The following is a 57671-nucleotide window of genomic DNA, read 5'->3' as shown; positions in this document are numbered from 1 at the left end:
TCGCCGGCTATGTGGGCAAGCAATTCTACGAGTCCGCCAAGAATCTCCAGACCGAGCACGCCCGATTCAAGCTGTTCGGCATGGACGACGCCCAGAACAAGAGCGCGTTCGATTTCGCCCACAACCTGCACGCCTATGCAACGTCCGAGAACGAGGCGATGCATTACATGAACGAGGCGCAGGCGGTCTTCCGCGAGTCGGGCGAAACCGGCGAGAAGGCCCTGGCCGGCGCCAAGATGGCGGCGCCGTTCCTCGCGAAGATGATGGCGGCCAGCTCGATCCTGTCCGAGGAGTCGCAGGCGAAGTTGAAGCACGAGTCGCTCGCGATGTTGCGGGCGGTCGAGCTACAGGGCGGCGCGCGCGACTCGCAGCGCTTCGCGGAGCTGGCCGACTTCGGGTTCCGGATGACCCAGACCTCGGGCGGCCAGGTGAACTGGGAGCAACTTCGGCAGATGTACCGCACTGGCGGCGTGGCAGTACAGCGCATGGGCATGGACGCGATCGCCGAGCTGGAGCCGATTATCGGCGAGTTCAAGGGTGGCTCATTCGCAACGGCGATGCGGACTGCGTACAACCGCATGAACGGCATTATCAAGCTTCCCAATCAGGCAGTGCATGAACTGATTAAAGCCGGGATCTGGGACAAGTCGAAAGTCGAGTTGAACGGGAACGGAGGAATAAAACGATTCCTTGGAAATCCTCTTCAGCACTCGGACGAGTATGCCAACAACGCGGCTGAATATTATTTCAAATACGTTCGGCCTTACTACGACAAGCAGGGCTACAAAGATACCGATCGCGATCGTATGAACGCTATGTTCTTCGGGAGCACTGGCGGGAATCTGTTTTCGAAGATCGATCAGCAGGAACCCGTGATTCGATCTGCCCTGGAGGCGTTCCAGAAGACCAAAGGACTAGATCCGGCGCTAGATCTAGCGAAAGGCACGGCGACTGGCGCTGAGAAAGACTTCGAAGCCGCGTGGACGGACTTCAAGACGCAGTTTGGAAACTCCATGCTGCCCCAGGTGACCGAAATTCTCAGGACCGGTACGGAGGTGCTCCGCGCCATTGCCGCATTTGCAAATAGCGACGCGGGTAAGGCAATTCAGTCCATGGGTTCGATGATCACGGGGGCTGCTGCGTGGCCGTGGCACCTCATTGGCAGCATGTTCGGCGGAGACAAGCAAGCGACTCCGGACCCGACTGTCCCGAAGAAGGACGCCTCCACTGGCAACGTCCACACGACGATCAACCTGGACGGTCGCAAGATCGCTCAGGCCGTGACGCCGTACATGGCCGGCGCGCTCGGGTCCGGAATGTATGGCTTGGGCGTCGATCCGACGGTGGCGGTCCCGATGCCTGGTATCAAGGGCGGTTGATATGGCTACGACTCTCATCCTCGGCGACTTTGAGTTTCAAGATTTCGAGGTCCCGGAAGTTATCGGGTTCGGTGGAGACCAACGCCTCTCGATCAAGAAAATGCTGGGCGGCGTGCGCGATGTGCAGGCGCTCGGGACGGACCCGCGGCCGATCGAGTGGGCCGGGCAGTTCTTCCCGACCCAGGACGGCCAGACGGCGCTCGACAGGGCTCTGACGCTCAAGCAGATGATGGACGCGGCGCAGCCGCTCTACCTGTCGTGGGACGAGATCTACCTGCAGGTGTTCATCCGCAGCTTCGACCCGGATTATCGGTTCGCGCGCATCCCGTACCGGATCTCGTGCGAGGTGGTCGCCGATCTGACGGCGCCGGTCTACGAGGCCGGTGAGCCCGATGCGGACGACCTCATCGACGGCGATCTGGATTCCGCCAACTCGCTGACGGAAGGCATCGGCGACAGCACGCTGAGCGGCCTGATGGACACGGTATCGAGCGCAGTGGGCTCGGTTTCGACGTTCGTTGGTGCGGCGCAGAGCACGGTCGCGTCGGTGCTCCAGCCACTGAATGCTGCGGCCCAGCGCGTGTCGTCGCTGATCGCGTCGACCGACTCGGTTCTGGCCAGCGTGGGCGTGCCGGCCGGCGTGCTGCCGTCGGTACCGCTCCTGTCCAATATCTCGGTCTTCACGTCGCAGCTCGGGGCGTGCGGCCAGCAGACCCAACTGCTGCAGCTCAGCGGCCTGCTCGGGCGCATTAAGACGAATCTGGGCCTGGTGAACTCGAGCGTGCGCACGACGACCGTGCCGGGAGGAAACCTGTTCGATATCGCGTCGAAGGAGTACGGCGACCCTACGGCGTGGACGCTCATCGCGAATGCCAACAACCTGACCGACCCGACGCTGGCGGGCATCTCGACGCTGATCATCCCGCCTTACGTGGCCAGCGCGAGCGGCGGCGTCCTTTCTTCCTGATCCATGACTTCATTCCTCCAACCGACCGCACGCTCGCCGCGCGGGGCGGTGAAGTTGAACGGCGAACTGATCAAGGGGTGGATCGAGCTGGAGGTCGACAACAACGCGTACTACGCGGCGGACACGTTTCGCTGCACATTCGCCGGCGCGCAGCTGCCGCCGGGCCGCAATGTCGCTTGGTTCTCCGAACAGCAGGACATGTACGTGGAGCTGTTCATCGGGTTTCCTGCCGATCCGCTGAATTTCAGCCCGTCGGACCTCAAGAGCTTCATCTACGGCCAGGTCGACCACGTCGTGATCGATCCGGCCGCCTACACCGTCAGTGTCGATGGGCGTGATCTGTCGCGGGTGTTCATCGACAACAAGACGACGCAGAAGTGGCCGAACAAGACGTCGAGCGAGATCGCTACTGCTCTCGCGAAGTCGCACGGCCTGACGCCGGTGGTGACCGCGACCACGACGCAGGTCGGGAAGTACTACGAGATCGACCACGTCAACATGGCGGACGAGCGATCGGAGTGGGACATTCTCAACTACTTGGCCAACATCGAAGGATTCAAGGTGTGGGTGCGCGGGCAGTCGCTGTACTTCCAGGCGCCGCTCGATCCTGCGAAGACGACGCCTTACCCGATCGTCTACGTGCCGCCGGGCACGACAGCCGGCGCGAAGGCGAACTTCGAGGCCGCACGGTTCACGCGCGCGCTGACGATATCGCGCGGCATCCAGGTGAAGATCCGCAGTTGGAACAAGAGCTACGCGAAGGGGTTCACGGTCGCCTATCCGTCGAACGTGAAGACGATTCGCGTTGGATCGTCGGCAGTTGGCGCCGGCGCGCAGATCTATTCGCGGACCGTGCCGAACCTGACGCAGGACCAGGCGCTGCAGTATGCGCAGAAGTGGTACCAGCAGATCGTTGCGCACGAGATGAAGCTGGAAGGTGTCGCGCTGCCCGGTGACAACGACCTCGACATCCCGTCGATGCTGTCGCTCACCGGCACCGGGACGAAGTTCGACCAGGCGTATTACACCGACAACATCCGGCGCACGCTCAGTTTCGAGGGCGGCTACGACATGATCATCGGTGCGAAGAACCACTCCCCAGACTCCGAGGTGACCCTATGAGCTATCCGGCTCTGGCAAACGCGATTCGGCAACAGGCCCTTGGCACTCATGGTTTGGCCTCACTGCCTCAACTGGCGACGATCAGCAGCTATGACCCGAATCGGCACGCTGTGAAGGTGGTCATTCAGCCCGTCGATCCCACGGTAGGCGAGGCGGAGTCGAACTGGATGCCGCTCGGCGCGATCGGCATCGGCAGCGGCTGGGGCGTCGCCGTCGGGCCGAAGCTCGGCGACCAGGTGCTGGTGGTGTACGAGGGTGGCGATTTCTCGTCTGGCACGGTTGTGGCGCGCGTCTTCTCGATTGCACAGCCGGCACCCGCGGTACCGTCTGGCGAGATCTGGGCAGTGCACGAGAAAGGGCAGTTCCTGAAGCTGACCAACGACGGAAAGCTCACCGCGAACGATGCGGCAGGCTCGACGGTGGTGATGAATGGCGATGGCACTGGAACCGTGGCGTTCGCGGGCGGCCTGAAGGTCAACGCGGACACGATCATCAATGGCACGTTGACCGTGACCGAGACGATCACCGGCGAGGCCGGTATCACGATCACGGGTGAGAACCCGACCGGGGCGGCATCGACCATCACCGGCGATTTCAAGATCGTCGGCGACATCGATTCGACCGGCTCGATCACGAACAACGGGAAGCACGTGGACAGCACGCACGTGCATTCGAATGGCAACGGCGGCGCGAATACAGGGACTCCGGTGAGCTGATGGTCGATCTCTACCACTACTACGGCACGGACCTCTCCGCGTCGCCGTCCGGCGATCTCGTGGTCGCCGATGGCCCGACGACGGGCGTGCAGCGGGTCTATCGACGTCTGCTGACGAATCCAGCCCTCTCAGATGCGGCCGGAAATCCGATCGCCTCGGCCGACTACACGTGGCAGCCGCAGTACGGTGCCGGCGTGCCGAGGAAGATTGGCTCGCCTGGCAACGTCCCGGTGACGACGGCGCTGATCAAAGGGCAGATGCTGCTCGAGGCGGCTGTCGCTCGACAGCCTCAACCGCAGATCAGCCTGACGCAGACGCAGAACGTCGTCAGCACGTCGATCTCCTATACCGACGCGAACACGGCGCAGACGCAACTGGTGTCGTTCGATATCTCACAAGAGCCCTAAATGGCAAATCTGTCTACCCAGTCGTTCGCGACGATCGTTCAGAACTTCGCCACCGCGGTTCAGGGGGCGGCGTCGCAGCTCATCGACTTCACCGTTGGCTCGGTGCTGCTCGCCATTGCGGAGGCCACCGGCGGTGTTGCGCTCTGGCTGCAAGGGCTGGTGCTCCAGGTGTTGGCGCTGACGCGGGCCTCGACGTCGACAGGCGCTGACCTGGATAGCTGGTTCGCGCAATTCGGCTTCGCGCGGTTGCCGGCGGACGCTGCAACGACGCAGGAGACGTTTTCTCGCTTCACGCCGACGAGTCAGGCGCTCGTGGAGGTTGGAGGTATCGTCCAGACCGCCGACGGCACGGTCCAGTTCGCTGTCGTGGCCGATACGACCAATCCGGCATACAGCGCGGCTCAAGGCGGCTACGTGATTCCGGCCGGCCAGGCGAGCGTGTCGGTGACGGTGCAATGCACGGTTGCAGGCACGATCGGGAACGTCTCCGCCGGGGCACTGAACACGCTGGGCACCGCGATTCCCGGCGTCGATTTCGTCTCAAACTCGTTGGCCGTCCAGAACGGCGTCGACGCCGAATCCGACGCTGCAGCGCGCGCTCGGTTCGTCTTGTGGGTGGCTGCGATCGGGGGCGCCACGCTGGCCGCAGTGAAGGCGGCTGCCAACAGCGTCGCGCTGAACGTCAAGAGCACGATCCTCGAGAACCAGCAGTACAACGGCCAGCCGCAGAACGGCTACTTCACGGTCATCACGGACGACGGGACGGGAGATCCGCCGAGCAGCACGCTGGATGCTGTCGGTGCAGCGGTTGAAGTGGCGCGGCCGCTCTGTTCGACGTACAGCGTGCACGGTCCGCAGGATGTGACCGCCAACGTGACCATGGCTATCACCACAACCGGCGTGACGCACGCCACCGCGGTCGAGCAGGTGACTGCTGCGCTCTCGTCCTACATCGAAGGCCTGGGCGACGGCGTCTCGCTTCCGTACACCATCCTCGCCTCGATTGCTTACGGCGTCGCTGGCGTCACGAATGTGACCGGGGTGCTGCTGAACGGCGGCACGAGCGACATCACGGTCACCAACACCCAGCGCGTCATGCCTGGAACCATCACGGTGAACTGAATGGCAACGGGAGATTCGACAGATATCTTGTCGCGGCTGAAGTCTTACATGCCGCGCGGGTGGTTCGGCGACTGGGCGGAAGCACCGATCATCAGCGCGGTGCTGTCGGGAGTCGCCGCAGTGCTCTCGACCATCTACTTGCTCGTGCAATTCGCATGGGCGCAAACCAGGCTCCAGGCGTCGACTGGCGGTTGGATCGACCTGTGGGCGGCAGACTTCTTCGGCGACAGCCTGCTACGCAAGGCGGGAGAAACGGACGCCTCCTACATCGCACGGATCAAGCTGACGTTGTTCCAACGGCGAGCAACGCGGCCGGCTATGGATGCGGTGCTCACGCAATTAACAGGGCGGCACCCGGTCATTTTTGAGCCCGCGCGGCCGCTCGACACGGGTTGCTGCGGTGCGAACACCGGTCCGAACAGCTTCTGTGGCGTGGCCCGGATGGGGTCCATTGCGGCTCCGTTCACTGCCCTGATCACGGTCTACCGACCTCAGGTGACGGGCGGCTCATTGGGGGCCGCCTACGCGAATGCGCCCACGTGGTCCGCGCTCTCGGCACCGACGTCGCACGGCTACACTGGCTCCCTTACCCAGGAAGTCACCCAGGCGACGGATGCAGACATTTTCGCCGCCGTGAATGCGACTCGGCCGGCGGCCACGAAGATTGGCGTGTGCATCACGAACTTCGGTGTGCCCACGCCGGTGCTCGGCGCGAATTTCGTACTGGATCAATCAACACTCGACTGATGCGGCAAGGGCCGCATTCACCTCCACCAAGCCCGCCTCGTGCGGGCTTTTTCATTTTCAGGCCATCACATGCGTCGCATCGAAACGTATATCGGGCAGCAAGTCTACGAGTGGACATTCTCCGCTCAGGCGCAGCAAACCATGGTGGGGCTGGCGAAGCTCAGCTCGGCGGTGCTCGGCACCAACACCGTCGTGCAGGGGCTTGCGTGCACCCCGACATCGCCGGCCGGCATGACTGTCCAAATCGGGAAGGGCGAGATCTACCAACTCGAGAACCTGGAAGCGACCACGTGCGGCACGTTGCCGGCCGACACGACCGATCAGATCCTCAAACAGGGCATTCAGCTCGAAACGTACATCAGCTCGGCGTTTGCGCCGCCCGGTACGAGCGGGCAGTCGATCAGCTACCTGATCGAGGCGCAGTATCAGGACAGCGATATCAGCCTTGATCCGACCACCGGGAACGCTCCGGTGGTGCTGCAGTTCTACAACGCCGCGAACCCGGCGACCCCGTGGTCAGGGCCCGGTAATACGGGTGCGACGAGCAACACATTCCGCGATGGAGTGGTCGCATTTCAGGTGAAGGCCGGGATCCCTGCGACGAGCGGGACCCAGGCGACGCCGTCGCCGGACACCGGCTGGGTGGGCCTTTGGGTGATCACTGTCGCGTTCGGCCAAACCTCGATCACGTCGGCGAACATCGCCCAGTACTCGGGCGCGCCGATTCTGCCGAGCGGCCTTCTTCAATCGGTTCAGACCGGCAACCTCAACTTCGGCACCGACGTTGGCGCGGTCAACACGCTGCAGGCGAATTTCCCCGTTCCGTCTACGACTCTCACCGACAACCAGGCCTTCTGGGTGAAGGTGGCGAACACGAATACCGGGGCGGCGACCTTCACCCCCAACCCGGGCGTAATCGCGGCTGCGCCCATCGTCGGCGTTTCCCAGAGTGCTCTCACGGGCGGCGAGCTCGCCGCGGGCGGTCGTGCGCTGCTGCTCTGGCGTGCCGACATTTCCTCGTACGTGCTGATCACCTGTACTGGCAGTGTGCAGTTGGGAGCACCGCGCTTCCAGATTTTTACATCGAGCGGCAACTTCACCGTGCCGCCCGGGGTGACGACGATCTATCGAACTGGCTGTGCCGGTGGGGGAGGTGGCGCCGGATCGCCGAACATCCCCGCCAACAACATCGTCGCCGGTTCTGCTGGTGGTGGTGCCGGTCGATCGTGGATCCGAAACCCAATGTCGGTGACACCTGGCCAGGTCGTTCCGATCGTGATCGGAGCTGGCGGCGTAGCCGGCGCCGTCGGGGGCACCGGTGGCAACGGGAGCAACACCTCGGTGGGATCTGACGTGCTGCCCGCGGGTGCAGGTGGCCAAGTGGGGAGCAGCGGCGCGCCGACGCAGGCATGGCCCGGCCAACCCGGCGGCAACGGATTCCCGAACGGCGAATACGGCCAAGACACGTCCCAGTACGGACCTGGCGCGACGGGTGGCCGCGGTGGCGGCGGCCCGTTCGGCGCGAGCGGAGCGCCCGGCCGCGGCGCGATTGGCGGCGTCGCCAACCTGATCGCCCCGTCCGCTTCCTATGGCTACGGCGTCGGCGGCTCCGGCGCGGGTGGGTCGTATGGCCCGACCACTACGACGGGGACCACTAACGGCTCCGTCGGTACGCCCGGCATGCCCGGTTTCATGCTCATTGAATGGTGATCACGATGGCTCGATACGCATATTTCGACGCGCAGGTGAAGGCGGTGTTGGGCTGGATCGACACCGAGGCCTACGGCTACGCAGAGGATCCGCTCAAGGCTTTCCCGGAGTCCCAGATGCTGCCCATCACCGACGACGCTGACTGGCACCCGAACGACGGGCAGCGCTGGTATGTCGTGAACGGCAGCTTGACCAATGTGGCGCCGACGTCGTCGAACTGACCGGGGAAGAGGACCATGAATCGCATTTTCAAAACGCTGCTGCTCGCGGTCTCGCTGGTAGCCGTCTGTGCGCCCCATCTCGCGATGGGGCAGTTTGTTCCTGGCCAGGTGCTGACCGCGGAGCAGTTGAACACGGCATTCAGCCGCGTTGCCGCAAACGCATTGCCGGTGGCGGGTGGAACCCTCACGGGGCCGCTCAACGGCACCACGGCGTCGTTTGCGACGGGCAACTTCTCGACCGGCAATTTCGCGACGTTGACCAGTACGGGGAGCGTTTCGTTCTCGACGCCTCTTTCGTTTGCCTCGGGCGGCACCGGCGCGACCACGGCGCTGGGCGCGACCGGCAATCTGCAGTTCCAGGCATCGCTGTCCGGCGCCGGCGGCCGCTCGGTCGCAAGCAAGCTGAGCGACGTGGTGAGCATCCTCGACTTCCCGGGCTGCGACAAAACCGGTGTAGCCGATAGCACGGCCTGCATCCAGGCCGCGCTGAACTCGGGAGCGAAGACCGTCTATATCCCGGCGGGCCAGTATCGCGAGAGCGGCCTGGTCTTGCCGCAGACCGTCGGATTCACGCTCTACGGAGACGGCCCGAACAGTGTCCTGATCCAGACGGGCGGCTCGATCAGCTATCCGGCGATCGCGGGCGCCTTCACGTTCGACTCGCACTCGACGATCCGTGATCTGAAGTTCGACGGCACCGCCGGCACCGCGAACACGCTCGACACCACGTTCGCGCAGACGCTCGACCTGCTGAACCTGGCCTTCAACAATGTCCCGGCCGGCTATTCGTCGATCAAGATCGACGGCAACCCGACGACGTCGGTCTACATGCACGACGTGCGGCTGAAGAACATCCGCATCTACTCGACGACTGCCGGCAAGGCCGGGATCGAGTTGGGGGCGTTCGCATCCGACTCGACGATCGACGGCTTCATCATGAACGGCGGGTTCGTCGTGAACTACTGCATCTACGCCAACCCCGGCGCGCAGACCACGATGATCCAGAACTCGCATCCCTACAACGCGTCGATCAACGTCGTGCGCCTGGCAGGGAACAACAACGACTTCGGGTTCTTTGGCAACACGATCGACAACGCGCTCGGCGACGTCTTGTACATCAAGAACTCCGCATACACGCGTATCGCATCGACGTGGATCGAGTCGATCAACAGCCTTCAGCGCGGCCTCGTGCTGGATGGCTCGTCGAACAATACCGCCATGGGGCTCGGCTGCCAGACATACGGGGTGACGAACGCAACATCGTGCGTCGCCGAGATCAACGGCGCTGCCGGAAACCAGATCTTCGGCGCGCAGCTCGACAGCGCATCGAACTACTCCGCGCCGTTCAATCTCACCGGATCGGGAAGCTTCTACCAGTCCGTGAACAGCGGCAACTCGTTGAGCTCGATGAGTGCTGCGGCCGGCTCGTCGCCAGCGCTGGCCGCCATCGGCTCGGACGCCACGATTCCCGTGACGCTCAGTCCCAAGGGCGGCGGCGCGGTGCAGATGAAGCTGAGCAACTCGGCCACGGCGAGCTTCTATTCCGACACCGCATCCGAGCTCGCGGTCGAGGCATACAACACGGCGTCAGCCGGGACGAAGTTCAACATCAATCTCACCAAATACGGCGGCCGCCTGCTCGTCGGCGGCACGGACGACGGCACTAACAAGCTGCAGGTTGGAGGCTCGGCCGCCGTCTACGGGAACCTGGCCGCGACCGGCACCGGCGCGATGCCGTTGTATTCGACCTCCGGCGCGGCCGCCAACGCGCCGCACATGGTGAAGGGGACGGCGACACTCGCCTCGGGCGCGGCCACGGTCACGCTCTCGGGCGCAGCTGCCTATACCTCGTCGACCAGCTATGCATGCACGGCCACCGACACGACCGCTACCAACGCGGTGCGCATCTCACAAACCTCCGGCACCTCGTTCGCTTTGAGCGGCACCGGAACCGACGTCGTGCAGTTCGTTTGCACTGGAACCTGAGCGCGCTGCACTTCCTTTCCCGGGGATCAAATGCCTGAACAAAGATCGACCAACGCTGGCGTCGAGGAGCGACTGCGCAGCGGAGACCGCCGCTTCTCGAAGTTGGAAGCACGAATGAACCAGATGGAGGCGCAGGTCAGGAGTCACCTCGAGCGCCAGGACGCACACCTTCGGCAGCAGGACGAACACCTCCGGATACAAGACGGAAAGCTCGACACCGTCGTGGCCAATACGCAGTCCATGGTCGAGACGTGGCAGGGCGGTCAGAAGGTGATGCGTGCGCTCTGCCGGATTGCCGATGCATGGCGATTTCTGATGCGCAACGTGGTCGGGCAACTGGCCGCGTTCACGCTGGTCGCCATCGTCATTTATCGCTACCTGCATCACGAGCCGGTGCCCGACTGGGCGCATGCGGCCTTCACGTTCCTCTTGGGGTGACCATGACACCGAATGACTTCATCAACGCGATCTCGCCGGCGGCGTGCCAACTGGCGACGTCCACCAAGATCCCGGCGAGCTTCGTTGTTGCGCAGGCCGCGCTCGAGTCCGGGTGGGCTTCCTCGCAGCTCGCCCAGCGCTACTTCAACCTGTTTGGGGTGAAGGCAGACGGCTCGTGGAAGGGGCCGACGGTCATGCTGCCCACGACCGAGTACGTGGCGGGGAAGCCGACCACCGTGACAGCCAGGTGGCGCGTCTATTCCGACTGGCTCGCGAGCCTCAACGATCACGCACAGTTCCTGATCGTCAATCCCCGCTACGCCGCCGCATTCGCGTACACCAGCGGCACGACGTTCGCGACCGCAGTCGCGGCGGCTGGCTACGCCACCGACCCGAACTATGCGGCGAAGATCATCGCCATCATCAAGTCGCACAACCTGAGCGCGCTCGACGGCTAACGTCGCGTGTAATTCACCACCCGGCCGCCGCGAGCGGCCTTTTTTTATGCCGGAGGTTCGGATGTACATGCTGCTGGTTTTTGTTGGTGCAGTGCTGCTGTATGGGGCGTGGGGCGCGCTCGTCCTGATGGGTAAGGCGGATGCGCCAGGCTACGTCGCGGCCTTGGCCGCGGGCCTCACCTTCCTGGGTAAGCACGTTTCCCAGGGACGGGGGGCAGGCGACAGCGGCGCATCCTCGCCCGGGGCGCCCCCGACTTCGGACGCCGTCGATATCAAGCCCTCGCCCGGGATATCGGTCGCTGTCGCGGTACCGCAGAGCGGCGCATCGGATCAGGCCTCGGCGTCGGCGCCCACTGGCCGGCCGCCGGTGCCCACCCTGCAGTAACGCCTCATCTGACGTCCACGCACCCACGCTTTTCCCACCCGCCGCGCTCGCGGCATTCCCGAAGGTACTAACCATGAAGAAGCTCATGCTGCTCGCGGCAGGCGCAGTGCTGGCCGTCGCATCCCTGGCCGGTTGCTCGACCGCCTCCCAGCAATCCGTTGCCGGCGCGCTGGCGACGCTCCAGACCGCTGTGAAGAACGGCTGCACGGTGGTGCAGCCGACGCTCGTGGCAGTGGCCGCGATCGACCCGGCCGTCTCGGCCGCGGCGGCCGCGAACGGGCTGTTCTGCACGGCCGCAACGTCGATTACGGTGACCTCCGCCCAGGCCCTGATCGGCACCGGCATCCCGGCGATCGAGACGGCCGTGCTCGCGTCGAAGCTGATCCCGGACAACCAGAAGCCGATCGCGATCGCGGCACTCGGGGTGCTGCAACTGTCGGTTACGCAGGCCCTGTCGGTCTACGGCCAGGCGTCGGCGACGACTGCGGCCGCTACGGCGCCCCCCGCGTCGGCCAGCGAAGCAGTGCCGGCTAGCTCGGCGGCCGCGCAATGAAGCAGATCCGAGTTGCCTTGAGCGGCTCGGGCTTCCGCCTGTCGGCGCACCTCGGTGCGCTGCAGGCGGTTGCCGATGCCGGGTATGAGGTCGTCGAGCTCGCCGGCACGTCGGGCGGCTCGATCGTCGCTGCGCTCTACGCCAGCGGCATGTCGCTGGCCGACATGCACACACTCTGCATGTCGGTCGACTGGTCACCGATGATGCGGTTCTCGGCCTGGTCTGTAATCCGGGTCAACGCGCTCTGCAGCGGCGACGAGATGCTGGCGTTCCTCATGCAGCAGACGGGAGGGCGGACGTTCGACCAGATCGACGTCGGATTGAAGATCGTTGCGGCCGATCTTCTGACGGAGCGCGAATTCCAGCTGTCGCGCGCCACGACGCCGGCAGTGCCGATCGCGCTCGCGGCCCGGGCGAGCGCGTCGATTCCGTTCGTCTTTCCGCCCGTGGCCGCCGCTGGCGCGCTGCTCGTCGACGGCGGCACGGCCGACAACATCCCCGTGAGCGATCTGACCGTGGATGAGGTGCCGCGTCTGGGCGTGTTCCTGAGGTCCGATGACGCCCCGCTCGCGCCAGGCCGTTACGGGCTGCGCACGATCGCGTCGCGGGTGATCGACCTCATGCTGGCGTCCAACGAGGCGGCCAGGATGGCGGCGGACGAGCAGAGCGGGGCGATGATCGTCAGCGTGCCGACCGGCTACGCGAGCTCGTTCGACCGAGATATGGCGCCCGCCGTCCGGCAGCGGCTCTTCGACGACGGGTACAGGGAAACCAGCAGGAGCCTCGCGGCGATGCCGTGAGGGAGTTGTAAGACAGGGCGACCGGCATCGGTGTTGCAGCACCGATGTGGCCACCCATCACTGAACGCGCCAGTGACAGGCCAAGGCCCTGCCACCCCCGGGGGGCGGGCCGATTGTAGCAATAATCGGAGGTTTGTCACGGATGGCTTTACCTATCATTCCCTGGATCGGCGGAAAGCGCCGTCTCGCGGATCAGCTCATACCGCGGTTTCCGCGTCACGAGTGCTATGTAGAGGTGTTTGCTGGCGGGGCCGCGTTGTACTTCATGCGGCCGCCCGCGAACGTTGAGATCATCAACGACGTCAACGGCGAGTTGGTGAACCTGTACCGGGTGGTCAAGGTCCACCCCGAGGAGTTCGTCCGGCAGTTCAGGTGGGCGCTGAGCAGTCGGGCGATGTTCGAGTGGCAGCAGAAGACGCCACCCGAGACGCTGACGGATATCCAGCGAGCGGCCAGGTTCTTCTACTTGCAGCAGCTGTGCTTCGGCGGCAAGGTGGAAGGGCAGACGTTCGGCACGTCCACAACGTCGCCGCCTGGGCTTAACCTGTGGCGGATTGAGGAGACGCTGTCGTCTGCCCATCTCCGGCTGGCGGCGACCTGCATCGAGCAACTGGACTGGCGGGATTGCGTCGATCGGTACGATCGCGGCCACACGTTTTTCTACATGGACCCTCCGTATCTCGAGATGACGGGGTATGGCGTCCCGTTTCCCGTGAGCGAGTACGGGGCGGTCGCAGACCGCATGCGCGCCTTGAAGGGGAAGGCCATTCTCAGCGTGAACGACCATCCCGAGACCCGCCGGATCTTCGACGGCTTCCATGTCGAGACGGTCGACATCGAGTACACGGTGAGCGGGGGCGGCCGCTCGGTGCCTCGGCGGGAGTTGATCGTCTTCAGCTGGGATGTGTCGGCGGAGCCGGCGGGGCTGTTCTAGACCAAGGTGCCCGCCCGGCAGTGCGGGCATCACCAGTCGGCGGCCCTTGTCTCTTCCTGTAGAAGCAGTCTCAGTTGATACATTGCGACGAGATGGCCGCCGACTTCCTCGCGCCAGACAGCTTGGATGGACTGCCGCAACCGCTCGGCCTCATGAAATCGGCCCTGCGTTCGAATCAGCTCAAGGATGGTCCGGCGCACGACGTGATTGTCCGGATACAACTTCCACAGCTCTCGCAGTTCGGCGCGCGTGGGCTGCTGGAACTCGGGGAAGCGCTTACGCTCCAGCGGCGGCGGGTCTTCCGGCTCGGCAGGCACGACGTTCCGATCGACCTGCGTCCCTTCGATCCTGACTGCGTTGACGTCCGGAATGAGCTGGCAGATTTCGAGCGTGAATTCTTCTGCTGTCAGCGGGGTGTACGTGCGCTGGCGCGTTCCGCTGATCGGGCAGTCGAATTCCCAGATGTAGGCCCAGTTCGGTTTCTGCCTCGCGCCCACTTTCTACCTCTGATCCTGTATGAATGTACAGGTATTCAATTCGAGATAGGATGGACGCGTCAAGGCGAAAAAAGAGGGTCAACGATGTCTAGAACTTGCAGCGCACCTAACGAGCTATCAACCTCGTGAACTTTGTTGTTATAACTGTTGGCCTTGAAGTGCTATGGTGCACAGGATAACTTTCTATAATGCTGCGCTAAGTGGAGCGGTGCGTTTTTGGGGGGGCGATAATTTTAAGCAGGGTGGGTATTTTGTTTCTCTGACAATTAATCTGCAACTAAACCTCTAAGATGAAATCAAGACCGGTGTTGGTGCAGTGCAACGATGGGCCTCTCTTTCGGGGCGCGGGGGAAGGTAATTTTGTGTGCAGAGAGTGTGGAAATGTTCTGGTCGAGCGATATGAGCCTCGGCGGCTCATTGGTCTTGATATTGAGTGCTATAAATGTCACGCAATATCTACTACTCATAGTTGGAGTGACATCGAGCCATTGCCATTGGCTTTGATTTCAATGGGAGATTCAGGGCGATTTCGGTTAAATGGAACACTGGATCTTGGTGTTGGTGAAAATTCACTAACTTGTGATCAAGAAATAGAGAGGGTGCGTAGGAATTCCGGCGTTGTTCCTCAGCACGGAGGGTTTGAGTTAAGTGTCGAATGGATCGAAAAATTAAAGGCGGAATTAATATTCTGGACCGGAGGGGCGTTCCTAGGTGTGCTTGGCACTGCGGAGCGAGCAAGGAAGAATGGAAATAGATTTTTCATGCGGTGTCCACTCGCGTGGGCCGTTGATCGCCTCGTTCAGGGGGTAGAGAGGAAAAGCTTTGATTTCGGAGGGGACGATGCGATGGTGGTTAGGTACATCGCGCAGTGGCTTGAATTGTCCTCTAGTTGGAAGCATCATCCGCTTTTTAAGGATGTGATCGGGCCTGCTCTTTGTAACGAATATCATCACACTATAGCTATGCTCTTGTGTTGTTCATATTTGGAAAGAAATGGGAATAGTGTGGGCATCACTAAGGCAGAAAGTGCAGCGGGAAAATCTGCTGATTTGTATTTGAATTTAACTTCATCTCGGAGTGCGTCTATCGAGATAAAGGCGCCAAATGTATTTCATTGGCCAAATGCTGTTCCGGATCTTGGTCGAGTTGAGGAAAAGATCGAGGGGCAATTAAAAGAGGCGGCCAAGCAATTAACTGGTGACGCGGGAGGTGTGGTCGTGATTGGGGCAAACCATCTTGATCAACAGCTTACAAAGAAAATTCGTTCCTCGATCGAGTCGTTGGCGGCGAAAGGGCGTATTTCTTCGAGGATTACCCTTGTGTCCGCAGTGTGTGCGTATGGAACCGTCCAGGCGGGTGTTGACGGCGTGAATTTCTCGATGGGATGGAACGTAAGCGTCGTTAAAAATCCCAGATATTCTGGGGTATCACACTTTGCATAGGAAGTTTCCTTTCGACCGTTGGATCCCCTTTGTCGTCCGAGCTACGAAAGCTGGACGAAGCTCGTGCATGCCTCGCCAGCTACGAAGGGCTTCACTGTACGCGACCGATGTGGTAGCGACGAGGCGCCGGGACTGCTGCGTCAGGTCCTTGCCGCGATGCCTCAAGCGTGACCGCCGTTGGAACCATGCCACTTAGGTAGAGATCGTCAGAGGTGATCCTCCAATAAGTGCGCTATCATCCGTGCTCTTTCCGCATGACAGCGTGCTTATTTCTTGAGCACTGAGTTGGGGGCGGAATGCTTGGAAACGTTGCTGGGCGGGCGATTGCGGGAGATTTCGCGGCTGCATGGGGTGCAGGTGGTCGGAGGTTCAAATCCTCTCGCCCCGACCAGAATCAAGCCCGCACAATCAATGGGTTGTGCGGGCTTTTTCATTGCCGTCCTCGGCGCCGAAAACGGCCGTTTTGGAAGATTTCCAAAATCATGCTGCCGGCATCGCCCTCCTGACCGTGGGCACCGGCACGTCGCGCGACTTGATGTGGACCGCAACCCAAAGACCGGCAAGCCGCACGGAGAAGGTTTTGGCGCTGTTCGACGAGGCCGTCGGAGCCGTCCCTCTTACTAATGGACGGTTTCATAAAGACTGCTGAGTGCGCTGCAAGGTGTTCCAGCAGATCAAGTAGCAGCCGAGTTCGAGCAACGCGCCGTGAATATCGGCACGGTGCTCGAAACGAATGCGGAGGCGACGGAAGTGATGGAGTCAGGCATGCGTGCGTTCGACGACCCAGCGATACTTGCCAAGGCCGCTGCCATGTTCGGTACGAGGCTTGGCGATCACCGGCTCGATACCACGATCGCGCAACGCGCGTCGATGCCGCTCGGAGTCGTAACCACGATCGGCGTCCACCACACGCGGTCTTCTCAGGGGATGGCCGCGCACTGCATGTCACGCCCGAAGCGCAGCCCATCTCGGCGGGGCAGGTCGCGACAGGCAGTCCGGTCTTGAGAACGAACAGGATGCCGGTCAGCGTCGCATCGCAATGACGCGAAGCCTCGGGGCGTTCGCCGGCCGGGCAATTCCCGTAGTCGGCGTAGTGTTGCTGTCGAATGATGCAATCATCATCATGCGGAACACCGTGGTATCTTACAACCGGATCGTGAAGCCAGAGGATCGGGTGCTGTAATGGCAGATGCGACTTGGGATCGACTGGAAGCATTCGCCCGCGAAGAGCTAGGCAGGCCGATCTTCGGTGGTCCGTTGAAGTTGACGCCAGATAGCCGAATCGAGGAAGACCTCCGTTTGACGGGCCTCGATGCCGTCGAGTTCATCGACAAATGGGCCGAGACGTTCAGCATCGAGGCCCAAGGCTTTCCATACAATCGATATTTTGGCCCCGAGAGTCTCGATGTAATCAAGTCAGTTCTCGGGCTGTTCTCAAAGAAGCACCGAGCCCCGGAACTCGTCCCGCTGACCCTTGGGATGCTGGCCGAAGCAATGCGCCGTGGTCGTTGGAGCACCGCCGAGATTGAGGCGTGGGCAGACGGGAAGAATTAGTCGTGTCGGCAAGTCCATAGCGCCGCGCCGCCGCCTTCGGGCGGCTCTGCATTATCCGGGCCCGGGGAAATCTCGATTTCGGCGTTCGCCATCAGTTGGCGAGCGTAGGTCGCAGGCGTCAGCCCGCCCAGCGATCTCTTCGGCCGCTCTTCGTTGTACTCTCGTCGCCACGCCTCGATCAGCACCTTCGCATGAGACAGGCTCGTGAACCCGTGCTCGTTCAGGCATTCGTCGCGGAATCGACCGTTGAACGATTCGATGTAAGCATTCTGATTCGGCTTGCCAGGCTCAAGCAGAAACAGCTTCACACCTCGCCGATGCGCCCAGAACAATATCGCCCGTCCACAGAACTCCTTGCCGTTGTCGGTCCGAATCGCCTTCGGCAAACCGCGAAACAATGCCACGCGATCGAGAATGCGCGTCAATACGTGCCCGCCAATTGCCCGCTCCGGCCCAATAGCTACGGCTTCGTGCGTGGCATCGTCGACCACGGTCAGATTCTTGAGCACGCGGCCTTCAGCAGTGCGGTCGAACACAAAATCCATTGACCACACCTGATTGGCTGCCGACGGTCGGCCCAATGGCTGGCGTGGCGCAACCGGAACCTTCTTGCGCTTGCGGCGGCGCACCTGCAGCTTCTCTTGCGCGTACAACCGCTCCACGCGCTTGTGGTTCACGACCATGCCCGATTGCCGCAACTTCAGCTAAATCATGCCCGAGCCATAGCGACGGTGCCGCTGCGCTAGCGCGACGATCTGCGCCCGCAAGGCGAGATTGCGGTCCGGCGCGGGCGGATAGCGATAAGCGCTGGCGCTCATGCCGATCACCCGCAACGCACGTCGCTCGCTCAAGCCGCCGTAGATCATATGGCGCACCAGGTCTCGGTGTGACGGTGCGCTCACCACTTTTTTCGCAGCGCCTCCCGGGTGACTTCGTTCTCCAGCATCGATTCCGCGAGCAACTTCTTCAGCCGGTTGTTTTCGGCCTCCAATTCTTTCAGGCGCTTCGCGTCGGACACGCTCACGCCGCCGAACTTGCTGCGCCACAGGTAGTAGCTTGCCTCGGAAAAGCCATGCTGCCGACAAAGCTCCTTGATCGGCAAGCCGGCCTGCGCCTCGCGCAGGAAACCAATGATCTGCTCTTCGGTGAATCGTTTCTTCATGCCCAATCTCCGGACTGCGTGATTGGACGCTAACGCGTCGTGCTACTCAAGGGCGGGGGGACGTCGGGGCAGGTGAGCGTGGATCGGGGCGAGTGAATTTGCCGCTCCCGAGCGGGCCGGCACGATTGCGTGCGCTCTTTTTGCACTTGGCGGTGCGAGCCCGGTAAAATGCAATGTTGATCCACGGAAAAGTACCCGTGGCCACTCGCGGAAGGATTCCCTGAACATGTCTGATCTTCGTCTTACCAAGCGGTTCGCGGTTGTGCTGGCAGTCGGTACGTTCGTGGCAGGGTGCAGTTCGCCGTCGCCCACGAAAATCGATTACAAGAGCGATTCCAAGAACAAGGAGGTATCGCTCGCGGTCCCGCCGAACATGATGGACGAGACGGCCGATCAGCGGTCGCTGCCGCCGCAGGGCGGTGAAACGTCGCTGTCGAGTCTGCAGCAGACCCAGCGGGTCGCGCCGACCACCGATACGGTCGTGCCGCCTACGCAGGGCATGCACCTGCAGCGCGACGGCACCGAAAGCTGGCTCGTGATCGACCATCAGACGCCGGCCCAAGTCTGGCCGCAAGTGCGCCGTTTCTGGCAGGAACAGGGTTTCCTGCTCGTGGTCGACCAGCGCGACAAGGGCGTGATGGAAACCGACTGGAACGAAACGCGTCCGTCGATCAACCAGGGCTTGATTCGCGGCGTGATCTCGAAGGCGATGGGCAATTCCTACGTCACGGCTGAGCGCAACAAGTACCGCACGCGCCTCGATACCGCGCCGAACGGCGGCACCTACGTGTTCATCAGCCAGAAGGGGATGCGCGAGGCGCTCACCGGACCGAACAATGATTCGAGCAAGTGGGAAATGCGGCCGAACGATCCGGGGCTCGAAACCGAATACCTGAAGCGGCTGATGGTCGTGCTTGCCCAGAACGACTCGCGCAAGGTGGCCGGCGGCGACAAGGCCGCTACGGCGCCGGCGCCGGCCTCGGCAGTGAAGCCGGCCGGCGGCGACGCGGCGGCAGCCGCGGTGGCAGCGCAGAACGTCACCAGTGTAGGCTCGCAAGGCCCGCGCAGCTCCAACGAAACGGCCGACGTGCCATCCGAAGTCATGCTCGGCGAGCCGTATGATCGCTCGTGGCTGCGCGTGGGGCTCGCGCTCGATCGTGCGAATTTCACGGTTGACGATCGCGACCGCTCGAAGGGGCTCTACTACGTGCGCTACGTCGATCCGAAGGATCTGAGCTCGGCCGAGCAGGGGTTCTGGAGCCAGCTCTTCCACGGAAAGAAGGAAAAGACGGCGAAGCAATACCTCGTCAACGTGAAGGCGCTGACGCAGGATCAGACGCGCGTCGCGGTGGTCGATGCGAGCGGTAACATCGATATGTCCAGTCCCGCCCGCCAGATCATGGGGCTGCTCGCCGATCAGCTGCGCTGACCACGCACCCGCGCTCCGGTTGCCAAGCCCGCCCGACGGCGGGCTTTTTCATTGGTGTCGTGGAAACGAGCGTGCGTTACGTAACGTTACTTGGTAACGCGCCTGCCATATTCCGGTGCATCAGCTGTTGCGCGATCGTTAACTCTTGAAAATCAAAGACTTAATAAGAATTTTTGATCTGGCACGGAAGATGCTTTTAAATGCATCGATCGATGTGGCCGAATGCGGCGCGCGTGACACCGCCAATCTGGCATCGCCGATGCCGACACGACCGATCACCGCTTTGCGTGGCGCGGACGATTCCACGCCCGACCCGCCTGATGGCCCGTGACCGTGCACGGGCCCCGCTGGCCCCGTCGCCTATCCTCGTAGGGCGACGGTTTTGCCCGCGCTTCGAAGGAAGCGCGGGCAATTTTTTTGTGGACCGCCGACCTCGCGGCCGGCTCGTCCGGATTCGTGTACGCTGCGCGTTCCCGAATCAGGCCAGGAGCCGAACGATGTCAGAAGTCGCCGTGGTTGCCACGATCATTGCCAAGCCGGGCATGGAGGACGCGCTGTTCGAGCAGCTCGGTACCATCATCGGACCGACCCGCGTCGAGCAAGGAGCGCTGCAATACGACCTGCACCGCGATCGTGACGATCCGCGGCGCTTCGTGTTCTTCGAGCGTTGGGAAAGCGACGCGGCGCTGGCTGCCCACCGGCAGGCGGCCCACATGCTTGCCTATCGGCAGAATGCGGCCGGGTTGATCGAAAGCGTGGAAGTGCGCGTGATGCAACGGGTCGCGTGAGCGCGGCGGCGGCCGGTGCCCGGTGCGCGCAGCGTCCGGGCCGCCCCGCTGGGAGGTCAGTGCGCGGCGTTCGGCACGTCGAGGATCAGGATGATCGTCCAGTCGGCGTCGCCGTCATGGTGATATTGCCGCTCCACGACGATGAACGGCTGCTGCTTGCCTTGCGGGCCGAGGAACAGCACGTCGCCTTCCATCGGCAGGCATTCGATCGGGGGCAGGGCGAGAAACGCATCGTCGGAGCCGCGCGGCATCAATTGCTTGATCTTGCGCGTCGCCTCTTCGGTCCATTCGATGTCCAGTTGGATATTGCTCATTCTGTCCTCCGCACCACGGTGCGCACGGTTGGAAATGTCGGGTGCGCGACTTTAGCACAGCACGCGGTATCTGCCGAACCATGAAAAAAGCCGAACCCGGCTGCGCCGGATTCGGCCTGCGACGGCCATGCGGGCCGCGGACTGCGGGTGGCGCGCTTACTGGCTGGCCGCTTCCGGAGCCGCTGCCTTCTTCGCCTTGTGCGCCTTCTTCATCATGTGATGGTGATGGTGAGCCGGCTGTTGCGCTTCGGTGGCTTGTTGGGCCTCCTGCTGCTGCTGCAGAGCTTGAGCCCGTTGCTCGATTTCCGCAATCTTGGCCGGATCGGTGATCGTCGTGATCGTCGTGCTTTCTTGCGCGTAGGCCGCGCCGGTCAGAGCCGACATCGAAACCAGAATAGCCAGGGACATTTTCTTCATTGCTCTACCTCCGCTAAGTGGTGATGGACCCGAGTTTGCCGAAGAGTCCGGCACAGCAACCGAGTGAGCCGAGTGTAGCAAAAGTGACGGATCGATGCACATCCGGCTCGGGCCGTGGCGCCAGCGTCTTGCCCGCGCGACAGCGGCGGCGCCGACATCGTCGCGCCATCTGCGTGTGAGCGTGGCTGCACGGCTGGCTGCGGGCTGCCTACGCGCCGCCTGCGGGCTTGTCGCGGCGGCGCGCCGCGTCGCTTCAGAACCAGCCAAGCCGGCGATATGCGTAAAATTGAATAATCCCGGCGATTTCGTGCAGGGCGCGTGACGCCGTGACGAAGTTCGTCCAGCGCGGCCTCCAGCCGCAGATCGCCCGATCCCGATTCGCGAATACCGGCTGGGGCGTCACGCCGAATCTCGCAAAATCGAGCAGGGCGCGGCGCATCTGGTACGAAGAGGTCACGAGAATCGTCTCATCGTAATGTTTGGCGAGTAGGATAGGAGCCGTGTACTGCGCGTTTTCATAGGTGGTGCGGCTGCGCCGCTCGAGTGTCAGGTCGCGCGGGGGCACGCCGCGCGCGAGCAGCAGCGGGGCATACAAGTCGGCTTCGGTGGTGCCATGCCGGTGCGGGTCGCCGCCCGTCACGATTACCGTGCAGCGGGCCCCGCTTCGTTGGCAGGCCGAATGGAGTTCGGCCGCGCGGGCGATGCGGGCGAGCCCGTTCTCGGGCGGCACGAGCAGACCGTCGTGGCGCTTGATGCCGGCGCCGAGCACGATGATCGCGGTGCGTCCCGCAAAGACCGGCGGCTCGGCGGGCGCCACGCCGGATTCGGCGAGCGCGACGAGCGGGGCGGTCAGCCAGCCGGTGGCGATCCCCGCCAGCAGCGCCAGGCCAAGCGTGATGAGGGTGGCACGCCGGGTGCGCCAGAAGGCGGCGGCTGCGAAGAGCAGCACAAATGAATTGAACAGAATCAATTTGAATGGGGTAAGGTAACTTTTTGCTCGGTTGTGTCAGATCCGGGCCGAATCGCTGCGAAATGTAGCGTAACGGGGACGGATGAGAAAGGCGCAGGGGGATTACAGGCGGTGCCCACCTGTCCTTGCATGGCGGTGCCGGCTGGCGGGACCGCCTGCAGATCGCTGTACTTTGAGAAAGAGTCCAGATGGCCACGTATTCCAACGAAGCAGTGCTCGATGCCCTGCGGCGGGTGCAGTACCGGCAGGTCCCGTGGGCACGGCGCCCGAACGTCTTCGAATACCTTCGCAACCTTGGACTGATGGACACGGTGCGCCAAAAGACCGTGGCACCGGCTCCGGGCTTTCATGCCCCGGTCGATATCGCGGTGCTCACGGAGTCGGGGCGCGCCGAGTTCGCTCGGCTCGAACGTGCCGAGCGTCTGCCGACCTGGATCGATCGCCGCGCCGATGACTACGCGCTCAGCGAGGCCGGCGCCGTGTCGGTCCTCGAAAGCCGTCTGTAGATTCGGTTGCGCTGAAAAAAACGCCCGTATCGGGGGATACGGGCGATACCGGGTACATTTGGCTGTTGCCAGGACCGCTCACATGGCTTTGGTGTGACTGGCCGCTCGGCGCGCAGTTCCCGGCCACTAAGAATTTTGCGGTCGGCGGCGGCCAACGTACCCACTCAGCGGTGCGGCGCAAATCCTGACGACAGCGGCGGAGCGGGCGGCGCGGCGTTGCGACCGCGGACGTTGCTTGCGATATCGCCGCGCAAGTCGCCGCGCGGCACGACATTCGGCGGGGCGGCTGGCGGCGCCGGTTGTGGCTGGACGTGCCCGGCCTGGCCGTGATGGGCGAATGGAGGCCCGCCGCGCCGGTCCGCCCGCGCAGGCTGGACGAGCGCCAATGCCAGCATCAGGCTCGTTGTCGCGAGCCGCATGTTGCTCCGCATGGTTCGGGCTCCCTCGGGCCGTCGATGCGGCCCCGTTCATTTAATCCGAACGATAAGGGCGGGAGCGCGAGCGCACTGTAAGCAATGGTTAGGAGATGTTTCGCGGTCGCGGCCGGGCCGAGGCTGGCCGCGCACCGCGTGCCGGAGGACGGCGCGTTGCCGTCGCGGCGGTTGCGGTCGCTGGCACCGCTCGCAACCAGCCGCGCCTCACGCCATCTTGACCGGCGCGCGCCAGGATTCCGGATTGGTCCAGAAGGCGCCGCGCAGGCGATCGCGGCTCGGCGGTGCGGGCGGCTTCACGGCGCTGGCGCCGATTCGGCCGCGCAACGAGATCTGGCGGCCGCTCGTGCCGAGACGCTTGACGACTTCGGCGAGCGTGCCGTCGGCCTGCCATTCGTCGAAGCGCCGACGGCACGTCGGCGGCGACGGATAGCGGCCGGGAAGTTTCGACCAGCCTTCGCCCGTCGACAACACCCACAGAACGGCGTTCACGACCGAACGTGCTTCCACGCGGGGACGACCACGGCGCTCACTGCGAGCCGGTTCCGCGCAGAACAGTCCTTCGACCAGCGCCCATTCGTTATCCTTCAAATCGTCGAACAGCATCATGTCCTCACCTCAGCGAAGCTAACTCCGGTGCGCTGCCCCGCGCCGCGCACTCTTCAAGCACCCGATCCGCATCGGGTGCCGGGTGGGGGTGCCGGTTCGCTCCGTTGTCCGGAGTGTCCCGCGACCCTGTACACGACTTGATGCACGAAGCGTGCCACGTTGACGGCCATCCCCGTGAAAGCCGCTTCGCACCGGGCCGACAGCCGAGTCAGCTAGGGGCGTATAAGACGCCAAAATGCCCCTGCGGCAAATCGGGACAATCACCAATCTTGTGCAATCTGGCCCGTGCGGCGTGCGTGAGCGCGGTTGCTGCACCGCACCGATTCATCGCGAATGCGACGGGAAGGCAAGCCCTACAATCTCGCATCGAAGCATGAGATTGATGAGGGCATTCAATGAATATCACCCTGCGCCAGCTGAGGGTGTTCATCGCGGTTGCGCGTCTGCGCAGCTTCAGCCGGGCCGGTGACGAGATCGGCCTTACGCAGTCTGCGGTCAGCCGCTGCGTGCGTGAGCTCGAGGGCGAGATCGGCCTGAAGCTGATCGACCGCACCACGCGCGACGTGCAACTGACCGATGCGGGGACGAATCTGGTCGCCAGCGTCTCGCGGCTGCTCGGCGACCTGGACGACGCGCTGCGCGAAATCCGCGAGATCGGCGAGCAGCGGCGCGGGCGCGTGCTGGTCGCCGCCAGCCCGACCGTCGCCTGCCGGCTGATGCCGCGCGTGGTCGCGGCGGCCGAGCGGCAGTTTCCCTTTGTCACGCTTGGGCTGCGCGACGACGTGCAGAGCGACGTGCTGCGCAAGGTGAAGTCGGGCGAGGTCGATTTCGGCGTGGTGATCGGCCCGCTCGCGGCAACCGAGCTGGTCTGCGAGCCGCTGATGACCGACTCGTTCTGCCTGATCGCGCGCGCCGATCACGCGCTCGCCGCGCACGCCAGCGTGCCGTGGAGCGCGCTCGAAGGCGAGCGCCTGGTGCTGCTCGATTACGCGTCGGGTAGCCGGCCGCTGATCGACGCGGCGCTGGCGCTGCATCGGATCGGTGCATCGGTCGTGCAGGAACTCGGCCATTCGGCGACCGTGTTCGGGCTGGTCGAGGCGGGCGTGGGCGTCAGCGTGCTGCCCTGGCTGTCCCTGCCGCTGCCGGCCGGCTCGTCGCTGGTGGCGCGGCCGCTGACGCCGCGCGCGGAACGCACGGTCGAGCTGATCCGACGCCGCGACCGCTCGCTGTCGCCGGCGGCCGAGGCGGTCTGGGGGCTCATGCATGGCATGCCGGCGCGCGCCGAGGATCTCGACTGATACGGCGGCGCGGCGCTCGGGGCCGGACCGGCCGCTCGGTATCGGTTGCGCGGCGCTGTGTCGTCGTCCGGGCCGCTACACTGACGGGTATGGACCAACCGGGAGAGTCGCGTGGATCTTGTCGGCAACGAGGTGAGACGGGCGCCCGCTCCGTGGGGGCCGCGCACATGCGTCGAATCGCTGAGGCCGTCATTGATTCGCGAGGTCGCGAACGCCGGCGCTGGCGTGGACGGCGTGCTGCCGTTCTGGTTCGGCGAATCGGATCGCGTCACGCCGGCCTTCATTCGCGAGGCGGCCGGCGCGGCGCTCGCGGACGGCAACACGTTCTATACGCACAATCTCGGGACGGCCGTGCTGCGCGAGACGCTGGCCGCCTATGTCGCAGCGCGCCACGGCGCGACCCGCGCCGCCCAGATCGCGGTCACGAGCGCCGGCGTCAGCGCGCTGATGCTGGCAGCGCAACTGCTCGTCGGCGGCGGGGACCGCGTGGTCGCGCTCACGCCGCTTTGGCCCAACCTCGTCGAAATCCCAAAGATACTCGGCGCCCACGTCGAATGTGTGGCGCTCGACCATGGCGAGGCGGGCTGGCGGCTCGATCTCGATCGGCTGCTGGCGGCGCTCACGCCCGACACGCGGATGCTGCTCGTCAACTCCCCGAACAATCCGACCGGCTGGACGATGTCGCGGGCCGAGCAGACCGCGGTACTCGAGCATTGCCGGCGGCACGGCATCTGGATCGTCGCGGACGAGGTCTACGAACGGCTCGCGTTCGCCGCTGGCGGCGCGTCGTCGTTTCTCGATCTGGCCTCGCGCGACGAGCGTGTGATCGTGGTCAACTCGTTCTCGAAGGCCTGGGCGATGACGGGCTGGCGGCTGGGCTGGCTGGTTGCGCCGGAGCGCGTCATGGATGGGCTTTCGAAGCTCATCGAATACAACACGTCGTGTGCGCCGGGCTTCGTGCAGGCGGCCGGCGTGGCCGCGGTGCGCGACGGCGAGCCGTTCGTGGCCGAGTTCGTCGGCGCGTTGCGCTCGGCCCGCGACCACCTGGTGGCGGCGCTCAACACCTTGCCGGAGGTGTCCGTCGCGGCGCCGGACGGGGCGATGTACCTGTTCCTGCGGCTGCCGGGTGTGCACGACAGCCTCGCGTTCTGCAAGCGGCTGGTGCGTGAGGCGGGGGTCGGCCTCGCGCCGGGGCGCGCCTTCGGCGACGAGGGCGGGGATTTCGTCCGCTGGTGTTATGCCTGCAGCACCGAGCGGCTCGATGCCGGTGTGCAACGTTTGCAAGCATTCCTGCGCCGAACCGGCGCCTGATGCCGGTAGCCGCGCCAGCCGGGCTGCCCGCGATATACGACCGAAGCGATCCGGCGGCTTTACGCCTCGTTCGAATTTGCGTAATATGGCGCTCAGTCACGCGAATCCATCAAGGTTTCGCGCTGTTCCGTCCGGTCAGGGTCAGGCTTAGAGCAGGTTGCGCCACCCCCGGTTCGTGCTCCCATCAATATGACCGATCAGAATCGGGCGAGCGCGTCTTCTGTTCCTTTTCGTCTGTTTCGTATTTTGATCCGGTTCGTTTGACCAGAGGGTCTGGCCTAGCTGCATGAATACCCAAGAGGCGAAGATCGTCCTCGAGACTGCTTTGATCTGTGCGCAGGAACCGCTCAAGTTAGGCGATCTGCGCAAGCTCTTTGCCGATGGCGTGTCGGCGGACACGGTCCGCACGTTGCTCGAAGAATTGAAAGAGGCGTGGTCCGGCCGCGGTGTCGAACTCGTCGCGCTGGCCACGGGCTGGCGCTTTCAGAGCAAGCCGGCGATGCGCGTTTATCTGGATCGATTGCATCCTGAAAAACCGCCGAAATATTCGCGCGCGGTACTCGAAACGCTGGCGATCATTGCGTATCGCCAGCCGGTCACGCGTGGCGATATCGAGGAAATCCGCGGTGTGACGGTGAATACCCAGGTCGTCAAGCAACTCGAGGATCGCGGCTGGATCGAGGTGATCGGCCATCGCGACGTGCCGGGGCGCCCGGCGCTCTATGCGACCACGAAGCAGTTTCTCGACGATCTCGGGCTGAAGGCGCTCGACGATCTGCCCGCGCTCGAAGAGCCCGCCGCGCACCTGGAGGCGAGCCTGCTGGCGCAGGCATCGATGGAATTCGCCGATGGCGTGTCCGACGCCGATCCTGCCGTGCCTGCGGAGTTCCCGGAACACGGGGCGGCGCCGGCCGGCGCCCCGCTGCAGCATGCGGACGCGGCGTCGGCCGGTGCGGAGACGGCCGGCCGGGAAGGCCCACGGGCCGGTGCCGCAGAGCAGGCGAATGCCGCAGTGCCGGCCGAGGCGCGGATCGGGCAGCCGGCGAGCGAAGCAGACACGGCTCAAGAGGCCGACGGCCGGTTTTCCGGCCACGCCGACCCGCTCGGTGACGCGTCGGAACCCGCGTTGCCCGCTGCGGTCGAGAAGGAAACACCGGGCCGCGCGCCCGATGCCGACGAGGCGGCGCGCGATCGCGCGGCGGGAGCGAGCCGCGCGACGGTGCAGGCTGGGCAGCAGGAGGCCGATTCGGCCGATGCAGACCCAGCACACGGCGACCACGCGCATGGCGAATCCGCCGAATCCCTGGGCGACGCGACGTCCGGCGAGCAATCGCCGGATCGGGATGCGCCCACGCAGCGCCGCGCTTGACGCGGCCAGATGAGATTGCCGCGCCCGCGAGGGGCGCGAGACCTGACATTTCGAGGTTGTTTTGACAGATACCCACGACACTGATTCGTCCGAATCCGCGCAGGCCATGCAGGCGTCGCGCGCCGGCGGTGCCCCCGAGCAGTCCGCGCAGGATGCGGGCGGCGAGGAGCGCCCGCGCCGCGGCCTGCGCCGCGGCCCGCGCAGCCTGATCGCACGCCGCCGCGCGGCGGCCAAATCGAAGACGGCCGAGCCGGCGGCGGACGGCGCGCAAGCCGTGCCTGCCGAGGCGGTCGATGCCGAGGCGCCCGCCGCGGCGCCGGCACCGCGCGCCGCGCGCAGCAAGGACGGCGCGCCGAAGGCGCCGCGCAAGCCCGCCGCGAAGCGCGAAGGTGGTGCCGCGCGCGGCGGCGCGCAGGCCAAGCGCGGCGCAGCGGCAGCCGCCGCGCCGTCGGCCGAGAGCGGCGGCGCGGGACAGGACGACATCTTCTCCTACGTGACGTCGCCGGCTTTCGACGCGGACAACGCGGCAGCCGGCGGCGGCGTGCGCGCACCGATGCTGCGCCGCGGCCGCCAGCCGCAGAAGCGCGTGCTCGCCCCCGAAGACGACGCGCCGAAGCTGCACAAGGTGCTCGCCGAGGCCGGCATGGGCTCGCGGCGCGAGATGGAGGAACTGATCGTGGCCGGCCGCGTGTCGGTAAACGGCGAGCCGGCGCATATCGGCCAGCGGATCCTGCCGACCGATCAGGTCCGAATCAACGGCAAGCCGGTCAAGCGCAAGCTGCCGAACAAGCCGCCGCGCGTGCTGCTCTACCACAAGCCGACCGGCGAAATCGTCAGCCATGCCGATCCGGAGGGCCGCGCCTCGGTGTTCGACCGCCTGCCGCCGATGAAGACGGCGAAATGGCTGGCGGTCGGCCGGCTCGATTTCAACACCGAAGGTCTGCTGATGCTGACCACCTCGGGTGATCTCGCGAACCGCTTCATGCACCCGCGCTACAGCGTCGAGCGCGAATATGCGGTGCGGGTGGTCGGCGAGCTCAGCGAAGCCTCGCGCCAGAAGCTGCTGCACGGCGTGGAACTCGACGACGGCCCGGCCAATTTCCTGCGTATCCGCGACGGCGGCGGCGAAGGCACCAACCATTGGTATCACGTGGCGCTCGCCGAAGGCCGGAATCGCGAGGTGCGGCGCATGTTCGAGGCGGTCGGGCTGATGGTGAGCCGCCTGATTCGCACGCGCCACGGCTCGATCTCGTTGCCGCGCGGCCTGAAGCGGGGCCGCTGGGAGGAACTCGACGAGGCGCAGGTACGCAAGCTGATGGCGACCGTCGGCCTCAAGGTCGCCGCCGACGAGAAGGGCGGCAAGCGCGGGGCCGGCGCGGCCGAGCGCAAGCAGCCGGACCCGATGCAGACCTCGATGGGCTTTCTCAATCGCGAGCCGGTGCTGACCACCCACGGCCAGCTCGACCAGCCGCGTCGCGGCGGCCGTCGCGGCGCCCAGGGCGGCGGTTTCGGTGCCGGCCTCGGCGGCGGTTTTGCCGGGGGCGGCGCGTCGGCCGGCGGCTACGGCGGCAATGCGAACGGCAACCGTCGTGGCGCTGGCGGCGACGTCGACGGAAATCGTCTGTCCTATGGCGCCAACGGCAACAAGCGCGGCGGCGGCAAGAGTCCACGCAGCGGCGGTGGTAATGCGAATGGCAACCGTGCCGACGGCGGCGGCAACGCGCGCGGCGGCGCACGCCCGCAGCAGCCGCGCAGCAATCGCTCGCGCGGTCGCTGACTTGTCGGCGCGGCGCTGCGGCGGCGAACGCGCGGCGAAGCCAGGCGAAATCGGCGCTTCCGGCCGATTTCGCGGGGGCGATACTTTGCGTTTGAGTTAAAAAACGCTATAATCGCTGAGTCGCTGGTCGTACAGGTTTTTTGTGCGGCTCAGGTGCGACCACCGGAGTGAGAAGATGGGCGTTTCGCCCATTTTTTTTTGCTGAAACGGTTGGGCATCTCGGGTAGCGCGCTTCCTGCGCCAGCAAAGGCGCGCGTCTGCGGGTGAATCGCGAACGGCGGGCGCGAACATCCGAGAGGACACAGTGCAACTGACGGAACTGATAGAAACCACGGTCACCGGGCTCGGCTACGAGCTGGTCGATCTCGAGCGCACCGGGCGCGGCATGCTCTGCGTCTACATCGATCAGCCAGCGGGCATCTCGATCGACGACTGCGAAAAAGTCACGCGTCAGCTGCAGCACGTATTGACGGTCGAAAACATCGATTACGAACGGCTCGAGGTGTCGTCCCCGGGCCTCGACCGACCGCTGAAGAAGCTGGCCGACTTCGAACGGTTCGCCGGGAGCGAAATCTCCGTCACCCTGAAAAAGCCGCTGGAAGGCCGCAAGACCTACCGGGGCATCCTGCATGCGCCGAACGGCGAAACGATCGGTTTGGAATTCGAGATGAAGAAGGGCGAAGCGGCCATGCTGGATTTCACGCTGGCCGATATCGACAAAGCCCGTCTGATTCCGCAAGTTGACTTTAGGAGCCGCAAACAATGAGTCGCGAAGTGTTGATGCTGGTGGATGCGCTGGCGCGCGAGAAGAACGTCGACAAGGATGTCGTGCTGGGTGCGCTCGAAGCGGCACTCGCGTCGGCCTCCAAGAAGCTGTTCGACGAAGGCGCCGAAATCCGCGTCCAGATCGATCGCGAGAGCGGCGAACACGAGACGTTCCGGCGCTGGCTCGTGGTGCCGGACGAAGCGGGGCTCCAGGAGCCGGATCGCGAGATCCTGTTGTTCGAGGCGCGCGAGCAGCAGCCCGGGGTCGACGTCGGCGACTACATCGAGGAATCGGTGCCGTCGATCGAGTTCGGCCGGATCGGCGCGCAGGCGGCCAAGCAGGTGATTCTGCAGAAGGTGCGCGACGCCGAGCGCGAGCAGATCCTGAACGACTACCTCGAACGCGGCGAGAAGATCATGACCGGCACGGTCAAGCGTCTCGACAAGGGCAACTTCATCGTCGAGTCGGGCCGCGTCGAGGCGCTGCTGCGCCGCGATCAGCTGATCCCGAAGGAAAACCTGCGCGTGAGCGATCGCGTCCGCGCCTATATCGCGAAGGTCGATCGTACCGCGCGCGGCCCGCAGATCGAGCTGTCGCGCACGGCACCGGAATTCCTGATGAAGCTGTTCGAAATGGAAGTGCCGGAGATCGAGCAGGGCCTGCTGGAAATCAAGGCGGCGGCCCGCGACCCGGGCGTTCGGGCGAAGATCGGCGTGGTCGCCTACGACAAGCGGATCGATCCGATCGGCACCTGCGTGGGCATCCGCGGTTCGCGCGTGCAGGCGGTGCGCAATGAGCTCGGTGGCGAAAACATCGACATCGTGCTATGGTCGGAAGATCCCGCCCAGTTCGTGATCGGCGCGCTCGCGCCGGCTGCCGTGCAGTCGATCGTCGTCGATGAGGAAAAGCACTCGATGGACGTCGTCGTGGACGAGAGCGAACTGGCCGTCGCGATCGGCCGGAGCGGTCAGAACGTGCGCCTCGCGAGCGAGCTGACCGGCTGGCAGATCAACATCATGACGCCGGACGAATCCGCGCTGAAGCAGAACGAAGAGCGCGATCGTCTGCGCGGTCTGTTCATGGCGCGCCTCGATGTCGACGAAGAAGTGGCTGACATCCTGATCGACGAAGGCTTCACGAGCCTCGAGGAAATCGCTTACGTACCGCTGAACGAAATGCTCGAGATCGAGGCGTTCGACGAGGAAACCGTTCACGAGCTGCGTAACCGCGCGCGCGATGCGTTGTTGACGATGGCGATCGCCAACGAAGAAAAGGTGGAAAATGCTGCGCTCGACCTGAAGAGCCTGGAAGGCATGACGTCGGAGCTGTTGGCGAAGCTGGCGGAAAACGGCGTGCAGACGCGCGACGATCTCGCCGAGCTGGCCGTCGACGAATTGGTCGAGATGACCGGAGTGGAAGAAGAAGCCGCGAAAGCGCTGATCATGAAAGCACGTGAACACTGGTTCCAGTGAGAAATGACCATGGCGCACTGATATTTGGCGGCCGGAAGGCCGCATGACCCGATGCTAACCGCAAGGAATCGGTCCTTGCATTAAGAGGAATGAATGGCGAGTAACAACGTAGCCCAATTTGCCGCGGAACTGAAAATGCCTGCTGGTGTGCTGCTCGAACAGCTGCAGGCAGCGGGCGTCCAGAAAGCGAGTGAAGACGATGCGCTGTCGGAAACCGACAAGGCGCGTCTGCTCGATCATTTGCGTAAATCGCACGGTGCGTCCGACGCCGACAAGCGCAAGATCACGCTGACCCGCCGGCACACGTCGGAAATCAAACAATCCGACGCAACGGGTAAGGCTCGCACCATTCAGGTCGAGGTGCGCAAGAAGCGGACGTTCGTCAAGCGCGACGACGTCGCCGAGAACGGCGCCGACGCCTCGCAGGACCAGGCAGACGACGCGGCGGCCGACGCCGAGCTGAAGCGCCGCGAAGAAGAGGCACGCCGCGAGGCCGAACTGCTCGAGCGGCAGGCGCAGGAGCTGCGCGAGCGCCAGGAGCGCCTCGAACGCGAGGAAGCCGAGCGCCGTGCGCGCGAAGAAGCGGCCGAGTCGGAACGCCGTCGCGCCGAGGAAGAGGCAGCCGCGAAGCGCGCGGCGGCTGCGGCTCAGGCCCAGCAGGCGGCGCAGGCCGCGGCGGCTGCCGAGCAGGCGGCCGCGCGCGACCAGCAGACGCAGGCACCGCAGGAGCCGGCCATGCAGCAGGCGCAGTCGAATCAGGACGAGGAGCGCGCGGCCGCCGAACGGGCTGCCCAGCGCGAAGCGGCGAAGAAGGCCGAGGACGCGGCGCGCGAAGCCGCCGACAAGGCGCGCGCCGAGCAGGAAGAAATCCGCAAGCGCCGCGAAAAGGCCGAGGCCGAAGCGCGCGCGATCCGCGAGATGATGGCCACGCCGCGCAAGGCGCAGGTCAAGGCGCCGGAGCCGCCCAAGCCCGCCGAGCCACCGAAGGCGGCCGAGGCGAAGGGCACGCTGCACAAGCCGGCGAAGCCGGCCGGCGAAGCCGGCGCGCGCCCGGCGAATCCGGCCGCGAAGAAGCCCGCGGCCGCGGCACCGGCCAGCACGAGCGCGGCTCCCGGCGCGGCTGACCGCAACAAGAAGCCGGGCGCGGGCAAGGGCGGCTGGCAGGACGACGCCTCGAAGCGCCGCGGGATCAAGACACGCGGCGATTCGAGCGGCGGCGTCGACCGTGGCTGGCGCGGCGGCCCGAAGGGGCGCGGCCGTCACCAGGACAGCGCGTCGTCGTTCCAGGCGCCGACCGAGCCGATCATCCGCGAAGTTCACGTGCCGGAAACCATTTCGGTCGCCGATCTCGCGCACAAGATGTCGGTGAAGGCTTCGGAAGTCATCAAGGTGATGATGAAGCTTGGCCAGATGGTCACGATCAACCAGGTGCTCGATCAGGAAACGGCGATGATCATCGTCGAGGAACTGGGGCACCGCGCGCTGGCGGCGAAGCTCGACGATCCGGAAGCGCTGCTGGTCGAGGGCGAAGTCGGCGTCGACGCCGAGCAACTGCCGCGTCCGCCTGTCGTCACCGTGATGGGCCACGTCGACCACGGCAAGACCTCGCTGCTCGACTACATCCGGCGCGCGAAGGTGGCGGCCGGCGAAGCGGGCGGCATTACGCAGCACATCGGCGCCTATCACGTCGAGACGCCGCGCGGCGTCGTCACGTTCCTCGACACGCCGGGTCACGAAGCGTTTACCGCGATGCGTGCGCGTGGCGCGAAGGCCACCGACATCGTGATTCTGGTGGTCGCGGCCGATGACGGCGTGATGCCGCAGACGAAGGAAGCCATCTCGCACGCGAAGGCGGGCGGGGTGCCGATCGTCGTCGCGATCAACAAGATCGACAAGCCGGATGCGAACCCGGACCGCGTCAAGCAGGAACTCGTGGCCGAAAGCGTGGTGCCGGAAGAGTACGGCGGCGATTCGCCGTTCGTGGAAGTGTCGGCGAAGACCGGTGCCGGGATCGACGATCTGCTCGAAAACGTGCTGTTGCAAGCCGAAGTGCTGGAGCTGAAGGCGCCGGTCGAGGCGCCCGCCAAGGGCATCGTGATCGAAGCGAAGCTGGACAAGGGCAAGGGTCCGGTCGCAACGGTGCTGGTGCAGTCGGGTACGCTCTCGCGCGGCGACGTGGTGCTGGCCGGTACCGCCTACGGCCGCGTGCGTGCGATGCTCGACGAGAACGGCAAGCCGACCAAGACGGCCGGCCCGTCGATCCCGGTCGAGATCCAGGGTCTGTCCGAAGTGCCGGGCGCCGGCGAGGAAGTGATCGTGCTGCCGGACGAGCGCAAGGCGCGCGAAATCGCGCTGTTTCGCCAGGGCAAGTTCCGCGACGTCAAGCTCGCGAAGCAGCAGGCCGCGAAGCTGGAAAGCATGCTCGAACAGATGGGCGAAGGGGAAGTGCAGAACCTGCCGCTCATCATCAAGGCCGACGTGCAGGGCTCGCAGGAAGCGCTGGTGCAGTCGCTGCTCAAGCTGTCGACCGACGAAGTGCGCGTGCAGATCGTCCACAGTGCGGTTGGCGGCATCAGCGAAAGCGACGTCAACCTCGCGACGGCATCGAAGGCGGTCATCATCGGCTTCAACACGCGTGCGGACGCCCAGGCACGCAAGCTGGCCGAGACCAACGGCATCGACATCCGCTACTACAACATCATCTACGACGCGGTGGATGAGGTGAAGGCGGCGATGTCCGGCATGCTCGCGCCGGAAAAGCGCGAGGTCATCACCGGCATGGTCGAGGTGCGTCAGGTCTTCAAGGTGCCGAAGATCGGCTCGGTGGCGGGCTGTATGGTCACGGACGGCGTGGTCAAGCGCTCCTCGTCGGTGCGCGTGCTGCGCAACAACGTGGTCATCTTCACGGGCGAGCTCGATTCGCTCAAGCGCTTCAAGGACGACGTGAAGGAAGTGCGCCAGGGCTTCGAGTGCGGTATGTCGCTCAAGAACTTCAACGACATCGTCGAAGGCGACCAGTTCGAAGTGTTCGAGGTCACGGAAGTCGCACGTACGCTGTAATGCCGGCGTGAAGGCTATCATGGGCGGGACAGGCGTGAAGCCTGTCCCGCCCATTTTCATGGCGTCGGCTGCGAAGCCGCCGGTCGTCCAATGAACGGAAAGACGGATTCACCATGACGAAAAAACGCAGTTCTCCCAATCGCAACGTCCAGATCGCCGACCAGATCCAGCGCGATCTGTCCGAACTCATCATGCGCGAAGTGAAGGATCCCCGCATCGGGATCGTCACGATCCAGAGCGTCGAGCTGACGCCCGACTACGCGCATGCGAAAGTCTATTTCACGGCGCTGACGGGCGACCCCGTGCAGACCCAGGAAGCGCTCAACCACGCGTCGGGCCACCTGCACAACCTGCTGTTCAAGCGCCTGCACATCCACACGGTGCCGACGCTGCATTTCCATTACGACAAGACGATCGAAAAAGCAGTCGAGATGTCGCGCCTGATCGAGCAGGCGAATTCGACGCGTGCGAAGGACGACTGATTCGCGCGCCGACTTCCGCCGATTGCCGATTTCGCCATGACGACTGCTCCCCAACGCTCCCAGCGCCCGCGCGTGCCGCGGCGCCTGCTCGACGGCGTGCTGCTGCTCGACAAGCCCGTCGGGCTGTCGAGCAATGACGCGCTGATTCGCGCCAAGCGCCTCTATCTCGCGAAGAAGGCCGGTCATACCGGCACGCTCGATCCGCTCGCCTCCGGCCTGTTGCCGCTCTGCTTCGGCGAGGCCACCAAGTTCTCGCAGGATCTGCTCGAGGCCGACAAGACCTACGAGGCAACCATGCGGCTCGGCATCCGCACCACCACCGGCGACGCCGAGGGCGAGGCGATCGAGACGCGCGAGGTGCGGGTCGGGTGCGCCGCCGTCGAGGCCGTGCTGCCACGTTTTCTCGGCGAGATCGTGCAGGTGCCGCCGATGTATTCGGCACTCAAGCGCGACGGCAAACCGCTCTACGAGTACGCCCGCGCCGGGCAGACCGTCGAACGCGAGGGCCGCAACGTGACGATCCACGCGCTCGAACTGCTCGCCTGCGAATTGCCCAACGTGACGTTTCGCGTGACCTGCAGCAAGGGAACCTACGTGCGCACGCTTGCCGAGGACATCGGCGAGGCGCTCGGCTGCGGTGCGCATCTGGTGGCGCTGCGGCGTACCGGCGTTGGCGCCCTGACGCTCGAGCACGCGGTCACGCTCGACGCGCTGTCGGACGCGCAAGCGGCCGAGCGCGATGGCTGGCTGCAACCCGTCGATGCGCTGCTCTCGACGTTTCCGCCGGTGCGGCTCGACGCCGAGGAGGCTAAGCGGTTCCGGCATGGTCAGCGGTTGCGGCTCGCCTCGGCGCCCGAGACCGGCGCCCATGACGAGGCCGGGGCGCGGGTGCGGGTGTACGACGCCGCCGGGCAACTGCTCGGCGTGGCACGCCTGCTCGATGGGGTGCTGGCACCGGAGCGGCTCGTCGTCAGCGGCGAGGCGGCGGGCTGACGGCCCGCTGCCTCGCGTTGCCGGGCGTCGTGCTGTTCAAAGGGCGGCGGCCCGCACCGCCTTGCCGAGGCGGGCCGCCGCCTCAATGCGCGGCCGATGCCGCCGCGCTCGAATCCGCGCCGCCCGCGCGTTCGGGCTTGGTGATCCAGATCAGGCCGATCAGTATCACGAAGATCAGGGCCGACACATAGAACAGGTCGTTGACGCCGAGTTGCGCGGCCTGTTGCGTGGCCATCTGGTTGATGAGCCCGTTGGCCTGCTGCTGGGAGAGCCCGAGGCTGCCCATCTGCGCGACTGCCTGGTTGTAGATCGGGTTGTAGACGTTGGCCGCCTCGACGATCTGCGCGTGGTGGAAGTTGTTGCGATGGTCCCACGCGGTCTGGAAGATCGAGGTGCCGATGCCGCCGAACATGATCCGCACGAAGTTCGACAGGCCCGAGGCGGCCGGAATCCGATGGCCGGGCAGGCCCGACAGCGTGATCGAGACGAGCGGGATGAAGAAGCCCGCCATCCCGATGCCCTGCACGAAGGTCGGCAGCATCAGCGACCACTGGTCGACGCCGGTGGTGTAGCGCGAGCGCATCCAGAAGCACAGCGCGAAGATCAGGAACGCGGCGGTGGCGATGTAGCGCGGATCGGTGCGCGGCAGGTACTTGCCCGTCAGCGGCGAAAGCAGGATCGCGAAGAAGCCGACCGGCGCCATCACGAGCCCGGCGTCGGTTGCCGTGTAGCCGATCTGCGTCTGCAGCCACAGCGGCAGCAGCACGAGGTTGCCGAAGTAGAGCCCGTAGCCGACCGACAGCGCGATCGTGCCGCCGCTGAAGTTGCGCATCGCGAACAGCGACAGATCGACCACCGGGTGCTCGGCCGTCAGCTCCCAGATCACGAAGAACGCGAACGCGATGACGGCGGTCAGCGCAAGCGCCACGATGGTGGTCGAGGAGAACCAGTCGAGATCCTTGCCCTTATCGAGCATGATCTGCAGCGAGCCGACCCAGATCACCAGCAGCGCGAGCCCGACGCCGTCGATCGGCGCCTTGCGTGTGGTCGATTCGCGGTCGCGGTAGATCATCCAGGTGACGATCGCGGCGGCGATGCCGACCGGAATGTTCACGTAGAAGATCCACGGCCACGAGTAGTTGTCGGAGATCCAGCCGCCGAGGATCGGCCCGGCCACGGGGGCGATCAGCGTGGTCATGGCCCACAGCGCGAGCGCCATCGGCGCGCGCGCGCGTGGATAGCTCGACAGCAGCAGCGATTGCGAGAGCGGAATCATCGGCCCGGCCACGGCGCCCTGGATCACGCGCGCGACCAGCAGGAACGGCAGCGTCGGCGCGAGCCCGCAGAGCCACGACGAGATCACGAACAGGATGATCGAGGCGAAGAACAGCCGGACCTGGCCGATCCGGTCGGTCAGCCAGCCGGTCAGCGGCACCGAGATCGCGTTGGCGACCGCGAACGAGGTGATGACCCAGGTGCCCTGGTCCGACGAGACGCCGAGATCGCCCGAGATGGTCGGGATCGCGACGTTGGCGATCGAGGTGTCGAGCACGTTCATGAACACCGCAAGCGACACGGCGACGGTGCCGAGCAGTAGCTGACCGCCCTCCAGCGGAGGGTGGATGACGGGTTGGGTGTTGGCCATGGGCGTTCCGTTCCGGGCTCACATCCGCTTCGGCGCGGCGCCGGCGCCGGGCTTGGTGGCGGCCGGCGTCGCGCCGCCGGCGTTCTGCGCGATGATCCGGGCGATCTCGGCGTCGGCCGCGTCGCCGTACTTCGCGAACACGTCGGTCTGGTAGACCGTGTTCGGCACCTTGCCGAGCTCGCCGCCGCTGTCGTCCTTGATGTCGACGTCGACCTGCATCGACAGGCCGATGCGCAGCGGATGCTGCTGCAATTGTTGCGGGTCGAGCGCGATGCGCACCGGCAGGCGCTGCACCACCTTGATCCAGTTGCCGGTGGCGTTCTGCGCCGGCAGCAGCGAGAACGCCGAGCCGGTGCCGGCCGAAAAGCCCACCACCTTGCCGTGATACTTGACGGACGAGCCGTAGATGTCGGCCGTCAGCTCGACCGGCTGGCCGATCCGCATGTGCGTGAGCTGCACTTCCTTGAAGTTCGCCTCGACCCATACGCCGTTGAGCGGCACCACCGACATCAGCGGCGTGCCCGGCGCGACGCGCTGGCCGACCTGCACCGAGCGCTTGGCCACGTAGCCGGTGACGGGCGCGGGCAGCATGTTGCGCGCGTTGGCCAGATAGGCGTCGCGCACCTTCGCAGCCGCGGCCAGCACGTTGGGGTGATCGGCGACCGTGGTGTTCGCGGTTAGCGCGCGATTCGAGGCGAGCTGCTGCCGTGCGGCATCGACCGAGGCCTGCGCGGCCTTCACGGCATCGCGCGCGTGCGCGATCTCTTCCTGCGAGACCGCGCCCGTCTGCGCCACGGCCAGGCGCCGGCGCAGGTCGTCCTGCGCCTTCGACAGGTCGGTTTCGCGCAGCGCGACCTGCGCGCGGTACTGATCGTCGTTGACGAACAGGCCGCGTACCTGGCGCACGGTCTGCGCGAGATTGGCCTCGGCCTGCTGCAGCGCGACGCGCGCATCGGCCGGGTCGAGCACGACGAGCGGGGCGCCCGCCGTCACGGTCTGCGTGTCGTCGGCGTTGACAGCGATCACCGTGCCCGTCACCTGCGGCGTAATTTGCACCACGTTGCCGTTGACATAGGCATCGTCGGTGGTTTCGTGGAAGCGCGCGACGAGGAAGTAATAGACGCCGTAGGCGATTGCGGCGAGCACGATGAGCGCGATCAGTATCGTCATCATCCGCTTGCGTTTGGTGTTGTTCGGCCGGGCTGCGCCGGCCGCGTTCTGTTGAGGGTCGCTCATGGCGAATTTCTCCGTCGATGCTTGTGCTTGGTGCGAGTGATACGGGGGTGTCGGGCAAGGGCTTCGTTCAATTGGCGGCCTGCTGCGCCGCCGCTGCCTGCGGTGCCGTGCCGGCGGCCGCGAGCGGCGAGCCCGCCGCGTCGAAGCCGCCGCCGAGCGCCTTGATCAGGCCGATCTGCAAGTCGCGGCGCCGCATCACGAGGTTGGTCACCGACTGCTCGGCGTCCAGCCGGCTGTTGTCGGCGCTCAGCACCTGCAGTTGCGGCGACAGTCCGGCCTTGTAGCGGACCACGGCGAGTTCGTAGGCGCGCGTCGAGGCGTCGAGCGCGCGCTGCGCGTCACCCATCTGCCGGTCCAGCGCGCGGATCGAGGCCACTTGCGTGGCCACGTCGTTGAGCGCGCCGATCAGCGTCTGGTTGTAGTTCGCCACGCTCAGGTCGTAGTCCGCGTAGGCGCCCTTCAGTTGCGCACGCAAGGCGCCGCCATGGAAGATCGGCAGGTGGATGGCCGGCCCGAACTGGGCCTGACGGCTCGCGAACTTCAGGAAATTGCCCCAGCCGAACGCATCGAAACCGAAGCCGGCCGCGAGGTTCACGTCGGGGAAGAACTCGGCCTTGGTTTCCTTCACGTCGTGCATCGCTGCCTCGACCTGCCAGCGCGCGGCAACCAGGTCGGCCCGGCGCGACACCAGGTCGGCCGGGATCGTGTCGGGCAGCGTGATTGCACCGCCCGGGTTCAGCACCGGCGTGTCGATCGCCAGGCCGCGGTCGGGCCCCTTGCCGAGCAGCGCCGCGAGCTGATAGCGCACCGTGGTGATCCGGCCGTCCAGATCGGACAGCGTCGACTCGCAGGTGGCCACGTTGCCGCGCGCGGTCTGCCGTTCCACGTTGGTGTCGAGCCCGGCACCGACGCGGCCCTCGGTGATCTTGCCCACCGTCTCGCGGTTGCGGATCTCGCGCTGCGCGATCTCACGCAGCGCGTAGAGCTGGGCGAGCTGGTTGTAGGTGCGTGCCACCGAGGTCGCGAGCGTCACGCGCGCCTGCTCGAACTCGGCCTGCGCGGCCTTGCGCTGCGACACCACCGAGCGCAGCTTCTCGCGGTTCTTGCCCCAGAGGTCGAGCTCCCACGAGGCACTCGCCAGCACGTTGTTCTCGCTGTACCAGTTGCCGCCGTAGGGCGGCGGATAGAGGCCGTTGCCCGAGTACAGTTCGCGGCTCCACGAATAGCGACCCTCCACTTTCGGCAGCAGCGTCGCGCGCGACGCTTCGATGTACGAGGACGCTTTCGCGAGCCGCGCCTGGGCCTGCGCGATGCTCGGGTTGCCAGCGAGCGCCTCGTCGATCAGGCGCGGCAGCTGCGGGTCGCCGAACTGGCTGGCCCAGTCCAGCGCGGGCCACTGGCCGCCCTCGGCCGGCAGGCTGCGCGCACTGTCGAATTGCGAGGCCGGCGCGACCTGCTTGTCGCTGTGGATGCCCGCGTAGCTGACGCAGCCGGCCAGCGCGAGCGCGGCGCCGGCCGCGACGAGACCACCGGCCGCGCGTACCGGCCACACGCCCTTGCGCGGCATGGCCGCCGCCCGTGATTCAAAAGTGGACATTGCAAGGATTTCCTTATGTCGATGCATCGGAGAGTGATTGCCCAGACGTGTGTTACGAAGCGTTGCCGCCGCTGCTGCCGCTGCTGGTTTCGCCGCAGTAATTGCTCAGAATGCGGCGCAGCATGCTTTTCAGGAAACCGACTTCCTCGGGCGTGAAGCCGTCGAGCAGGCGATCGAGCACGCTGATGAAAATTTCCGGCATCCGTTCCGCAAGTTCGCGGCCCTCGTCGGTCAGTTCGAGGCGCACCACGCGTCGGTCCTCGTGGCTGCGCACGCGCGAGAGCAGGCCGCGTTTCTCGACGCGGTCAAGCAGGCGTGTGACGGCGCTCGCATCGATCGCGTACTCGCGCGCCAGTTCGGCCGCCGTCGAGCATTTGCCGACCGCGAGCATGAACAACATGCTGGCCTGGGTGCCGGTGATGCCGAGCTCGGTCTGGGTGCGCTGCGTGACGAGGTTGGTCATCAGCGAGCGCACGCGCGAAAGCAGGTAGCCGACGCTGTCGTTGATCGGATACGCGGACACGGACAGGCCGGCCGGCGGGGGCGTGGAAGGGTCCGGCATATTCTCTGATTCTGCAATGGTTGACTAGGCAGCAGTATAAGCGCGATTGTTTGTCGCGGCAAATAAGATCGACGGGGTGCGCGGCGACAAATGGGGAGCGATATCCACGCCCAGGCGCAGCGGGCTTGCCGCACGCAGTGCGGGGCGGGCCGGCGAGACCTGGGCGGGCAGCGGCGAGCCGGCAAAGGGCGGTGGCGCAACGCGCCGGCTTGGCGTTCGCGCGACACTCCGTGTGCGGTGCAGCGATGCGGCCCGCCCGCGACATCCTGACATGCTATAATCGTAGGCTTTCCAGGACATGCAAATACACAGTCGAGCAGCGCGCGTGAGAGTTAATCAGCCACGCGCGTTTTTGCATGTCCGATCATCAGGTTTCGATTTCAGGTTTCTATGACCCGCGCCCTTCGCAACATCGCCATCATCGCCCACGTCGACCACGGCAAGACTACGCTCGTGGACCAACTGCTGCGCCAGTCCGGCACCTTCCGTGAGAACCAGCAGATGGTCGAGCGCGTGATGGACTCGAACGACATCGAAAAAGAGCGCGGGATCACGATCCTCGCGAAGAACTGCGCGGTCGAGTACGAAGGCACCCACATCAACATCGTCGACACGCCCGGGCACGCCGACTTCGGCGGCGAGGTGGAGCGCGTGCTGTCGATGGTCGACTCGGTGCTGCTGCTGGTCGACGCGGTCGAGGGGCCGATGCCGCAGACGCGCTTCGTCACGAAGAAGGCGCTCGCGCTCGGCCTGAAGCCGATCGTCGTGATCAACAAGATTGACCGTCCGGGCGCGCGCATCGACTGGGTGATCAACCAGACCTTCGATCTGTTCGACAAGCTCGGCGCGACCGAGGAGCAGCTCGACTTCCCGATCGTCTACGCGTCGGGCCTGAACGGCTACGCGTCGCTCGACCCGCAGGCGCGCGAAGGCGACATGCGCCCGCTCTTCGAGGCGATCCTCGAGCACGTGCCGGTCCGCCCGGCCGATCCGGACGCGCCGCTGCAACTGCAGATCACCTCGCTCGACTATTCGACCTACGTGGGGCGGATCGGCGTGGGCCGCATCACGCGCGGGCGCATCAAGCCGGGCCAGCCGGTGGTGATGCGCTTCGGACCGGAAGGCGAGGTGCTGAACCGCAAGATCAATCAGGTGCTGTCGTTCAAGGGGCTCGAGCGCGTGCAGGTGGACTCGGCCGAAGCGGGCGACATCGTGCTGATCAACGGCATCGAGGACGTCGGCATCGGCGCGACGATCTGCGCCGTCGATACGCCGGAAGCGCTGCCGATGATCACCGTCGACGAGCCGACGCTGACGATGAACTTCCTCGTCAATTCTTCACCGCTCGCGGGCCGCGAGGGCAAGTTCGTGACGAGCCGCCAGATCCGCGACCGGCTGATGAAGGAACTGAACCACAACGTGGCGCTGCGCGTGCGCGACACCGGCGATGAAACCGTATTCGAGGTGTCGGGCCGCGGCGAGCTGCACCTGACCATCCTCGTCGAAAACATGCGCCGCGAGGGCTACGAGCTGGCCGTGTCGCGTCCGCGCGTGGTGATGCAGGAAATCAACGGCGAGAAGCACGAGCCTTACGAGCTTCTGACGGTGGACGTCGAGGACGAGCACCAGGGCGGCGTGATGGAGGAGTTGGGCCGCCGCAAGGGGGAAATGCTCGATATGGCTTCGGACGGCCGCGGCCGTACGCGCCTCGAGTACAGGATTTCGGCGCGGGGGCTGATCGGCTTCCAGAGCGAGTTCCTGACGCTTACGCGCGGCACGGGGCTGATGAGCCACATCTTCGATTCGTACGCGCCCGTGAAGGACGGCTCGGTCGGCGAGCGCCGCAACGGCGTGCTGATCTCGCAGGACGACGGCGCGGCCGTCGCCTACGCGCTCTGGAAGCTGCAAGATCGCGGCCGAATGTTCGTGAAGCCGGGCGATGCGCTGTACGAAGGCATGATCATCGGCATTCACAGCCGCGACAACGACCTGGTCGTGAACCCGATCAAGGGCAAGCAACTGACCAACGTGCGTGCTTCGGGCACCGACGAAGCCGTGCGCCTGGTGCCGCCGATCCAGATGTCGCTCGAGTATGCGGTCGAGTTCATCGACGACGACGAGCTCGTCGAGGTGACGCCGCAGTCGATCCGTCTGCGCAAGCGTTATCTGAAGGAACACGAGCGTCGCCGCGCGAGCCGCGAAGCCGAGTGAGCGGCGCCACGCGCCCGATGTCTCACGCCAAGCCGCCTTCGGGCGGCTTTTTTGCTTCACGCCGCATGAGTGCGGGTAAAACACTGTTGCATGCACTGGAGAAATCGAGGCTTTTCGCCGCGGAAACCAAGACGGGCGGGCTTTCGGGGTGCGACATTGTGACCTTCAGTGGTGCATATTGTGATATGCTGCGCACGCAAGTTTGAGGTCCTTCCAAGCAAGACTTGATTCGCGCAATCCGCTAAACGGTCAGGCCGTGTCGCGGAAGGTTGAGCAACCCGCTATTTCTCGAGAAGCTCGAAGAAAGGTGAGCGTAAAATGTCAGATGTAATGAAGCAGTTCCAGCTGAACTCCTATCTGTTCGGCGGCAATGCTTCGTATGTAGAAGAACTGTACGAAGCCTATCTGGACAATCCGGCATCGGTGCCGGACAACTGGCGCGAATATTTCGACGCGCTGCAAAACGTGCCGGCGACGGACGGTTCGAATGCGAGCGATGTCGCTCACAATCCGATCGTCGAATCGTTCGCCCAGCGTGCGAAGGCCAATGCCTTCATCCCGCGTGAAAGCAGCGGCGGCAATCTCGCCACCGCCCGCAAGCAGGTCCACGTCCAGTCCCTGATCAGCGCGTATCGCTTCCTCGGCTCGCAATGGGCCAATCTCGATCCCCTGAAGCGCCGCGAGCGTCCCGCGATCCCCGAGCTCGAACCCGCGTTCTACGATTTCTCCGAAGCCGACCTCGACCAGACGTTCAGCGCGAGCAACCTGTATTTCGGTTTCGAGCAGGCCTCGCTGCGTGACATCGTCAAGTCGCTGCGCGACACCTACTGCGGCACGATCGGCGCCGAGTACATGTACATCGGCGACCCGGAGCAGAAGCGCTGGTGGCAGGAGCGTCTCGAATCGACGCGCGCCACGCCGAACTTCAGCGCGGAGAAGAAGAAGCACGTGCTGAACCGTCTGACCGCCGCCGAAGGCCTCGAACGCTACCTGCACACCAAGTACGTCGGCCAGAAGCGCTTCTCGCTCGAAGGCGGCGAGAGCTTCATCGCGGCGATGGACGAAGTGGTGCAGCACTCGGGATCGAAGGGCGTGCAGGAGATCGTGATCGGCATGGCCCACCGCGGCCGCCTGAACGTGCTCGTCAACACGCTCGGCAAGATGCCGGCGGACCTGTTCGCCGAATTCGAAGGCAAGCACGTCGACGACCTGCCGGCCGGCGACGTCAAGTATCACAAGGGTTTCTCGTCGGACATTGCGACCGAAGGCGGTCCGGTCCACCTGTCGCTCGCATTCAATCCGTCGCACCTCGAAATCGTCAATCCGGTGGTCGAGGGTTCGGCCAAGGCGCGCATGGACCGTCGCGGCGACGCGGACGGCCTGCAGGTGCTGCCGGTGCAGATCCACGGCGATGCCGCCTTCGCGGGCCAGGGCGTCGTGATGGAAACGCTGAACCTCGCGCAGACGCGCGGCTACGGCACGCACGGCACGCTGCACATCGTCATCAACAACCAGATCGGCTTCACGACCTCGGACCCGCGCGATGCGCGCTCGACGCTGTACTGCACCGACGTGGTCAAGATGATCGAGGCGCCGGTGCTGCATGTGAACGGCGACGATCCGGAGGCGGTGGTGCTCGCGGTGCAGATCGCGATCGACTATCGCATGCAGTTCCACAAGGATGTCGTGATCGACATCGTCTGCTTCCGCAAGCTCGGCCACAACGAGCAGGACACGCCGGCCGTCACCCAGCCGCTGATGTACAAGAAGATCGCGCAGCACCCGGGCACCCGCGCGCTGTACGCCGAGAAGCTGGTGCAGCAGGGCGTGATCACCGCCGAGCAGGCCGACGAATTCGTCAAGGCCTATCGCAAGGCGATGGAAGACGGCCACCATACGGTCGATCCGGTGCTCTCGAACTACAAGAGCAAGTACGCGGTCGACTGGGTGCCGTTCCTGAACCGCAAGTGGACCGACGCGGCCGACACGGCGGTGCCGCTGGCCGAGCTCAAGCGCATCGGCGAGCGCATCACGACGGTGCCGGAGAACTTCAAGGTCCACCCGCTCGTCGAGCGCGTGATCAACGACCGCCGCAAGATGGCGCAGGGCGACCAGCCGCTGGACTGGGGCATGGGCGAGCACCTCGCGTTCGCCTCGCTGGTTTCGTCTGGCTACGCCGTGCGCCTGACCGGCCAGGATTCGGGCCGCGGCACGTTCACGCACCGCCACGCGGTGCTGCACGACCAGAATCGCGAGCGCTGGAACGACGGCACCTATGTGCCGCTGCAGAACGTCTCGGACGGCCAGGCGAACTTCACGGTGATCGACTCGGTGCTGTCGGAAGAGGCCGTGCTCGGCTTCGAGTACGGCTATTCGACCGCTGAGCCGAACACGCTGGTGCTGTGGGAAGCGCAGTTCGGCGACTTCGTGAACGGCGCGCAGGTCGTGATCGACCAGTTCATCTCGTCGGGCGAAGTGAAGTGGGGCCGCGTCTCGGGCCTGACGATGCTGCTGCCGCACGGCTATGAAGGCCAGGGCCCGGAGCACTCGTCGACGCGTATCGAGCGTTTCCTGCAACTGTGCGCGGACCACAACATGCAGGTGGTCCAGCCGACCACGCCGGCGCAGATCTTCCACCTGCTGCGCCGCCAGATGATCCGGCTGTTCCGCAAGCCGCTGATCGTGGCGACGCCGAAGTCGCTGCTGCGTCACAAGGAAGCCGTGTCGGACCTGTCGGAACTGGCGAAGGGCTCGTTCCAGCCGGTGATCGGCGAGACCGACGAGACGATCGACGCGAAGAAGGTCAAGCGCGTGATCGCCTGCTCGGGCCGCGTCTATTACGACATCGTCGCGCACCGCCGCGAGGCGAAGGCGAACGACGTCGCGATCGTCCGGATCGAGCAGCTCTATCCGTTCGCGCACAAGCAGTTCGAAGCGGAAATGAAGAAGTACGACAATGCGACCGAAGTGGTCTGGGTGCAGGACGAGCCGCAGAATCAGGGCCCGTGGTTCTACATCGAACACCATCTGAAGGAAGGCATGAAGGAAGGGCAGAAGCTCGCGTATAGCGGCCGCCCGGCTTCGGCCTCGCCGGCGGTCGGTTACTACGCGAAGCACTACGAGCAGCAGAAGGCCCTGATCGAAGGGGCATTCGGCCGCCTGAAGAGCGCGTCGATCGCGAAATAATCGGACGTCACGGCCCGGTGCGTGCGGCAAGCGCGCCCGGGCCGTCTTCGCGCGTGCCGCGTAGTCGCGCGCCCGTCCGCAGAACCCCGACATTACCCAGATCAAGCATCCAGGAATCAAGTCATGGCTATCGTTGAAGTCAAAGTCCCCCAGCTTTCCGAATCGGTATCGGAAGCGACCATGCTGCAGTGGAAGAAGAAGCCCGGTGAGGCCGTCGCGCAGGACGAAATCCTGATCGAACTCGAAACCGACAAGGTCGTGCTCGAAGTGCCGGCGCCGGCCGCCGGCGTGCTGTCGCAAGTGCTGCAGAACGACGGCGACACCGTCCTGGCCGATCAGGTGATCGCCACCATCGACACCGAAGCGAAGGCGGGTGCCGTCGCCGCGGCCGCCGGCAAGGCCGAAGTGCAACCGGCCGCAGCGCCCGTCGCCGTGGCGCCGGCCGCTCAGCCGGCCGCTGCAGCCGGCTCGAGCCACGCCGCCTCGCCGGCCGCCGCGAAGCTGCTGGCCGAGAAGGGCGTGGACGCGAGCCAGGTCGCCGGCACGGGCCGCGACGGCCGCATTACCAAGGGCGACGCGCTGGCCGCGAACGCCGCGCCGGCCAAGGCCGCTGCCGCACCGGCCGCCGCCGCGCCGAAGAAGGCCGCGCTGCCGGACGTGAAGGTGCCGGCCTCGGCCACCACCTGGCTGAACGACCGTCCGGAGCAGCGCGTGCCGATGTCGCGCCTGCGCGCGCGGATCGCCGAGCGTCTGCTCGAATCGCAGCAGACCAACGCGATCCTGACGACGTTCAACGAAGTGAACATGCAGCCCGTCATGGACCTGCGCGCGAAGTACAAGGACAAGTTCGAGAAGGAACACGGCGTGAAGCTCGGCTTCATGTCGTTCTTCGTCAAGGCGGCGGTCCACGCGCTGAAGAAGTTCCCGCTCGTGAACGCGTCGATCGACGGCAACGACATCGTCTACCACGGCTATTTCGACATCGGCATCGCGGTCGGTTCGCCGCGCGGCCTGGTGGTGCCGATCCTGCGCAACGCCGACCAATTGAGCCTCGCCGACATCGAGAAGAAGATCGCCGAATTCGGCCAGAAGGCCAAGGACGGCAAGCTGTCGATCGAGGAAATGACGGGCGGCACGTTCTCGATCTCGAACGGCGGCGTGTTCGGCTCGATGCTCTCGACCCCGATCATCAACCCGCCGCAGTCGGCGATCCTCGGCGTTCACGCGACCAAGGAGCGTCCGGTGGTCGAGAACGGCCAGATCGTGATCCGCCCGATCAACTACCTCGCGCTGTCCTATGACCACCGGATCATCGACGGTCGCGAAGCGGTGCTGTCGCTGGTGGCGATGAAGGATGCGCTGGAAGATCCGGCGCGCCTGCTGCTCGACCTGTAAGCCTGCGTTTCTCCCGTATTGAATCGCCCCGGGCGCGCGACGCACGCATCGCGTGCGGCCGCGCGCCGGGCAACAGAGAAGGATAGTCATGTCCAAGGAATTTGACGTCGTCGTGATCGGCGCCGGCCCCGGCGGCTATGTGGCCGCGATTCGCGCAGCCCAGCTCGGCAAGACGGTGGCGGTGGTCGAGAAGTGGAAGAACCCGGCGGGCGCGCTGAAGCTCGGCGGCACCTGCCTGAACGTCGGCTGCATCCCGTCGAAGGCGCTGCTCGCCTCGTCGGAAGAGTTCGAAAACGCGTCGCATCATCTGGCCGACCACGGCATTTCGGTTGGTGACGTGAAGATGGATACCGCGAAGATGCTGAGCCGCAAGGACGGCATCGTCGAGAAGATGACGGGCGGGATCGAATTCCTGTTCAAGAAGAACAAGATCACCTGGCTCAAGGGCCATGGCAAGTTCACCGGCAAGACCGACGCCGGCGTGCAGATCGAGGTCAGCGGCGAAGGCGAGACGGAAGTCGTCACGGCCAGGAACGTGATCATCGCGACGGGTTCGAAGGCGCGTCACCTGCCGAACGTGCCGGTCGACAACAGGATCGTCGCCGACAACGAAGGCGCGCTGAACTTCGACACGGTGCCGAACAAGCTCGCCGTGATCGGCGCGGGCGTGATCGGCCTCGAGCTCGGCTCGGTGTGGCGCCGCCTCGGCGCCGACGTGACGGTGCTCGAAGCGATGCCGGCGTTTCTCGCCGCCGCCGACGAGGCGGTCGCCAAGGAAGCCGCGAAGCTGTTCAAGAAGCAGGGCCTCGACATCAACCTCGGCGTGACGATCGGCGAGGTGAAGGCCAGCGATGCCGGTGTGTCGATCGCGTACACGGACAAGGACGGCAACGCCAAGACGCTCGAGGCGGACCGTCTGATCGTGTCGGTCGGCCGCGTGCCGAACACCGACAACCTCGGCCTGGAGTCGATCGGCCTGAAGGCCAACGAGCGCGGCTTCATCGACGTGGACGATCACTGCCGCACCGCGCTGCCGAACGTCTACGCGATCGGCGACGTGGTGCGCGGCCCGATGCTCGCGCACAAGGCCGAAGACGAGGGCGTGCTGGTGGCCGAGGTGATCGACGGCCAGAAGCCGCACATCGACTACAACTGCATTCCGTGGGTGATTTACACCTCGCCGGAAATCGCCTGGGTCGGCAAGACCGAGCAGGCGCTGAAGGCCGAGGGCCGCGAGATCAAGACCGGCAAGTTCCCGTTCTCGATCAACGGCCGCGCGCTCGGCATGAACGCGCCGGACGGCTTCGTGAAGATGATCGCCGACGCCAAGACCGACGAGGTGCTGGGCGTGCACATCATCTCGGCGAATGCCTCGGACCTGATCGCCGAGGCCGTGGTCGCGATGGAATTCAAGGCGGCCTCGGAAGACATCGCCCGCATCTGCCATCCGCACCCGTCGCTGTCGGAAGTCGTGCGAGAAGCCGCGCTCGCGACCGACAAGCGTTCGATCAACAGCTGATCGACGCGGCCCCCAGGGCCGCCTGGGCGCCGCGCCGGCTCGCCGGCCGGCGTCGCCATTTGATGCCGAAGGCGGGCGGGAATTTTCCGCTCGCCTTTGTTTTTTCCGCCTTGCATGATGAACGTCACCGAATACTACGAGCGTGAACTGGGCTCGCGCGGCTACCAGTCCGATACCGCGCAGCGCACCGCGATCACGCGGCTGCAGCAGTGCTTCGACGAATGGGTCGCCTACAAGGCGCGGCGCTCGAACGCGTTCAAGAAGCTCGTCATTCGGCCGGAACTGCCGAAGGGCGTCTACATGTGGGGCGGCGTCGGCCGCGGCAAGAGCTTCCTGATGGACAGCTTCTTCGCGGTGGTGCCGGTGCAGCGCAAGACGCGGCTGCATTTTCACGAATTCATGCGCGAGGTGCATCGCGAACTCGAGGAGCTGAAAGGGCAGGCCGATCCGCTCGACGAGCTCGCGCGCCGCATCGCCAAGCGCTACCGGCTGATCTGCTTCGACGAATTCCATGTGTCGGACATCGCCGACGCGATGATCCTGTACCGGCTGCTCGACCGGCTGTTCACCAACGGCGTGCAGTTCGTGATGACCTCCAACTACGACCCGGACCTGCTCTATCCGGACGGCCTGCACCGCGACCGCATGCTGCCCGCGATCGCGCTGATCAAGCAGAAGCTCGACGTGATGAACGTCGATGCCGGCGTCGACTACCGCCAGCGCACGCTCACCCAGGTGAGGATGTACCACACGCCGCTCGGCGCCGAGGCCGATCGCGAATTGCGCAGGGCGTTCGCGAAGCTCGCGGCGGTGCCCGACGAGAGCCCGATCCTGCACATCGAGAAGCGCGAGCTGAAGGCGCTGCGCAAGGCCGACGGCGTCGTCTGGTTCGATTTCGCCACGTTGTGCGGCGGCCCGCGTTCGCAGAACGATTATCTCGAGCTGGCCACGCGCTTCCACGCGATCGTCCTGTCCGGCGTGCCGCAGATGTCGCCGCGCATGGCCTCCGAGGCACGCCGCTTCACCTGGCTCATCGACGTGCTGTACGACCACAAGGTGAAGCTGCTGATGTCGGCGGCGGTGCCGGCCGAGGAACTGTACGTGGAAGGACCGATGGCCAACGAATTCAGCCGCACCGTGTCGCGTATCGTCGAGATGCAGTCTCAGGAATATCTCGAGACGCCGCGGCGCCTTGTCGATACCTCGCTGACGTGACTGACCCGCCGCACCGCGGACGGCCTTTTCAGGCTCGCGCGTGGCGCGAGCGGGCCGAATCCCGCTGCGGCGGATTCGTACTATTTCGATTTTGCTGAGCGACACCGCTTTACTCAAGCATTCTCGGAATTGTTCAATATCCAGCGCGAAAGCTGCCCGATATCGTGTGTCATGTTTTTGTAAATGGAGAATGGCATGACACCATATCGAGACATCACCGATGGCGAATGGCAGCGCATTGCCGGCCTGCTGCCGGAATTGCGGCCGCGCAAGGAACGGCGCGGGCGGCCGCTGGCCGATGCCCGCAGCGTGCTGAACGGCGTGCTGTGGGTCATTTTCAGCGGCGCCTCATGGTCGGCCATTCCCCGCCGCTATCCCGCGTATCAAACCTGCCACCGCCGCTTCATGATCTGGTACGAGTCGGGCACGCTGCGCGCGGTGCTCGACGAGTTGTTCGGTCCGGCCGGCGACGATCTCTACGAAACCGTAACGGTCCGTATGCGCAAGCATGTGCATTCCCATGCGGCGGAGCTGCGACATGCCGTGCAGCCGAATCGGATCCGTCTGCCACGCATCGATCCCGCCTTCACGCCGGAGCCGCACCTGCCGCCGCGTTCCGCGGCATGAGCCGGACGCGGGGGCCGCCGGCTCGCGAGCGGCCGCCCGTCCAGGCGCACTGTGCGGCGTCCGGCGCGGCGCGCCGTGTCCGGCCGCCCCGGCTTGATACGCTTACTGCTGGCGGACCCAGGTCTGCGAGCGGCCCAGCAGCGACACGCCGATATAGCCGCGCACGACCAGCTTCTGACCGCCATCCTCGAGCGTCATCTTGCAGCGGTAAACCTTGCCGTTTTCCGGGTCGAGAATGTTGCCGCCATCCCAGTGGTCGCCATCGGCCTTCATGGCCTTGATGATCGTCATGCCCTTGATCAACTGATCCTTCCGTTCGTCGGTGCAGGCGGTGCAGCGGCGATCGGGCGTGTCGTTGTCGCCGAGGCCCTGCTTGACGACGCCCGACAGTTCGCCGTTCGCATCCTGGGAAATCTGCACGAGCGCCTTTGGCTTGCCGGTGTGGTCGTCGATGGTCTGCCAGATGCCGACCGGGCTGTCGGCCTGCGCGAAGGCGGACAGCGCGGACATCAGCAAGGTGCCGCCGACGGCGAGCCGGCGCAGGCGGGAATTGAAGCGGGACATTGTCTTCCTCCTTGAGTGCGTTGTCTTTTTGTGGCGATTCCCGCGCCTCGCAAGGGCCGGGAGCCTTCGCTGAGCATACGTGAAAGAGGCCGCCGCGTTTGATAGAGGTGCCTCTAATCGACGCGGCCGCCCGCCGGAATCAATTCAACTGATAGGAGAACGACGCATTGACGCGCGGGCTGCGCGAGGCGCTTTCGATCGGCGCGTCGCCGATCGGCTTCGCGACCGAGACGTCGATGTTGTAGTGCTGGCCGTCCGACACGCGCACGCCGAGGCCGACCGACGAGAGCCGGTTCGGCTGTGGCGTGCCGGCATGCAGATAGACGCGCGCCATGTCATAGGCGATGTAAGGCGTGATCGACTTCAGGTAGGCAAGGCCGAGCGCGAACGAGCGGTTGATCTCGGCGGACATGCCCCAACCCGAATCGCCCGAGGTTTCGCCGGGCTCGTAGCCGAGCGCGAAGCGCTGCGCGCCGAACGCGATCTGCTCGGTGGTGGGCAGCGAGACCGGGCTGAACTGGCCCGTGAACTGCAGCGTGGTGCCGATCTTGAGCGGCCACTCGTTGGTCTGCACGAGCGTCGCGCCGGTGCGCACGAAGGTGATCGAGGCCGGGTTGCTCGGCGTCGAGCCGGCGATGTTGGTGTCGGCCGATTTCGACGCGCCGAGAATGTCGAACGCCTTTGCGACGTTGAGGCTGACCTTGGTGACCGAGGTCGGCCGCACGTTGGTGAAGTCCATCTGCGCCTGCAGCACGCGCACCTGCGAGCGCAGGCCGATGAACTGGCCGCCGATCTGGTTCCGGTACTGGTCTTCGCTGTGCGAGGCGTAGCCGGACACCGTGGCGAGCAGGCTGCGCTGGTTGTTCAGCAGGATCGGGTACGAGGCGGAAACGCCGAGCTTGTCGTTGACCACGGTGCGCTTCACGTAGGAGGGCAGGCCCGGGTTGTCGCTCGGGTTGCCGCGGTAATGGCTCGCGTCGACGCGCGCCGTGAGGCCATTGCTGCCGATCGGCACCGAACCGCTTGCCGCCACGTAGGTCACGTTGTTCGGGCCTTTGGGCGCGAGCGCCGACAGGCTCAGTTGCTCACCGAGCGAGGTCAGGCCGCTTTCGGTCACGGTAAACAGCCCCTGCACGCCGGGATTGCTGGTGGCGATGCCGCTGCTCACGTTGATCGGCTTGCGCTTGACGTCGAGCGAGAGGGTGGTCGCGCCGTCGGTGTTCTGCGGCGGCGGCACGTTGGCCTTCACGGTGATGCCGGGCAGCAGGCCGAAAGTGTTCACGTAGCGCTCGAACGTGGCGCGCCGCAGCGGCCGGTCGGCGGTGATGTGCGCGGCCACCGCGCGCAGCTTCGACTCCATCGCGCCGGGGTTGCCGGTGATCTGCACGTCGGACACGAAGCCCTCGACCACCGTGATCCTCACCACGCCGTCCTCGAAAGTCTGCGCCGGCACGAACGCGAACGACAGGGCGTAGCTGCGGTCCTGGTAGAGCTTGGTCACGCCGTTCGCGGTTTCGATCAGTTGTCCTATCGTGATGTCCTTGCCCACGAGCGGCGTGAAGCGCGCCGATACCTCCTCGAACGGAATCGATCTGACGCCTTCGATGCGGATCGTGGCCGGCGTGAGATGGCGCGCGAGCAACTGCTGCACCTGCTGCGCCTGCGGCTCGACCTGGACCGTGACGGCGGCGCGCTGGGGCGGGCTGATCTGCGGCAGCGATTCGAGCGGGTTGCCGGCGGGGCGGGTCTGCGCCTGGGCGGGAGCGGCGGCCGTCGCGGCGAGCGCGCACAGCAGCGTCCAAACCTGTTTCGGGGTTTGCATTGTCGGTGAGTCCTCGTAGGCCTGCTGCTTTTTAGTTTTCCACTGCAAACGGAGGACATCGCGAGCGATGCCCTCCGTCTCATGCAACCTGTGATGACCGCCCGCGCCTCCCGCCGGCACGGACGTTTGCCGCCATTACTTCCCGGCGCTGCCCAGCGTGCCCAGCAACCCGGTGACCGGTGCCAGCAGGCCCGTCGAATTGCCGCCCGAGGTGCCCGAGCCCGCCGTCGAGGCGACCGAGCCGACCAGCGACGTGACCGGCGAGAGCAGCGAGCCCGCTGGCGAGCCGGACGTCGTGCCGCCCGCGGCACTGCCGAGTGCGCCGGTGACAGTATTGAGCAAACCGGTGGCGGGCGCGAGCGGATTCGTCCCACCTGTGCCGGTGGCGCCACTCGTGGCCGAACCAAGCGTGCCCGTGACGGTCGAGACGAGCCCCGTGACCGGCGCCAGCGGCCCGCTCGCGCCGCCCGTGGCGCCGCCGAGCGAACCCGTCAGCGAGCCGAGCAGGCCGCTGAGCGGGTTGCTCGCGCCGCCGCCCGACGCCGATGCGCCATTGGCGACCGTCACGCTCGAACTGCCGACCAGGCTCGTGATCAGGCCGGCCACCGGTTGCGCGCCGTTCGGGCCGGATGCGTCGACCAGCCCGCCCGCGTTGGTGACGGTGTTGCCGAGCGAGCTCACGAGCTTGCCCGCGTCGCCGACCAGCGGCTGCGACGAGGTGCTGCCGAGCTGCGTGCCGGCCGACGCGACCGCGCCGCCCAACTGCTGCAGCAGGCCCGAAACCGGCGCGCCGAGGCCGGTGGCCGAGCCGGCCGTCTGGGTGGCCTGGCCGGCCGTCGTGACGATCGGCGTGATGGCCGAACTGAGCGGTTGCGTGACCGCTTGGACCTGGCTCGACGACAGCACGTTGCCGAGCATCGTGCCGCCGGCTTCCACGCCGTTGGCGGTGGTGTTCAGCAGCGTGCCGAGCGGCGTGGTGAGCGGCGCCAGGGCCGAGAGCTGGCCGGTGCCGAGCGAATCGACGGTCTGGCCGAGGCCCGCTACCGTGGTGCCAGCCGCGCTGACCACGCTGCCGAGCCCGGCGACCGTGGTGCCGACCGGATTGGCGGTCGTGCCGGTCTGGCCGAGCCCGCTGCTCAGTGCGTCGGCTGCCGCGTTGACCACGCTGCCGAGGCTCGACACGGTGTTGCCGAGGCCCTGCGTGACGCCGCTGCTCACGCCCGGAATCGTCACCGAGCCGACGGTGGTGCCGAGATCGCCGATGGTCTGCCCGGTGGTGGTCAGCACGCCGCTGGTGCCGCTGCTCGACGGCGAGGTGACGCCGCTGCCGGTGCCGGTCGATTGCGGAACATTGCTGCCGCCGGTGCCTGCCTGCGTCGTCATATCGCTGCCGCCGCAGGCGGCCAGCGCGGACAGGGTGGCCGCCGCCGCCACGGTCAGCGCGAGCCGCCAAGTGCGCAGCGCCGACGAGGCGGTCGGGGAAGAGAGCGGGTGAATCGGTTGCATGATGGGTCTCCTGACGCGATTTGATTGACTTGACCGACGAAACGCCGTTATTTCTTGCCGCCGCCGAGCAGCCCGCCCACCAGCGAGGTCACGGGTGCCAGCAGGCCGCCGCCCGAGCCTTTCGTCGCGGCGCCGTTGCTCGACCCGCTCAGGCCGGTCGCGACCGTGGCCGCGCCGGAGGTGGCGGCGCTGGTCGCGCCGGCGGCCGCACCGCCCGCTGCGCCCGTCACGCCCGCCAGCACGCCGGTGACCGGCGCGAGCAGGCCACTGGCGCTGCCGCCCGCCGAGCCGCCTCCCGTGGCGCCGCCGAGTGCGCCGGTGACCGACGAGACGAGCCCGGTGACGGGTGCCAGCGCGCCGCCCGCGGCGCCGCCTGCAGCCCCGCCCGTGGCGCCGCCGAGCGCGCCGGTGACCGACGAGACGAGCCCGGTGACGGGTGCCAGCGCACCGCCCGCGGCGCCGCCTGCGGCCCCGCCCGTGGCGCCGCCGAGTGCGCCGGTGACCGACGAGGCGAGACCCGTGACGGGTGCCAGCAGGCCGCTCGCGCTACCGCCTGCGGCCCCGCCCGTGACGCCGCCGAGCGCGCCGGTAACCGACGAAACGAGCCCGGTGACCGGTGCCAGCGGGCCGCTGCCGCCGCTGGTGCCGCCGAGGCCGCCGAGCGTGTTGGCGAGGCCGCCCACCACCGAGCTGACCGGTGCCAGCGGGTTGCCGCCGCTGCCGCCCGTGACCAGGCCGCCGAGCGAGGCGACGGTGTTGCCGGTGGCCGACACGGTCGAGCCGAGGCCCGCGGTGACGGGGTTGCCGCCGCCCTTCGTGGCGATCAGCGAGCCGGCCTGGTTCAGGCTGCCGCCGATCGTGCCCAGCAGCGTGTTGACCGGCGCGCCCAGTCCGGTCGCGTTGCCGACCGTCTGCGTCGTGTTGGCGACCACCGCGGTGATCGGCGTGATCGCCGAGCTGACGGTCTGCGTGATCTGCTGCACGGGACCGGTGCTCAATACGTTGCCGAGCGTCGCGCCGCCGTTGGCCACCGTGGTGCCGAGCGTCGAGACCAGGCCGCCGACGGTCGAGGTGACCGGGGCGAGCGGCGTGAGCGGGCCGCTGCCCAGGCTCGTCACGAGGTTGCCGGTGCCGGTCACGGCGTTGCCGAGCTGCGACACCACGTTGCCGGTCGAGCCGAGCGTGGTGCCGAGCGGGTTGGCGGTCGCGCCGAGCTGGCCGAGCCCGCCCGCGAGGCCGTTGCCGAGCGCGCTGACCGCGCCGCCGACACTGCCCACCACGCTGCCGAGCGCCTGGGTCGGCGCGCTGCCGAGGCCCGGCACCGACTGGCTGCCGATCACCGTGCCGAGGCCCGACACGGTGGTGCCGACGCTCGACACCACGTTGCTGGTACTGGCGACCACGCTGCCTACCGCGTTGCTCGAACTCGTGCCGCTGGTGCCGGACGAGGAGGTGCCGCTGCTGCCCGACGACGAGGTGCCGCTGGTGCCGGAACTGGTGCCCGACGAGGAGGTGCCGCTGGTGCCGGAGCTGGTGCCGGACGACGAGGTGCCGCTGATACCCGAGGAGGAGCCCGTGCCTTGCGGCGTATTCGTGCCGGAAGTGCCGGAAGTGCCGGAGCTCGAGCCGCCGGTGCCCTGGCTCAGCGAACCGGAACCGCCGCAGGCGGAGAGGGAAAGCATGGCTGCCGCGGTGGCCGCGATCAGCGTGGTCCGGAGCATGCCTTGGGTAATCGTTTGGGTATCCATGTCGTCCTCGCAGTGGTGTTGTGTGATCTGTGTTACCGCGAGATACACTCTGCAACACTCGTGCCACCCGATTGAAAAGTCGATGCGAAAGTCGCTGCCTGGCGATATTCCGCAGGCCGCCAAGCCTTGCTGTATCTTGGTTTAACGTTTGCTAAATCCGATTCTCAAGCGAGCCGAATGCCGGGGCGTCGAAGTGCGATATGCGAGGAACGTAACGTAACGTCACGAGCTTGCCGTTACGCGCTG

At 65.5% G+C, this 57671-nt stretch carries 51 protein-coding genes, 1 tRNA gene and 4 pseudogenes (1 of these 56 only partly in view); 40 read left to right on the top strand and 16 right to left on the bottom strand.

Annotated elements, in window-relative coordinates:
* From KS03_RS26775 to KS03_RS26700, 16 genes are all read left to right on the top strand, one after another.
* On the top strand, positions 1–1379 hold the 3' portion of the coding sequence (locus tag KS03_RS26775) for a hypothetical protein (protein WP_015876026.1). It extends 529 nt beyond the left edge of the window; only the last 1379 of its 1908 coding nucleotides appear in the window; the start codon falls outside the window, past its left edge; the stop codon is at positions 1377–1379.
* Between the two features lies 1 nt (position 1380).
* The gene (locus KS03_RS30580; protein ID WP_015876025.1) at positions 1381–2346 is read left to right on the top strand and encodes a LysM peptidoglycan-binding domain-containing protein; all 966 of its coding nucleotides are present in this window, start codon (positions 1381–1383) and stop codon (positions 2344–2346) included.
* A gap of 3 nt (positions 2347–2349) precedes the next feature.
* A complete protein-coding gene (locus tag KS03_RS26765) occupies positions 2350–3468 on the top strand; it encodes a hypothetical protein (protein WP_015876024.1) in 1119 nt (372 codons plus the stop codon).
* The gene (locus tag KS03_RS29040) at positions 3465–4184 is read left to right on the top strand and encodes a phage baseplate assembly protein V (RefSeq protein WP_015876023.1); all 720 of its coding nucleotides are present in this window, start codon (positions 3465–3467) and stop codon (positions 4182–4184) included. The genes KS03_RS26765 and KS03_RS29040 overlap by 4 nt, the downstream gene beginning before the upstream one ends.
* Positions 4184–4591: a hypothetical protein gene (locus KS03_RS26755; protein ID WP_015876022.1), complete on the top strand. Its 408-nt coding sequence runs from the start codon at positions 4184–4186 to the stop codon at positions 4589–4591. The genes KS03_RS29040 and KS03_RS26755 overlap by 1 nt, the downstream gene beginning before the upstream one ends.
* Positions 4592–5713: a baseplate J/gp47 family protein gene (locus tag KS03_RS26750; protein ID WP_015876021.1), complete on the top strand. Its 1122-nt coding sequence runs from the start codon at positions 4592–4594 to the stop codon at positions 5711–5713.
* A complete protein-coding gene (locus KS03_RS26745) occupies positions 5714–6460 on the top strand; it encodes a hypothetical protein (protein ID WP_015876020.1) in 747 nt (248 codons plus the stop codon).
* 69 nt (positions 6461–6529) lie between these two features.
* Positions 6530–8170: a glycine-rich domain-containing protein gene (locus KS03_RS32995; protein WP_015876019.1), complete on the top strand. Its 1641-nt coding sequence runs from the start codon at positions 6530–6532 to the stop codon at positions 8168–8170.
* Positions 8164–8391 (top strand): hypothetical protein, encoded by a 228-nt coding sequence (locus KS03_RS26735; RefSeq protein ID WP_017432425.1) that lies wholly within the window; start codon positions 8164–8166, stop codon positions 8389–8391. The genes KS03_RS32995 and KS03_RS26735 overlap by 7 nt, the downstream gene beginning before the upstream one ends.
* A gap of 15 nt (positions 8392–8406) precedes the next feature.
* Positions 8407–10377, top strand: a complete 1971-nt coding sequence (locus tag KS03_RS26730) for a pectate lyase family protein (RefSeq protein ID WP_015876018.1) — start codon at positions 8407–8409, stop codon at positions 10375–10377.
* A gap of 114 nt (positions 10378–10491) precedes the next feature.
* Entirely contained in the window at positions 10492–10815 is a 324-nt protein-coding gene (locus KS03_RS26725) for a hypothetical protein (RefSeq protein ID WP_232252252.1), read from the top strand.
* Between the two features lie 2 nt (positions 10816–10817).
* Positions 10818–11273 (top strand): glycoside hydrolase family 73 protein, encoded by a 456-nt coding sequence (locus KS03_RS26720; protein WP_017432426.1) that lies wholly within the window; start codon positions 10818–10820, stop codon positions 11271–11273.
* Between the two features lie 61 nt (positions 11274–11334).
* Complete coding sequence (locus KS03_RS26715) at positions 11335–11658, top strand: hypothetical protein (RefSeq protein WP_045678918.1); 324 nt, start codon at positions 11335–11337, stop codon at positions 11656–11658.
* 73 nt (positions 11659–11731) lie between these two features.
* Positions 11732–12211: a hypothetical protein gene (locus tag KS03_RS26710; RefSeq protein ID WP_015876015.1), complete on the top strand. Its 480-nt coding sequence runs from the start codon at positions 11732–11734 to the stop codon at positions 12209–12211.
* Complete coding sequence (locus tag KS03_RS33255) at positions 12208–13011, top strand: patatin-like phospholipase family protein (RefSeq protein WP_015876014.1); 804 nt, start codon at positions 12208–12210, stop codon at positions 13009–13011. The genes KS03_RS26710 and KS03_RS33255 overlap by 4 nt, the downstream gene beginning before the upstream one ends.
* A 142-nt stretch (positions 13012–13153) precedes the next feature.
* Positions 13154–13945 (top strand): DNA adenine methylase, encoded by a 792-nt coding sequence (locus KS03_RS26700; RefSeq protein WP_015876013.1) that lies wholly within the window; start codon positions 13154–13156, stop codon positions 13943–13945.
* Between the two features lie 29 nt (positions 13946–13974).
* Here KS03_RS26700 and KS03_RS26695 read toward each other — a convergent pair whose 3' ends face one another.
* Positions 13975–14442, bottom strand: a complete 468-nt coding sequence (locus tag KS03_RS26695) for a hypothetical protein (RefSeq protein WP_015876012.1) — start codon at positions 14440–14442, stop codon at positions 13975–13977.
* 494 nt (positions 14443–14936) lie between these two features.
* Here KS03_RS26695 and KS03_RS31810 point away from each other — a divergent pair, with 494 nt between their 5' ends.
* Entirely contained in the window at positions 14937–15884 is a 948-nt protein-coding gene (locus tag KS03_RS31810; RefSeq protein WP_127913945.1) for a hypothetical protein, read from the top strand.
* Between the two features lie 312 nt (positions 15885–16196).
* A tRNA-Pro gene (locus KS03_RS26690) sits at positions 16197–16275 on the top strand.
* A gap of 242 nt (positions 16276–16517) precedes the next feature.
* Here KS03_RS26690 and KS03_RS30575 read toward each other — a convergent pair.
* Positions 16518–16823, bottom strand: a pseudogene (locus tag KS03_RS30575) (transposase); the annotation flags it as partial.
* A gap of 82 nt (positions 16824–16905) precedes the next feature.
* On the opposite strand from KS03_RS30575, the pseudogene KS03_RS33265 reads away from it, so the two are divergent.
* Both KS03_RS33265 and KS03_RS26680 read left to right on the top strand, forming a co-directional pair.
* Positions 16906–17067 (top strand): annotated as a pseudogene (locus KS03_RS33265) (STM2901 family protein); the annotation flags it as partial.
* On the top strand, positions 17067–17438 hold the full coding sequence (locus tag KS03_RS26680) for a DUF1493 family protein (protein WP_015876011.1): 372 nt from the start codon (positions 17067–17069) through the stop codon (positions 17436–17438). The pseudogene KS03_RS33265 and the gene KS03_RS26680, both read left to right, overlap by 1 nt.
* Here KS03_RS26680 and KS03_RS31805 read toward each other — a convergent pair.
* Positions 17435–18600: pseudogene (locus KS03_RS31805) on the bottom strand (IS3 family transposase). The gene KS03_RS26680 and the pseudogene KS03_RS31805 sit on opposite strands and share 4 nt — an antisense overlap.
* Positions 18601–18826: 226 nt before the next feature.
* On the opposite strand from KS03_RS31805, the gene bamC reads away from it, so the two are divergent.
* From bamC to KS03_RS26655, 3 genes are all read left to right on the top strand, one after another.
* Entirely contained in the window at positions 18827–20029 is a 1203-nt protein-coding gene (bamC, locus tag KS03_RS26660; RefSeq protein WP_015876009.1) for an outer membrane protein assembly factor BamC, read from the top strand.
* Between the two features lie 145 nt (positions 20030–20174).
* Positions 20175–20360 carry a hypothetical protein gene (locus KS03_RS31800; protein ID WP_127913946.1) on the top strand — a complete coding sequence of 62 codons (186 nt, stop codon included), beginning with the start codon at positions 20175–20177 and terminating at the stop codon, positions 20358–20360.
* A gap of 166 nt (positions 20361–20526) precedes the next feature.
* Positions 20527–20817, top strand: coding sequence for a putative quinol monooxygenase (locus KS03_RS26655; protein WP_015876008.1), 291 nt, complete (start codon positions 20527–20529; stop codon positions 20815–20817).
* A gap of 56 nt (positions 20818–20873) precedes the next feature.
* Here the strand turns inward: KS03_RS26655 and KS03_RS26650 are convergent, their stop codons facing one another.
* The 3 genes from KS03_RS26650 to KS03_RS26640 form a co-directional block, all read right to left on the bottom strand.
* Positions 20874–21131, bottom strand: coding sequence for a hypothetical protein (locus tag KS03_RS26650; RefSeq protein WP_015876007.1), 258 nt, complete (start codon positions 21129–21131; stop codon positions 20874–20876).
* A 156-nt stretch (positions 21132–21287) separates the two neighbouring features.
* A complete protein-coding gene (locus tag KS03_RS26645; RefSeq protein WP_015876006.1) occupies positions 21288–21548 on the bottom strand; it encodes a hypothetical protein in 261 nt (86 codons plus the stop codon).
* Positions 21549–21801: 253 nt separating this feature from the next.
* On the bottom strand, positions 21802–22518 hold the full coding sequence (locus KS03_RS26640) for a YdcF family protein (protein ID WP_017423839.1): 717 nt from the start codon (positions 22516–22518) through the stop codon (positions 21802–21804).
* Between the two features lie 188 nt (positions 22519–22706).
* Between KS03_RS26640 and KS03_RS26635 the strand changes: the two genes are divergently transcribed.
* A complete protein-coding gene (locus KS03_RS26635; RefSeq protein WP_015876004.1) occupies positions 22707–23024 on the top strand; it encodes a hypothetical protein in 318 nt (105 codons plus the stop codon).
* 164 nt (positions 23025–23188) lie between these two features.
* On the opposite strand, the gene KS03_RS30570 is transcribed toward KS03_RS26635, so the two are convergent.
* Together KS03_RS30570 and KS03_RS26630 are read right to left on the bottom strand one after the other, a co-directional pair.
* Positions 23189–23455 (bottom strand): hypothetical protein, encoded by a 267-nt coding sequence (locus KS03_RS30570; RefSeq protein WP_015876003.1) that lies wholly within the window; start codon positions 23453–23455, stop codon positions 23189–23191.
* 210 nt (positions 23456–23665) lie between these two features.
* A pseudogene (locus KS03_RS26630) lies at positions 23666–24061 on the bottom strand (transposase); the annotation flags it as partial.
* A 398-nt stretch (positions 24062–24459) separates the two neighbouring features.
* Here KS03_RS26630 and KS03_RS26625 point away from each other — a divergent pair.
* From KS03_RS26625 to truB, 9 genes are all read left to right on the top strand, one after another.
* Positions 24460–25362, top strand: coding sequence for a LysR family transcriptional regulator (locus KS03_RS26625; RefSeq protein ID WP_015876001.1), 903 nt, complete (start codon positions 24460–24462; stop codon positions 25360–25362).
* 111 nt (positions 25363–25473) lie between these two features.
* Complete coding sequence (locus KS03_RS26620) at positions 25474–26673, top strand: pyridoxal phosphate-dependent aminotransferase (RefSeq protein ID WP_015876000.1); 1200 nt, start codon at positions 25474–25476, stop codon at positions 26671–26673.
* Positions 26674–26959: 286 nt separating this feature from the next.
* Positions 26960–28042 carry an SMC-Scp complex subunit ScpB gene (gene scpB, locus KS03_RS26615; RefSeq protein ID WP_015875999.1) on the top strand — a complete coding sequence of 361 codons (1083 nt, stop codon included), beginning with the start codon at positions 26960–26962 and terminating at the stop codon, positions 28040–28042.
* A 61-nt stretch (positions 28043–28103) separates the two neighbouring features.
* On the top strand, positions 28104–29819 hold the full coding sequence (gene rluB / locus KS03_RS26610) for a 23S rRNA pseudouridine(2605) synthase RluB (RefSeq protein WP_039202366.1): 1716 nt from the start codon (positions 28104–28106) through the stop codon (positions 29817–29819).
* 304 nt (positions 29820–30123) lie between these two features.
* Positions 30124–30585 (top strand): ribosome maturation factor RimP, encoded by a 462-nt coding sequence (gene rimP, locus KS03_RS26605; protein ID WP_015875997.1) that lies wholly within the window; start codon positions 30124–30126, stop codon positions 30583–30585.
* Entirely contained in the window at positions 30582–32057 is a 1476-nt protein-coding gene (nusA, locus tag KS03_RS26600) for a transcription termination factor NusA (protein ID WP_015875996.1), read from the top strand. The genes rimP and nusA overlap by 4 nt, the downstream gene beginning before the upstream one ends.
* Before the next feature lie 93 nt (positions 32058–32150).
* Positions 32151–35117 (top strand): translation initiation factor IF-2, encoded by a 2967-nt coding sequence (gene infB / locus KS03_RS26595; RefSeq protein ID WP_017423930.1) that lies wholly within the window; start codon positions 32151–32153, stop codon positions 35115–35117.
* Positions 35118–35230: 113 nt separating this feature from the next.
* Positions 35231–35599: a 30S ribosome-binding factor RbfA gene (rbfA, locus tag KS03_RS26590; protein ID WP_015875994.1), complete on the top strand. Its 369-nt coding sequence runs from the start codon at positions 35231–35233 to the stop codon at positions 35597–35599.
* Between the two features lie 36 nt (positions 35600–35635).
* On the top strand, positions 35636–36592 hold the full coding sequence (gene truB, locus KS03_RS26585) for a tRNA pseudouridine(55) synthase TruB (protein ID WP_015875993.1): 957 nt from the start codon (positions 35636–35638) through the stop codon (positions 36590–36592).
* 82 nt (positions 36593–36674) lie between these two features.
* On the opposite strand, the gene KS03_RS26580 is transcribed toward truB, so the two are convergent.
* From KS03_RS26580 to KS03_RS26565, 4 genes are all read right to left on the bottom strand, one after another.
* Positions 36675–38237, bottom strand: coding sequence for a DHA2 family efflux MFS transporter permease subunit (locus KS03_RS26580; protein WP_015875992.1), 1563 nt, complete (start codon positions 38235–38237; stop codon positions 36675–36677).
* Positions 38238–38255: 18 nt separating this feature from the next.
* Positions 38256–39473: an HlyD/EmrA/EmrK family protein gene (locus KS03_RS26575; RefSeq protein ID WP_015875991.1), complete on the bottom strand. Its 1218-nt coding sequence runs from the start codon at positions 39471–39473 to the stop codon at positions 38256–38258.
* A 67-nt stretch (positions 39474–39540) separates the two neighbouring features.
* Positions 39541–41040 (bottom strand): efflux transporter outer membrane subunit, encoded by a 1500-nt coding sequence (locus tag KS03_RS26570; protein ID WP_088499462.1) that lies wholly within the window; start codon positions 41038–41040, stop codon positions 39541–39543.
* 82 nt (positions 41041–41122) lie between these two features.
* Positions 41123–41632: a MarR family winged helix-turn-helix transcriptional regulator gene (locus KS03_RS26565; protein WP_015875989.1), complete on the bottom strand. Its 510-nt coding sequence runs from the start codon at positions 41630–41632 to the stop codon at positions 41123–41125.
* A gap of 390 nt (positions 41633–42022) precedes the next feature.
* Between KS03_RS26565 and typA the strand changes: the two genes are divergently transcribed.
* From typA to KS03_RS26535, 7 genes are all read left to right on the top strand, one after another.
* The gene (gene typA, locus KS03_RS26560; protein WP_015875988.1) at positions 42023–43843 is read left to right on the top strand and encodes a translational GTPase TypA; all 1821 of its coding nucleotides are present in this window, start codon (positions 42023–42025) and stop codon (positions 43841–43843) included.
* A 17-nt stretch (positions 43844–43860) separates the two neighbouring features.
* Positions 43861–44049, top strand: coding sequence for a hypothetical protein (locus tag KS03_RS31795; RefSeq protein ID WP_127913947.1), 189 nt, complete (start codon positions 43861–43863; stop codon positions 44047–44049).
* 112 nt (positions 44050–44161) lie between these two features.
* Complete coding sequence (locus KS03_RS26555) at positions 44162–47029, top strand: 2-oxoglutarate dehydrogenase E1 component (protein WP_015875987.1); 2868 nt, start codon at positions 44162–44164, stop codon at positions 47027–47029.
* A gap of 123 nt (positions 47030–47152) precedes the next feature.
* Positions 47153–48424, top strand: a complete 1272-nt coding sequence (odhB, locus tag KS03_RS26550) for a 2-oxoglutarate dehydrogenase complex dihydrolipoyllysine-residue succinyltransferase (RefSeq protein ID WP_015875986.1) — start codon at positions 47153–47155, stop codon at positions 48422–48424.
* 88 nt (positions 48425–48512) lie between these two features.
* Positions 48513–49943, top strand: a complete 1431-nt coding sequence (gene lpdA / locus KS03_RS26545; RefSeq protein ID WP_015875985.1) for a dihydrolipoyl dehydrogenase — start codon at positions 48513–48515, stop codon at positions 49941–49943.
* Positions 49944–50060: 117 nt separating this feature from the next.
* A complete protein-coding gene (zapE, locus tag KS03_RS26540) occupies positions 50061–51158 on the top strand; it encodes a cell division protein ZapE (RefSeq protein ID WP_026051502.1) in 1098 nt (365 codons plus the stop codon).
* A gap of 183 nt (positions 51159–51341) precedes the next feature.
* On the top strand, positions 51342–51785 hold the full coding sequence (locus KS03_RS26535) for a transposase (protein ID WP_017432937.1): 444 nt from the start codon (positions 51342–51344) through the stop codon (positions 51783–51785).
* A gap of 102 nt (positions 51786–51887) precedes the next feature.
* Here KS03_RS26535 and KS03_RS26530 read toward each other — a convergent pair whose 3' ends face one another.
* From KS03_RS26530 to KS03_RS26515, 4 genes are all read right to left on the bottom strand, one after another.
* Positions 51888–52349: a DUF2147 domain-containing protein gene (locus tag KS03_RS26530; RefSeq protein WP_015875982.1), complete on the bottom strand. Its 462-nt coding sequence runs from the start codon at positions 52347–52349 to the stop codon at positions 51888–51890.
* 139 nt (positions 52350–52488) lie between these two features.
* Entirely contained in the window at positions 52489–54171 is a 1683-nt protein-coding gene (locus KS03_RS26525; RefSeq protein WP_015875981.1) for a ShlB/FhaC/HecB family hemolysin secretion/activation protein, read from the bottom strand.
* A gap of 135 nt (positions 54172–54306) precedes the next feature.
* The gene (locus KS03_RS26520) at positions 54307–55677 is read right to left on the bottom strand and encodes a collagen-like triple helix repeat-containing protein (protein WP_015875980.1); all 1371 of its coding nucleotides are present in this window, start codon (positions 55675–55677) and stop codon (positions 54307–54309) included.
* Positions 55678–55724: 47 nt separating this feature from the next.
* Complete coding sequence (locus KS03_RS26515; protein ID WP_015875979.1) at positions 55725–57425, bottom strand: collagen-like triple helix repeat-containing protein; 1701 nt, start codon at positions 57423–57425, stop codon at positions 55725–55727.
* Between the last annotated feature and the right edge of the window lie 246 nt (positions 57426–57671).

Source organism: Burkholderia glumae LMG 2196 = ATCC 33617 (assembly GCF_000960995.1).
GTDB lineage: Bacteria > Pseudomonadota > Gammaproteobacteria > Burkholderiales > Burkholderiaceae > Burkholderia > Burkholderia glumae.
This window is presented reverse-complemented; position numbering and strand designations above follow the sequence as displayed.

Excerpts from the sequence above, each read along its gene's own strand:
- KS03_RS26655 (WP_015876008.1), top strand. The coding sequence starts at position 20,527 with ATGTCAGAAGTCGCCGTGGTTGCCACGATCATTGCCAAGCCGGGCATG.
- odhB (WP_015875986.1), top strand. The coding sequence starts at position 47,153 with ATGGCTATCGTTGAAGTCAAAGTCCCCCAGCTTTCCGAATCGGTATCG.
- KS03_RS26565 (WP_015875989.1), bottom strand. The coding sequence starts at position 41,632 with ATGCCGGACCCTTCCACGCCCCCGCCGGCCGGCCTGTCCGTGTCCGCG.
- KS03_RS26555 (WP_015875987.1), top strand. The coding sequence starts at position 44,162 with ATGTCAGATGTAATGAAGCAGTTCCAGCTGAACTCCTATCTGTTCGGC.
- KS03_RS26525 (WP_015875981.1), bottom strand. The coding sequence starts at position 54,171 with ATGCAAACCCCGAAACAGGTTTGGACGCTGCTGTGCGCGCTCGCCGCG.
- KS03_RS26625 (WP_015876001.1), top strand. The coding sequence starts at position 24,460 with ATGAATATCACCCTGCGCCAGCTGAGGGTGTTCATCGCGGTTGCGCGT.
- KS03_RS26720 (WP_017432426.1), top strand. The coding sequence starts at position 10,818 with ATGACACCGAATGACTTCATCAACGCGATCTCGCCGGCGGCGTGCCAA.
- KS03_RS26700 (WP_015876013.1), top strand. The coding sequence starts at position 13,154 with ATGGCTTTACCTATCATTCCCTGGATCGGCGGAAAGCGCCGTCTCGCG.
- KS03_RS26520 (WP_015875980.1), bottom strand. The coding sequence starts at position 55,677 with ATGCAACCGATTCACCCGCTCTCTTCCCCGACCGCCTCGTCGGCGCTG.
- KS03_RS31795 (WP_127913947.1), top strand. The coding sequence starts at position 43,861 with ATGTCTCACGCCAAGCCGCCTTCGGGCGGCTTTTTTGCTTCACGCCGC.
- KS03_RS30570 (WP_015876003.1), bottom strand. The coding sequence starts at position 23,455 with ATGCGGAGCAACATGCGGCTCGCGACAACGAGCCTGATGCTGGCATTG.
- nusA (WP_015875996.1), top strand. The coding sequence starts at position 30,582 with ATGAGTCGCGAAGTGTTGATGCTGGTGGATGCGCTGGCGCGCGAGAAG.
- KS03_RS26745 (WP_015876020.1), top strand. The coding sequence starts at position 5,714 with ATGGCAACGGGAGATTCGACAGATATCTTGTCGCGGCTGAAGTCTTAC.
- zapE (WP_026051502.1), top strand. The coding sequence starts at position 50,061 with ATGAACGTCACCGAATACTACGAGCGTGAACTGGGCTCGCGCGGCTAC.
- KS03_RS26635 (WP_015876004.1), top strand. The coding sequence starts at position 22,707 with ATGGCCACGTATTCCAACGAAGCAGTGCTCGATGCCCTGCGGCGGGTG.
- KS03_RS26755 (WP_015876022.1), top strand. The coding sequence starts at position 4,184 with ATGGTCGATCTCTACCACTACTACGGCACGGACCTCTCCGCGTCGCCG.
- KS03_RS26735 (WP_017432425.1), top strand. The coding sequence starts at position 8,164 with ATGGTGATCACGATGGCTCGATACGCATATTTCGACGCGCAGGTGAAG.
- KS03_RS26515 (WP_015875979.1), bottom strand. The coding sequence starts at position 57,425 with ATGGATACCCAAACGATTACCCAAGGCATGCTCCGGACCACGCTGATC.
- infB (WP_017423930.1), top strand. The coding sequence starts at position 32,151 with ATGGCGAGTAACAACGTAGCCCAATTTGCCGCGGAACTGAAAATGCCT.
- KS03_RS30580 (WP_015876025.1), top strand. The coding sequence starts at position 1,381 with ATGGCTACGACTCTCATCCTCGGCGACTTTGAGTTTCAAGATTTCGAG.
- scpB (WP_015875999.1), top strand. The coding sequence starts at position 26,960 with ATGAATACCCAAGAGGCGAAGATCGTCCTCGAGACTGCTTTGATCTGT.
- truB (WP_015875993.1), top strand. The coding sequence starts at position 35,636 with ATGACGACTGCTCCCCAACGCTCCCAGCGCCCGCGCGTGCCGCGGCGC.
- KS03_RS26765 (WP_015876024.1), top strand. The coding sequence starts at position 2,350 with ATGACTTCATTCCTCCAACCGACCGCACGCTCGCCGCGCGGGGCGGTG.
- KS03_RS26715 (WP_045678918.1), top strand. The coding sequence starts at position 11,335 with ATGTACATGCTGCTGGTTTTTGTTGGTGCAGTGCTGCTGTATGGGGCG.
- KS03_RS26680 (WP_015876011.1), top strand. The coding sequence starts at position 17,067 with ATGGCAGATGCGACTTGGGATCGACTGGAAGCATTCGCCCGCGAAGAG.
- rbfA (WP_015875994.1), top strand. The coding sequence starts at position 35,231 with ATGACGAAAAAACGCAGTTCTCCCAATCGCAACGTCCAGATCGCCGAC.
- KS03_RS26650 (WP_015876007.1), bottom strand. The coding sequence starts at position 21,131 with ATGAGCAATATCCAACTGGACATCGAATGGACCGAAGAGGCGACGCGC.
- typA (WP_015875988.1), top strand. The coding sequence starts at position 42,023 with ATGACCCGCGCCCTTCGCAACATCGCCATCATCGCCCACGTCGACCAC.
- KS03_RS29040 (WP_015876023.1), top strand. The coding sequence starts at position 3,465 with ATGAGCTATCCGGCTCTGGCAAACGCGATTCGGCAACAGGCCCTTGGC.
- KS03_RS26645 (WP_015876006.1), bottom strand. The coding sequence starts at position 21,548 with ATGAAGAAAATGTCCCTGGCTATTCTGGTTTCGATGTCGGCTCTGACC.
- bamC (WP_015876009.1), top strand. The coding sequence starts at position 18,827 with ATGTCTGATCTTCGTCTTACCAAGCGGTTCGCGGTTGTGCTGGCAGTC.
- KS03_RS26725 (WP_232252252.1), top strand. The coding sequence starts at position 10,492 with ATGAACCAGATGGAGGCGCAGGTCAGGAGTCACCTCGAGCGCCAGGAC.
- lpdA (WP_015875985.1), top strand. The coding sequence starts at position 48,513 with ATGTCCAAGGAATTTGACGTCGTCGTGATCGGCGCCGGCCCCGGCGGC.
- KS03_RS26570 (WP_088499462.1), bottom strand. The coding sequence starts at position 41,040 with ATGCCGCGCAAGGGCGTGTGGCCGGTACGCGCGGCCGGTGGTCTCGTC.
- KS03_RS33255 (WP_015876014.1), top strand. The coding sequence starts at position 12,208 with ATGAAGCAGATCCGAGTTGCCTTGAGCGGCTCGGGCTTCCGCCTGTCG.
- KS03_RS26580 (WP_015875992.1), bottom strand. The coding sequence starts at position 38,237 with ATGGCCAACACCCAACCCGTCATCCACCCTCCGCTGGAGGGCGGTCAG.
- KS03_RS26535 (WP_017432937.1), top strand. The coding sequence starts at position 51,342 with ATGGAGAATGGCATGACACCATATCGAGACATCACCGATGGCGAATGG.
- KS03_RS32995 (WP_015876019.1), top strand. The coding sequence starts at position 6,530 with ATGCGTCGCATCGAAACGTATATCGGGCAGCAAGTCTACGAGTGGACA.
- KS03_RS26575 (WP_015875991.1), bottom strand. The coding sequence starts at position 39,473 with ATGAGCGACCCTCAACAGAACGCGGCCGGCGCAGCCCGGCCGAACAAC.
- KS03_RS26530 (WP_015875982.1), bottom strand. The coding sequence starts at position 52,349 with ATGTCCCGCTTCAATTCCCGCCTGCGCCGGCTCGCCGTCGGCGGCACC.
- KS03_RS26750 (WP_015876021.1), top strand. The coding sequence starts at position 4,592 with ATGGCAAATCTGTCTACCCAGTCGTTCGCGACGATCGTTCAGAACTTC.
- KS03_RS26730 (WP_015876018.1), top strand. The coding sequence starts at position 8,407 with ATGAATCGCATTTTCAAAACGCTGCTGCTCGCGGTCTCGCTGGTAGCC.
- KS03_RS26710 (WP_015876015.1), top strand. The coding sequence starts at position 11,732 with ATGAAGAAGCTCATGCTGCTCGCGGCAGGCGCAGTGCTGGCCGTCGCA.